This is a genomic window from Vibrio sp. Vb1018 (genome assembly GCF_033338775.1).
GTDB classification, from domain to species: Bacteria; Pseudomonadota; Gammaproteobacteria; order Enterobacterales; family Vibrionaceae; genus Vibrio; species Vibrio alginolyticus.
This window is the reverse complement of record NZ_JAWOTI010000007.1, coordinates 1-57671: the sequence shown is the minus strand read 5'-3', so window position 1 is coordinate 57671 and position 57671 is coordinate 1. Positions and strand designations below refer to the sequence as shown.

The following is a 57671-nucleotide window of genomic DNA, read 5'->3' as shown; positions in this document are numbered from 1 at the left end:
CCAGCCACAGTTCAGCATCCCAGCGAACTTCGGTGATTTGCATGGCAAACTGTTCAAAGCTTTCGTTAATTCTGAGTCTTATAAACAGCATTTCAAAAAGTTGCCAGTGATTTGCCTGAGCGTATCGGACAACAAAGTATACCGACGTACTGAAAACCAACATCCTGTTTTGGGCTTTGAATATCAGCCGAACGAATCTTCGTTGACGGAGCAGTACTTCAAGAAGATGGGCTTACAGGTGCGCTACTTTATGCCGCCAAACAGCGTTGCACCGTTGGCATTCTACTTCTTCGGTGACTTGTTGAACGACTATTCAAACCTAGAGCTTATCAGCACGATAAGCACGATGGAGACATTCCAGAAGATTTACCGACCTGAGATTTACAATGCCAACGCGGTTGCCGGTAATTGCTACCAGCCAAACCTAAAAAACCTAGACCACTCGCTAACTCAAATCGTTTACGACCGAGAAGAGCGCAGCCAACTGGCGATTGAACAAGGGAAATTTGCCGAGGAGCATTTCATCAAACCTTATCAATCTGTGCTTGAACAATGGTCTGCAAGCTACGCGTAATCGATAACGAGAATCTAGAAAGGAATGACGATGAAAACACTATTACCGACTTCAACGGCTGGCAGCTTACCGAAACCTTCTTGGCTGGCAGAACCAGAAAAACTTTGGTCACCGTGGAAACTGCAAGGTGAAGAACTGATTGATGGCAAACGCGATGCGCTACGTGTCGCTTTGCAAGAACAAGAGCTGGCAGGCGTTGATATCGTCAGTGATGGCGAGCAAACTCGGCAACATTTTGTGACGACCTTTATTGAGCATTTAAGTGGCGTAGATTTTGAAAACCGTAAAACGGTGACTATTCGCAACCGTTATGAAGCAAGTGTTCCTACGGTGGTTGGCCCAGTAAGCCGCACAAAGCCCGTGTTTGTTGAAGATGCCAAGTTCTTGCGTCAGCAAACTAAGCAACCTATCAAGTGGGCGCTGCCAGGCCCTATGACGATGATCGATACGCTTTATGATGATCATTACGGTAGCCGTGAAAAGCTGGCTTGGGAATTTGCAAAAATCCTCAACCAAGAAGCGAAAGAGCTTGAAGCGGCAGGTGTCGACATTATTCAATTCGATGAACCTGCGTTCAATGTGTTCTTCGATGATGTGAACGAGTGGGGCATTGCATGTTTAGAGCGTGCGATTGAAGGGCTGAAATGTGAAACTGCAGTGCACATCTGCTATGGCTACGGCATCAAAGCGAACACGGATTGGAAGCAAACGCTAGGCACTGAATGGCGACAATACGAAGAAGTATTCCCGAAGCTGCAGAAGTCTAATATTGATATTATCTCGCTTGAGTGTCATAACTCACGAGTGCCTATTGAGTTACTTGAGTTGATTCGCGGTAAGAAGGTGATGGTTGGTGCGATTGACGTCGCTACTAACGAAATTGAAACGCCACAAGAAGTAGCGAACACATTGCGAGAGGCGTTGAAGTTCGTTGATGCCGACAAGCTTTACCCATGTACCAACTGCGGTATGGCCCCTTTGTCTCGTGAAGTATCGACCGCTAAGCTCAATGCGTTAAGTGCGGGTGCGGAGATCATTCGTAAAGAGTTGGTGGGTTGATATTAATACTTAGGCTCCGCACCATGAACTAAAATTAGGGTCATTCTAGCGAGTTTAAATGAGAATAGGAATCGGATTACAGCTCGCTAGGAAATAGCGATAACTTTCGCACTTCAAAGTACGTGGTTAGTAGAACCTGAATCACGCTCGTCCCTCGCTGTTCAGGATGACGGATGTTGGAAGATATATTGCTCGCCACAACCCTAGTTATTAGAGCAGTTTCAAGATAGCGTCATTCCAGCGAGTCTAGACGAGACTAGGAATCGGATTACAGCTCGCTAGGAAATAGCGATAACTTTCGCACTTCAAAGCTCTCGGTGGGTAGAACCTGAATCACGCTCGTCCCTCGCTGTTCAGGATGACGGATGTTGGAAGATACATTGCTCGCCACAACCCTAGGTATTGGGGCAGCTCCAAGATAGGATCATTCCAGCGAGTTTAAACGAGGCTAGGAGTCTGATTACAGCTCGCTAGGAAATGGCGATAACTTTCGCACTTCAAAGCACTCGGTGGGTAGATCCTGAATCACCTCGTCCCTCGCTGTTCAGGATGACGGATGTTGGAAGAAACATTGCTCGCCACAACCCCAGGTATTGGAGCAGTTCCAAGATAGGGTCATTCCAGCGAGTCTAGACGAGACTAGGAATCTACTAACAACTCACTGGAAAATGGCGATAACGTTAGAACTTCACAGCACTCGGTGAGTCGATCCTGAACCACGCTCGTTCCTCGCTGTTCAGGATGACGGATGTTGGAAGATATATTGCTCGCCACAACCCTAGGTATTAGAGCAGTTTCAAGATAGCGTCATTCCAGCGAGTCTAGACGAGACTAGGAATCGGGTTACAGCACGCTAGGAAATAGCGATAACTTTCGCACTTCAAAGTACGTGGTTAGTAGAACCTGAATCACGCTCGTTCCTCGATGTTCAGGATGACGGATGTTGGAAGATACATTGCTCGCCACAACCCTAGGTATTGGAGCAGCTCCAAGAGAGGGTCATTCTAGCGAGTTTAAACGAGACTAGGAATCGGGTTACAGCTCGTTAGGAAATGGCGATAACCTTAGAACTTCACAGCACTCGGTGAGTCGATCCTGAAGCACGCTCGTTCCTCGATGTTCAGGGTGACCGTTTTAAATAAAAATGCCGCTCACAGTAAAGTGAGCGGCATACATTTCCCGTTTCCAGCCTCGGCCAGATTTAATTCAACTCCACGTTCTTAATCTCAGGATGCTTTAGCAACATCACACGAATCCAGTGATGCACCACCCACATCACCATCGCGGTGAGCAGAACCGCAACGAAAATCGAGCTGAAACGGTACAAGATCGAAAAGAACGCGTCTTTTTGTTCTGGCACCAACGAGGTCGTCAGCGGAACCGATAGAGCAGACATGGCAGAAAACGCGATAGCCGCTTTAATTTGCCCCTTGGTGAGCCACAAGCAGAATGGCCCCATTGCAATGGTAAAGGCGAGCCAAAAGAGTAGCCCATGCCCATACCAACTGCCCAATATCAGCTGAACAGCCATCCCTGCGATGCAGCCTAGTGCGGTGCCGATGATGCGAATTTTTGCCATGGCGAGCGAGCCCGCTAAAGTCATTGGGGTTAGGATGATCAAAATGGAAGCTTGTGCGGATAGCGAGTCATATAAGTCTGCTACTTGGAATACGATAAATGCCGCCATCGCCACTACCCAACCCATGGCAACTTGGCTGATGTAGTCAATATCGCTTTTCACGGGGGTCGATATCTCAATGTGTTCGGCGGAGGATTTTGGCTCCGGGAACAACCAATACGCGAATGCGCAAACAAAAATATTGCTGAACGCCATCACCCACATGTTGACGTTGAACTCTTCAATATCCATGAAGTTATAGCTGGCAAAATTCAACACAATTGAACCCACCAACAGCCCCATGTAACCAAACAAATAGGTTTTCTGGTTCATCATTGCAATGCACTTGAACAGCATCATGATTCCGACGGCAACGGTCATTAATGTTGGATGAAACTGCAAGTATTCCAGCAAAAATGTGGCTTGTATGGTTGTCCACACCGCAGAGAAAAACACGATCAATAAAGCCGAAATATTAAAGTTGTCCATTCTGCCCAATATAAACAGCGGCATCATGATGGCAAAAAATCCGTAAGACCAACCGAAGATCATGCTTAGCGCGAGCCCTAAAGAGCAGCCGAACCAAATTCGTAAGGTTTTCATTGTCGCCGCCTAGTAAATGAAGTGGAACCAGCTTGCGAGGTGAATCTGTGCTTGCGCCATCAACTGCCAGAAAATGCTGTTGTCTGGGTACAAAACAATGGTAGCGCGAGAGCCGACAAACAGTGCTGGTGGTAACTCTTCGCTGCTGGTTAGGTTCACTCGTGTACGCTGCGCATCACGTACCCAGCGGTTGTTCACTTCCACTTTGGTCAGTGCGCCATTAGGCGTTTGTTGTGCGGCTGCTACACCGTAATCGCGGCTAGCTAAATCAAAGTCGTACACCGAACCTGGGTTGGCATCAAATGTGACCAAGGCGTGGAAAGTCTTGTCTACGTTCGCGACGGACTTTTCACGAAAATCAGCGGCTACCCAGAGTGATCCTGTTGGTACAAACGTCAGCAATGGCATGTTGGTGTTTGCCATCGTGCCAACTTCTAGTTGCAGGTTGGTCACGACACCATCACTGGGAGCGAGTACCGCGGTATTTGCCAAATCAAGTTGCGCCTTTTCGATGCCGTTTTTGGCAATTCGAACGGCGGTGCTTTGACCTTTTTGATCGCCTAATTGCGCCTCAATGACTTTTAAGTTTTGTCGTTCCGCTTTAAGCGCTGCACGTGATACCTGATTTTGGGCAAAGGCATTATCGAGTGTCGATTGAGAGATGACTTTCTGCTTCGATAGTGTCAGTAAGCGGTTGTACTCGCGGTGTGCATTATCAAATGTCGCTTGTGCGCGGGCAATATTGGCAAGAGCGGCTTCGCGTTGAGAATACAGCGTTGCTTCTTTTTCATAAGCGGATTGCAGAGACAGCTCCGCCTGTTCAAGTGCTATCTTGTATTTACGATCATCAATCGTAAACAACACATCGCCTTTTTGAACGGACTGGTTATTCTCGATGAGAACGTCGGTCACTTTACCAGATACCTCGGGCGCGACTTGGACAACGTATCCTTGTACTCGTCCTTCGGTCGTTAAGGGGGCGTGGCGGTCAGCAATGATAATGTACAAAAATAGTACGATGAACAGGACAATCAAAGTTCGCATCCAGTGTTTAAATTTTTGGTCAGCCGTCATTACAAGTTCCGTTAAACATATTGGATAGCGGATTATAGAGAAGTCACTCACAATTCAGTAGAATGATAATACGAACATGAATGACCTAAAAATAGGACAATGAACGTTAGTTTTGATGATATTTACCTATTCACTCAGACGGTGGTTCACGGCGGTATAAGTGCAGCGGCAGAGGCGAATCAACTACAACGCTCAAAAGTGAGTCGTCGCCTGCAAGAATTAGAGAAATCGCTCGGGGTACAGCTTTTGATCCGCACAACACGCAGCATTGAGTTGACGGAGCACGGGAAACGCTTGTTTGAGTTGGTGGGGCAGCCTATTGACCATATTCAGCAAGGTTTAAATGCCATGCACGAATATCAACAAGATCTGACGGGCAAGGTGCGTTTAGCCATTCCTTCCGCATTGATGAGCTCTGCCGCGTTTAACGCGATCATCACCGAGTACACAACGCGGTATCCGGAGATTTCGGTCGAGATTGAAAACCATCAAGAGAGTGTCGATCTTAAGCGTCAATCGTTTGATTTACAGCTTCTTCCGAGCGTGGTCAAAGTCACCGATGACAGCTATGTGCAGTTCAGTCTTTTGCCTTATCGTAGTCACTTTGTTGCGTCAAAAGCCTATCTAGAATCGCATCCGCCAGTAAAAACGGTGGAAGATCTTAAGCAGCATCGCCTTTTAACTAATCGTTACAATGCCGATTTGCTCGATTCAGATCTGCATGTGGCGTTGCGCTCGGACGACCTCAACTTGCTGCGCTCGATGGCGATAGCAGGAAACGGCATCGCGTTTATTCCTCAAATTCATTCCAAGCCTGCACTGAGAGACGGTTTGTTGGTCGAGGTGCTGCCTCAATTCGCGCATCCGAAGCAGCATCTTACTCTGATTTATCCCTCGGCCTTATTTCTGCCCAATAAAGTCAAAGCCTTGATTGAACTAATTCGAGAGAAATTTAAATAGTCAGTTCAAACCACCCTTACCTAAGGGCAAATGTGTGAGCGAAGGTCATCTTTCTAGGTTTTATTGCTCTAACATGAAAGGGTTCTGATACATTAACTGTTGCTCAACTTGTTGAGTATGGTTTGTGGTCGCACAAGATAGGAGATGGAAATGTTATCGAAAGGAAACACGGGCCTGATTGTGGTGGATGTTCAGGGCAAACTCGCTACATTAATGCATGAAAGCGACGCACTGATTGAAAATATCACGAAACTGGTAAAGGGTGCCAAAGCACTAGATTTGCCTATTCTGTGGATAGAACAGAATCCAGAAAGGTTGGGCCCAACCGCGGAGCCGATTCGTGAAGTGCTTGAAAGCACGCATTTACCTATTACCAAGTACACGTTTGATGGTTGCAAAGAGGCGACATTTAAGGTCGCGGTGGAGAACGCGAAAGTTGATACCTGGTTGGTTTGCGGTATTGAATCCCACATTTGCGTCTATCAAACCGCGGTTTCTCTGCGCCAGTCCGGTTATCGCGTTGAATTAGTCACGGATTGTGTATCTTCCCGAACCGCTGCCAATAAAGCGCTCGCTCTTGCGAAGTTAACCGCTAACGGTGTGGTGCTCACTGGGCTAGAAATGTGTTTGTATGAAATGGTCGAAGATTGCCGAGCACCTGAATTCAAAGAAATTCTGGCGCTCATCAAATAGTGTAATCACTGGAATCAACAACAACTTTATCTGAACACGCTATTCAAATTCTCGTTGATATCTTGGCAACATCGACTCGTTGCCAAGTAACCCGCCTTGGTGAATGTAAATCACCGTTTTATCTGTGTTCTCTTCCAACCAAGGGGTGAGGCATTGCCACATATACGGGTCGTATAACAGGTCAAATTCGAGGTCGGTTTGCTCAAAGAGTGCTTTCCATGTGATGTAATCTTCTTCGTACAAGCGACCAAAATGGTGTTTGTTGCGGATGGTTAAAATGGTTGGGTGGCTGTTTTCACAGAGCTGGTTGAACTGCTCAGTTAAGTAATCTGCATCGCCTACGCAAGGGCAAGTTAGCACTTCTATGCCGTGTGGGCTTAAATGTTTATGAAGATATAAAGCGGTCGTGCCAGTGCCTGATGGCAGGGCGACGGTAAACTGTTCTTTACCTCTCAATCGCGTCCAATCAAGAATTTCTCGTGCTAACTGTTTGATGCCAGCTTCAGCGAGGTGGGAACGTCCACCCTCTGGAATAAGCAATGTCGACTCATCTAATCTTCGTACCTGGTGGATGTATTCACTAGGGTGGAGTTCGCTACCGATGTCTTGCATGGCGGTGATTTTCATACCCAAATCGAGAGCGCCGCGATAGTTTCCGATGGGGGAGCTTTTTAGCCAAGATGGAATGTGATGAACATAAAACTCAAATGCCCAACCTTTAATCTGGGCGAGAGCCGCTAGCGAATACATCGCGTTGGATTGAGCAGAGCCGTAACTGATGAGGGTTTTGATGTCGCTGTTTTGCGTTTCCATCAACGCCATAAACTTACGTGCTTTGTTCCCAGAAAAGTGAGAATGCAGCATGTCATCACGCTTAAGAAAAAACGTATGACCGTTGAAGTTGTGTTGAGTTATCGGGCTTTCAGAGAGTTTCATGTGACTGCTGACGTGTCCAACCACGCGACCTTGCCGTTAAAAAGGGCGCGTAGTGTAACGCCATTAAACCCAGATAAAAAGTCTGTGTTTCAGTACAACCATTTCGGTTATTCCTGATGCTCTGACGCAAGATCAATCACCGCCTCACAGCCACCTTCTGGATGTGTACCAATCTTAAACTGCCAGCCATAGCGTTGGCACAAATCGTCCACAATCATCAAACCTAATCCGTGCCCATCAGAATGCGGAATGGTTGAAAAGCCTTCACCTTCATCGCGCACCGAGATGGTGTTCTCATCCATATTGATATGAATTGATCCCGATGGTGTCGCGGCGATGCCGTTGCGAATCAGGTTGCCAAGAATAATGGTTAGCACTGCATTGGTCGCGCGCGTTCTTGGGTTGCCGTCTATCTGTACATCAAAGCTAAGTGCTTTCTCATCGGCCTGAGCTTGGCTTTGGAAGATGATTTGGTTGAGTTCTTCTTCGGTGATGTTGCGTACTGGTGAGTCATCTGCATTACGCTCGTAACGCACTAAGCCGAGTAGGGCATCCACCATGGTCGACATCTGCTGCGTTGCATCCTGAATTCGGTTCACTTGGCGGGTCTGGAAATCCGTATTCGCACTTCTCGCCAGTAAGCTGCTTGAGCCTTTCATTACGGTTAACGGTGTACGCAGTTCATGGCTTGCGTATCGTGCAAAGGCTTGCTCACGCTTGATGACTTGGTTGATTTTGTGGCGGTACTCATTCAATTCATCCGCAAGGGTTTGGAACTCTTTGGCCGAGCCCTCGGGCACACTAAAAGTCTGTGTGGCATCGCCTTGGTGGTGATCGAGTTGAGTTTTAAGCGCATTGACGGGTTCAATTAAGCGCTGTGACAAACGCAGCAACAGGCTACCAAACAGGAACACCAGCACGGCGACAATCGATAACACCATAGCGACGACGAGAATGAATTCCTCTGAGGTGATCTCGATTTCATCAATCAAGGAAACCAGAATCACGGGATGTTCAACGCCTTTGTAGGTGTAAGTACTCATGTAAACCATGCGCGAGTATTCACCGTCTTCTACTTCATCAAGAAAGTGCTTTTGACCTATTAGGTATTTTTGGTAGCGCTCGGCAACCAATGAGATGTCGTTGTATGCGGTAGTGAGCAGGTCAAGCTGAATACTGCCTTGCTCTGGATGAGACTGGAAATGTTCAATCGCTTCTTTTTTGTCGACCATAATACGACGCTCGCCCACGCGGTCTTCAGACCAAAGCAGGGAGCCAGTAATCAACAAAAAGCAGAAGATGCCAATCACGACCGACACAAAAGAGAAAAACAGAGCGAGTCGCCCTGTCATACTTTGTGTGCTTTGCGTGCTAGCAAGTAAGCGATTGATCATGCACTTGTCTCCAAGCGGAAGCCAACTTTCGGTACGGTGATCAGCACATGTTGTTCAAATGGCTTATCAAGTTGGTTACGCAGTTGGTAAATGTGGCTTCGCAGAACGTCGTTGTTCGGCTCGTTCTCTTGCCACAGTTGGAAGGCGATTTCTTCACGTGTCACCACGTCTGGCGCGCTTTTCACAAGCATTTCCAGAATGGTGTAAGTGGTAGGGTTTAGCGCCAACAGTTTATTTTGGCGGTAAGCTTTACGCGTTTTTTGGTCGATAGAGACTTCGCCATATTCCAACTTACTCGATGCGACAGTGCCACGGTAACGTCGGATCAGCGCCATCATACGCGCTTCTAGAATATCCAAGTCGAAAGGTTTGGTCAGATAGTCATCGGCGCCGTGTTGGAAGCCTTTGAGCATATCGTCACGGCTATCGAGCGCCGTCAGCATAAGTACCGGTGTGTTGTTGCCCTCGTCGCGAAGTTTATTACACATGGTCAGGCCATCCATGCGTGGCAGCATGAGGTCGAGCAAGATGATGTCGAAGGTGTTTTCCATCGCCAGTTTCAGGCCGAGCTCGCCGTTGTCTGCATAATCGAGTTCCATACCTGCACACTCAAAATAATCGAACAGCATGCCTGCGATTTCTCGATTATCTTCGACTAAAAGTACGCGTTTCATGTATTTCTCTCCAAGTGGGCAGGTGTTCGAAAATAACATTTCGTATTAACCGAACATTATTCACTAAGGACGTGAAAAAGATGTCAATAACATCTCTTTCACATTGATGTTTGTAGACTGGATTCATTCATCGGATTTAGTGGAAGAGTAGCATGTCAACCTTCAACATTCACGCTGTAACCTTTTCAAAGGTGAGCCAACACACTGAGCCTAAAACAGTTTTGTCTGTTGTGGTGCCATTCTTTAACGAGCAAGAAGTCTTGCCTGAATTTCATCGTCGTTTAGCCGCCGTTTTGGATGAAATGCCAGAACGCTGTGAAATCGTCTATGTCGACGACGGTAGCAAAGACGACAGCCTAATGATCGCGCAAAACTTTTCTCAATCTTCTAGCGACGTTCGTTGTATTGCATTAAGCCGTAACTTCGGCAAAGAGTCCGCCATGAGTGCGGGTCTGGAACACTGCCAAGGTGAAGCGGTGATCGTGATTGATGCCGACTTGCAAGACCCGCCGGAGTTGATCCCACAAATGGTATCAAAATGGCGTGAAGGGTATGACGTGGTGAATATGCAGCGCAGCGAACGCCACGGTGAAACTTGGTTCAAACGCTTCTCGGCCGCTTGCTTTTACAAAGTGCTTAATAGCATGGCGAAATTGGATGTGCCGGAGAATGTGGGCGATTTCCGTCTACTGAGCGCAAAAGTGGTTAAACACATCAATGCGCTACCAGAGCGTAACCGATACATGAAAGGCATCTTTTCTTGGCCGGGTTTCAAGCAAGTGACGGTTCAGTTTGAGCGTGACGCTCGTTTCTGTGGTGAGACCAAATGGAACTACCTCAAGTTGATTGGCCTTGCAATGGACGGCATTACCTCGTTTTCCATTCGTCCTTTGCGCTTAGCGACACTTGCCGGTGCATTGGTGGCGTTCAGTGCCTTTATCTATGGCGCATTCATAGTGATGAAAACTGTTGTGTTTGGTGAGCCTGTCACTGGCTACCCATCCATGATGGTCGTCCAACTTGCATTGGGCGGTGTGCAACTGCTGTCGATTGGCCTTTTGGGCGAATACATTGGCCGCATTTTTATCGAGACCAAGCAACGTCCTCTTTATCTTGTTCAGTCTGTTTACGAGCAGCCTGCAAAACATCAATCCATCCAAACCATGAAGTTTAAACTGGGAGAAACCGCGTAATCATGAGTATTAATAAAACCCATCTGTGGTTGTTGTTGGCGTTTGCTCTTTTACTCCGTCTTATTTCACTTGCCGCTTACCCTTTGATGGACACCACCGAAGCCCGCTACGGCGAAATGGCGCGCTTAATGGTGGAAACAGGCAATTGGCTTACCCCACAGTTTGATTATGGCGTGCCTTTTTGGGGGAAGCCACCCCTGTTCACGTGGATGAGTGCTTACGGCATTGAGCTGTTTGGATTGAATGAATTCGCAGTGCGCGCGCCTCATTGGTTGGCGGGTGTCGCGACTATTATTTTTGTTGCAGCCATGGCGCATCGCGCTGGCTTTAACGCAGTCATCGCAGCGTTGGTATTGGCGACGTGTGGCATCTTTTCAATTGCGGCGGGTGCAGTGATGACAGACATGGCACTGACATTGGCAATGACCATGGCGATGGTCGGCTTTTACTACTGCTGGCTTGGCAAAGACAAACACAGCCGATTGTGGGGTTATCTCGGTTTCTTTGGCTTGGCTTGCGGGCTGTTAGCAAAAGGTCCGGTGGCGATCGTGATCATGGGCATCGCAGTATTTCCTTGGCTCGTGATTCAGCATGGTTTCTTTGGTGCCTTCAAAGCCTTGTGGCAGCGTTTTCCAATTGTGTCGGGGTTGGCGCTCATGCTGGCGATTGCTCTACCTTGGTACATCATGGCTGAAATGGCGACGCCTGGATTTATTGATTACTTCATTGTTGGCGAGCACTTTAAGCGTTTTGTTGTCAGCGGTTGGGAAGGGGATCTGTATGGTTCTGCTCATGATCAACCACGTGGGATGATCTGGGTATTCTGGCTACAGTCGGCTGCGCCTTGGTCAATTGTATTGCCTATCTTGGCGTGGAAACGTCGTAAGGTACTCAAAGCCATTGAAACCGATCATCAAGGTTTGTTTAGCTTCCTGATGTGTTGGCTGATTTCTCCAATGATCTTGTTCACCATGGCTGGGAATATTTTGCCTGCTTACGTGCTACCGGGTGTGCCTGCGTTGGGTATCTTGATTGCAATGCTGGTGGATAAACACGATTTCAAATGGTTGACCGGAACGGCAGCGGTGTTGCCAGCCCTGCTTATGATTGCGATGTTGGTTTTGAATATGGGCAAAGCAGATAGCCGCAGCGACCGCATAATCTTCGCGCAAATTAATGACAACGCTCCGGTCTTTTATATTGGTAAGCGCCCGTTCTCAGGCCAGTTCTATAGTCATGGTCAGGCGAAAAAGCTTGAAGATAAGAATGACTTAAACAATCTGAAGAAATTCCACCTGATTGGTAAATCGCAGCAAGTGGATAGCATGATTCATGAAAATGCGTTGAGTTGTACCAACGAGTTCACAGCAAAATCGAAACGCTCACTCTACACCTGTGTGGTTGGATAGCGGAATGCGCAAATTACCAAAGTTTGCTTCGTCAGAAAGGTTTGCTTCGTTAACAAGGTTTGCTCTGGTAGGTGGTGTCGGCTTTATGGTCGACACCCTTATCTTTTCTGTGTTGTTCCATTGGTTTGGTCTGGATCTGATGTTGGCTCGTGGGATAGCATTTTTATTTGCGGCAACCACGACTTGGCTTGGTAATCGTTGGCTGACTTTCTCTCAAGCAGAAAAAACCAACCCTTTCGCTCAATGGAAAAAGTCTATGATGAGTGCCTGTATCAGTGCTTTGCCGAATTTTATTGTGTTTAAAGGCGTAACGCTCGCGCTAGGAACGCAAGGAATGATGGTCTATTTGGCTTTGAGCTTAGGCATATTGGCAGGCATGATGAGTAATTATTTGCTCAGTGCAAAATGGGTGTTTAGTAGAGGATAGAAAGGTTCGGGCTTACTCTCCTATCCTCGAGTTAAAAATTCGTTATTTGAACCAATTTTTCTTTTTGTACATCAGAGTAAACCTAAAGCTTTTCATGGGGGATGTAAAAAGGTAAATAAGCCAAGGTTTATACCTTGGCTGCCGTTAGTTCAGATTTTGATTGTTCGATTTCAGATTCCGTTTGCCACTTGCCGTTGTAAAGGTATTCACGCTCAGGAAGTGGGGCATTTGACGCCCTTAAATCAAATACCTCTTCGGTTTGATATTCTCTACTACAAACTGGAATACTAAAGAGCCTTGATTCTGGCTTTGCTTCAAACAGCTTTTTATGATCATCGACCTCTTTACAATCCAGTTTGTAGACCTCTGACAGTTGCGTGACCATGGATTCTAAATCCGCTTCAGTTTTAAAGAAAACATAACAATCTGATCTATCTTGTGAGCGAAAGATAGTCTTATGAGCAGTATCTCGATATCTGCATATGTCATGCTTAAAATAGAACTGGATCACTTTCCTTTTTTTATTGTAGTCCGCAAACAGCCAATCCTCACGCTCTCCGATTCTCACTTCTGTTGGTTCATCTGGTTGGCGTTTAAGCATTTTAAAGGAGACTAATATAAAAGCACCTGCACCTGCTAACGCCATCGGGCCAACCATCGCTACCATCACCACACATACCACTGCACCTATCCAGCCAACGGCTTGCATGGCGGTATTCACCCACTTAGGCATGTTGCGACGTTTCTTCATCACAAAGCCTTTGTCAGAAAAAATATAGTCATAGCGATAGTCGAGGCCAATCGTAAGGTAAAAGGCTCCAGACACCATCACCGATAAAATAAAAGAAAAAATAGTTACGTCAACCGTGTCACTCGTATGTATAAACAAAGTTAATAGGAATGGGGCGATCACAAATGGAAACGCAAAAAGTTTAAAGTAATAGCGAAATGGTTCCTCTACATCATACTTATGCCATGTTCTGACGTTATCGCCTGCGAGTATTTCTTGCTCTTGTGCCTCTTGATAAACTGCCAACTCTTCTGGGGTGACGTAAAATGGTGAATATGCCAAGGGTTACTCCTTAAAACCTAATGTGCCAACAACGGTGGTGAGTGATTTTTTAATGATATTTTGTTTGGTATTGTCTGAAATCACGCGATAAGTTGCACTCTGTTTTACGCTATTTTGGAACCAATACTCACGCTTTGATGGAGCATCATCTTCCGTATCGTACACCACTTGCATTGCAAGGTAATGGTCTACTTCTGTGATTGGCAATGCTACCTTGTACACCACCAATTCGGCACTAGCTAGGTCTTGAGTTTTAAGAGTGACTAAATCTGCGTTTTGATGCCACGAGCCGGACGTCAAATCATCTTCTGTTGCCTTGCTGTTAGTACTCACCATAATACCATTCGTTGCAGCGCGCCGTGGCAGCTGAATATGCACTTCCAAGCCAACTAACTCACGATGTGTATAGCCTGGATAAGCCTGTATATTTTCAATAGGTTGATGGTATACCGTAGGCTGTTGAATAATAGATTGTAAGTCAAACAGCGCTTGCTGCACTAATGCTGAATTATGCTTCTCTCTTTCGGGCAAGCTCGAAGATTGGCTCCACTGAGTGCGAGCAGGGTGATAACCCCAAGGCAGTTTATCTAACCATTTTTGGAAATCATCTTGTTTCAGTTTATTCAACTTATAATTGATGGCTAAGTATGTAACTGTAAGAATAACTAAAGCTGCCGTTACCGGGCCACCAAAAAGCAAGTTAGTCGAAAAAGTACCAGTAGAGGCTCCTAAGAACTGAAACGCACCAATCGCACCAGTTAAACCAAGTGTTACGGTATTCGCTAAATATAATTTGCTTTCGAGGCCATAAACGTTATCGATACTCTGCCAAGAACGGTAAGCCTCAATACCTGAAGCCAGCGCTCCTAAAGCCCCTGTAATCGCAAGCCATTTATTAAATACTTTTAAGTCATCAAGAATCAGGTTTTCAAAGCCTTTTGTATTTCGATCTACTAACTTTTTTAGAGTTTTTAGCGAGTGCTCTCTGAGTTCGTCACTTCCCTTAACCTTATCCCAATACTTACCCGTACGAATACCCGTCCAAGCGTTTGCTGTATAAAAAAGCTTTTGCTGAATATCTAAAAATTCATCTGAGGACATTAACCCAGTGTCTTGGATACTGCTCATGGCATCACCAAGCGCGATGCAGTTAAATACTAATGCCATAAAGCCTAGACCACCGGCATTCTCGAACAGTTTATTCAAATCATTGAGCTTATTCATCACGATCCGCGTTCTAAGCTCGATGGTTCTTTGAGGTAGATCATCAGGTAACTCAATGTACTGCGGGTACTCCAATGTAGCTACAGCGAGAGCCTTCTTAATAGTCTTTCTATTTTCTAAAGCTGTTGTGTATTTAGAGTCAGCTTTGCGGTTATTTTTCTGGAAGTCAGCAATGATTGCATCGTTTTTTTCGAGCTTAATCAGATAATCATTTACGCGTGTTTTCCATTTTTTAAAATCGTGAGCGTAACCTTCTTTTATTGTTACGGGCATATTGTGTGCCATATGTTCTGCAATAACGGCAAATAAATAATAGCTATGACGGTTCAGAGGTTTAGCGAAAACAGGCATCAGCGAAATTGATACTTGTGAGGTCATGCTAACACCAAACTCTACAACGCCTTTTGCAAGCGCACCTATTGCAGATTTAAAAATAATATCCAGCTCTTGGAAACCTTTGGCGATATCTTTGAGAAAGGCTGTTTCCGCAGTGTTTGGGTTGGAAACAAAGTCCATGATCTTAGAGTACATATTCACGCGGTTGCTGGTATCAGATATCTGGTCCATCAACTGATTATCAGGATCAGGATTTTCTGAGACGATCGACTGTTCATCAAGCGCCTCTGTAATATTCTTCTCCATCACTTTAAATAAACTACGACTAAACCCAGAGGCATAGAGAGCAAGTAAACTGGTTGGTTTCTCCCATTGGCTTTCAGCCCATTGGCGGTCTTCTTCTTGTATCACCAAAGTAAATGACTCAACCGCTTGCTTGTGTAGTTGATACAAGCTGTACTGCGTGTCTTCGCTGTATAGGTCGAAGGTTCTTTCGAGATGATGCGGCGTTAAGGACTCCATTACTGCGATAAAGTCGCGTTTGACCGAAACCACTTGGGCTAGCATGGTTTCTTTTTGTTCTGACAGCTCTTGCATCTCGCTCAGCATTTGCTTCCAGTTGAGCTGCTGACGCCAGCGTTCAGTCGCTATCCATTGTTCGTATTTACCAAAACGGCTCGCAGAAATTCGATATTTGTCCTGTATCGCTTTAGCAATGTCACTTTGGGTATGTTGGTGTGATTCAATCGCTCCAGCGGAAAATTTAGCAGGATAGCCGGACTGAACTGAGCTTTTGTTCTGCTCTGCCAAATCAAGTTGGTGAGAGGAGTCATAATAGTCAGCCATGTCGGTATAAAACGACAGCTCTTCGCCGTTACGCTTAACGCTAGCTGGCATGTCTATCTCGTCACTTGCACCAAACATACACAGTTGCATGGCGGTCTGCATCAAGTTCCACTGGTTTGAAAACTGGTCAGTGAAAAGGCGGTAAGGGCTTGCGGCACCAACAAAATGCAGTGACATATCTTGAATGTCTGCGGCGTAATCTTTTATCGCGACGAAGTAGCCTGATTCTTCTTCTGGAATCGCAGAGGTTAAATCGCTTTCGACTGCGACAGGTTTAAAGACAGAACCATCTTCATCTGCTTTGGTGGCGATGCCAGAATCCGCAAAGCGACCATCATCGACGGCAGAAGATTCAATATCAGCGACTTGGGTTAACTTATCTATTGGTGCAATGTTGTGCTGATTCTCGTTTGAGGACAGAACAATGGTTTGCATGCGATCGATATGATTACTCGGATTGTTAAGTACGCGCATGAACGTGTGCCATGTCCACCGGTGCTCAGAGAAGCAAATCGATAGTACGCTTCCGTTGACGTAAGTAAGGAAGGGCTTTGCATCTTGTGGTGTCCCACGCTGCTCTGATTTTGGGCTTTCTGATTCTCCCAACTTATAGAGCGTGAATTGCGTTCCTTTGATTTCGTATTCGTCTAAGCTTTTGTTGATTGCATCATAGACATACAGCCAACCGTCGCGCAGTTGACGCAGGGTGTAACCAACGGTATTGAGTTTGGCTGGGCCTTGGCCTTTCCATTCTTCAGGCAAACCAAAAGGTTGTGTCTCTTCTGTTTCTAGCTGATCGATGGCATAGCGGACTGGGATAAAGTGCGCAGGTGATGCTTCCGTTGCTTCTTTCTCAGTTTTTAAATTGAGAGGCTCTGGTTCAGACGGCGGTGGCGGATCGATTTTTTTTGTTTCTCCCTCCCAAAACATACTGCGCTCTGGGGGTGAGCCAGCAAGATCATCAGATTCCGTGGTTGGAACGATATTCAGCGATTTCAGTGTACCATCGCTTTCAAATGCCTGAACGGCCTCCTCATAGGTATAGCTGTTGTCATACCAGAACATAGAAGTTTTTGGGGGAAGTGGATTATTCATCGTTAGCCCATGTTTAAGAGTTTTACTCTGTTAGGCAAATATCGCACCAAAATAAAGCAATTAAAAATCAATGAGTTAGATTTTTATGGTTTTGCGTCAATCAAATAATTGTTTGTTTTTCCAATAAGTTGGTTGGTGTTTACCATTTTTTGTATTGATTGAATCAAAGTTTGAGTTGTGAGTGATGCCTCAATGAGCCGACAAAACAAAAGGGCTCCAGAGTTACCTCTGGAGCCCTTTCTAGTATCTAAGTGCTAAAGAGTTAGCGACGCTTTGGTTTACGTTGACCAGTTGGTTTGCCTTGTGCTTGTGGGCGACCTTGGCCTTGCGGCTTGCTACCTGCCGGGCGGTTTGCACCGTTGCCGCTAGGACGTTGGCCGTTGCTTGCAGAGCGTTGACCACCTGTAGCTTTGCCAGAACCGTTACGGTTACCAGATGGTTTACCATCTTTTGAACCGCCTTCAGAGCGTTTGTTCAAATGACCACCGAAGCCTGGTTGGTTTTTGGTATGTTTGGTTGCAAAGCGGTTTGCCCCGTGACGACCAGATTTACGACGTTGCGCAGGTGTTTGTGCTTCAATGTCTTCTGCAGGAACGAGACAGCCTTGTTTGTCACCAATCAAATGTTTTTTACCCATACTGACTAGGGCTTCACGGATCATTGGCCAGTTTGCTGGATCGTGGTAACGCAACAGCGCTTTATGTAGGCGACGTTGACGTTCACCTTTTGCTACAGGTACATCTTCACGTTTTTTGTACTTCACGCGTTTCAGAGGGTTTGTCTCTGAGTAGTACATCGACGTTGCGTTACACATTGGCGAAGGGTAGAAGTTTTGTACTTGGTCACATTCGAAGTTGTTCTTTTTGAGCCACAGAGCAAGGTTCAGCATGTCTTCGTCTTCTGTGCCTGGGTGCGCAGAGATAAAATAAGGGATTAAGTACTGCTTCTTGCCTGCTTCTGCACTGTATTTCTCGAACATCTCTTTAAAGCGATCGTACGTACCCATGCCTGGCTTCATCATCAGATCAAGAGGACCTTTCTCTGTATGTTCCGGTGCAATCTTCAAGTAACCGCCTACGTGGTGAGTCACGAGCTCTTTCACGTATTCTGGTGATTCAATCGCAAGGTCGTAACGTACGCCAGATGCAACCATCACTTTCTTCACGCCTTCAACTTTACGCGCTTCGCGGTATAAATCGATCGTGTGTTTGTGGTCTGTGTTTAGCTTGTTACAGATGCCCGGGAATACACAAGAAGGACGACGACAGTTCGCTTCCGCTTTTGGATCTTTACAGCCCAGGCGGTACATGTTTGCAGTCGGGCCACCAAGATCGGAAATTGTGCCGGTAAAGCCTGGAACTTTGTCGCGAATTTCTTCAATCTCGTTGATGATAGATTCTTTCGAGCGGTTTTGAATGATTCGACCTTCATGCTCGGTAATCGAACAGAAAGAACAGCCACCAAAGCAACCACGCATGATGTTCACAGACGTCTTGATCATGTCGTACGCAGGAATTTTTGCTTTGCCGTACATAGGATGAGGAACACGCGCGTAAGGCAGGCCAAACACAAAGTCCATCTCTTCGGTCGTCAATGGAATTGGAGCTTGGTTTACCCAAAGTTCACGATCACCATGGCTTTGAAGTAACGCTCGACCAGAGTACGGGTTCGTTTCTAGATGCAATACACGACTTGCATGCGCATAAAGAATACGATCGTTTCTTAGCTTTTCAAACGAAGGTAAACGGACCGCAGTCGTCGCAGCATCGTGGCGTGATGGGCGAATCGTGATTGGTTGTGCAACTGGCTCGTCTTTTTTAGTTTCACACTGAGTTTCTACTTCGTATGGGTTCTTTGGTACGAACGCTTCTTTACGAGGTTTTTCAATGCGAGAAGAATCAATAACCGTGTAGCCTTCTGGCGCCGCTGGCAAGTTCACAGCAGTACCACGAATATTGGTCATGGTGCTGATGTCTTCGCCGTTTGCGATGCGATGTGCTACTTCGACAAGTGCGCGCTCTGCGTTACCAAAAAGTAGGATGTCTGCTTTTGCATCAAACAGTACAGAACGGCGAACTTTATCTGACCAGTAATCGTAGTGTGCCACACGGCGTAGGCTAGCTTCGATACCACCTAAAACAATAGGTACTTCTTTGTATGCCTCACGACAACGTTGAGAGTAAACCAACGTTGCTCGGTCTGGGCGTTTACCACCTTCGTTATTCGGTGTGTACGCGTCATCGTGACGAAGCTTTTTATCCGCGGTGTAACGGTTGATCATGGAGTCCATGTTACCCGCAGTGATCCCGAAGAACAGATTTGGCTTACCAAGTTGCATGAACGCATCTTTATTTTGCCATTCTGGTTGAGCAATGATACCGACACGGAAACCTTGTGCTTCTAGCAGGCGGCCAATGATAGCCATACCAAAGCTTGGGTGATCCACATAAGCGTCACCGGTTACAATGATAATGTCACAGCTATCCCATCCTAGGGCATCCATTTCTTTGCGACTGGTCGGCAAGAAAGGTGCCGTACCAAAACACTCTGCCCAGTATTTTTTGTACTCATGAATAGGAGTGATGTTATTGGTCATATTTTGCTCTCTGTTCCAGGGAGCGCGAATTATAGCGATTTGATTATCAGGTATCTATAACAAACTCATCTATTCAAGCTTAGTTCATCGAGTTTTATTTGGTTTGTAAAAATATCAATGCTCTATCGGCGATTTTCTGTCTAATTTCACCTTGAAAGCCTCATGGTTATAGATCGGTTCATGAAAAATGTCGCAATCTTAATACAAAGCATAAGCAATGGTGTGCTTATATGGGGTAAAGCCTATAATCAAATTGGTGCATATTAAATACAAAAGGCTGAGCTGCTCTGGAAATAGTTCTAAGTCGATAGGCTTATCGTTGACACAATCCATCTATAAAGAGGATCGGCAGGTCCCAACTGGAATGTCGCGAATTGACTGTGAATTTTGAGCCTTGGGCTAATTACAAAAAAAGGGGCTAGGGTATGAGTGAATCTACGACAACAGTGCATCCAAAAATGCAAACGACTTCCAGTCTAACTCCTGTTATAGAGTGGTCTTACGATATTGATACTCGCGAGTTCGAATGTGATCAGCAAGGAATGGCAAAGGCATTTGGGATAAGTATGCCAGTAACCAGCCTAAATAACTTGTTTGATCATATGCTGATGGGGCAACAAGAAACGCTAAAACAACGAATTCTAGAAGTGGAACTCTTTGGCGGACGGGGGCGGTTTTCTTGTTGCATGATGCTAAAAAACGTTAACTTAGTGCACGTGATTATTAGTTTTGAAAGGCTCAATAAGCGCATTATCCAAGGCACTATCATTCCACAATTAACAATCACTGGTTGCGAGGAGTTAGCGAAAATTCTCGAAACGATTTTTGATTTGCCAAATGTAGGCGTTTTAGTTGCCGATGAAGATACGCGCATCTTAGGTTGTAACCGCGCCTTTGAGTTACAAATGGGCTATCAAAACCGAGATCTGGTTGGGCTTAAAACTCATATATTCAGTACCTCTCACCATAGCCAAGCGTTTTATGATCAGCTGTGGCAGCGAATTAATGATGAAGGATGTTGGTGTGGTAACTTGCTGAGCAAAACAGCAAACGGTAGCAACCAAGCTCATCATCTTTGTATTTACCGACTTACGTTTCACTCTGGACGAATTCTTTATCTCGGATTTTCTACGGATATTTCTGCTTCGTTGTTGTGGATGAAAAATCGTTGTGAACAACAGCATGATTGGGCTGCCTTTTTACCGACGAGGAAAGAATTTGAACTCCAATTAGCTACCTTAGCGAATGAAAGCAGAAATAAAGAACTCAACATTGTTATGACACTAAGACCCAAGTTTTCGGAGAGATACTTGCTTGAACAGCAATTAGGTTTTGCAGATTTTATTATGCGAAGTCGCTACACCAGTATTGCGGGGCAGTTATCTCGGGATGTGTTTGTCGTATGCTTGCAGACCCCTCATTGTCAATGGTTGAGCCCGGTTCGTTTGATCCAAATTGCCATGAAAGGGTTCTTTAATGAGCTTAGAAATGAAATGGGCACAAAAATGCATGCCACTATCGTTAAAGGCCAAACTGGTGTGTCAATCCTTGGCTATGATACGAACCGACCAAGACAAGCGCTAGCACATGCAGCGCAAGCGATGTTGTCCTCTATTTCCGGTGAAGGCAGCTATTCCAACTTTTACGACAGTGAACTTCACTCTGAATTAGTGAAGCGCCAACATCTCGAGGCGTTTTTGGAGGCGCAAATAGAGAGTGGGCTAGTGGACGTTTACTTTCAACCGATTATCGACGTTCAAACCGGAAGAGTGGTTAAGTTCGAGGCTCTCGCACGCTTCTATGATGAAAATGATGCGTATTGTACGCAAAAGATGATCGCTATTATTGAAGATCTAGAACTCATAGCGGCACTTGATGATGTGGTCTGCCAAGCTGCGTTGAAGCACTTTCCGCGCTTACAAGAAATTTATGGCGAGGAAGTGGGCGTGACCATCAATCGCTCCCTCAATACGAAATTGGATTCTCTTCAGATCCTTCAGCGGTCGCATGATTTGATTAAAGCCAGTGGTGTAGACCCTAAGCGAGTAACTATCGAGCTAACAGAAACCGCGTATTTTGAACAAGATGAGGAGCATACTCGAGCTCTAGAGGAAGTGCGGAAAGAGGGCGTTGAGATCGCGATTGATGACTTCGGTACTGGGTATTCTTCTTTTTCTTATCTAGAAAAAGGGCAGTTTGATTTACTGAAAATAGACCGAAAATTCGTCAAGAACATTCATAAAGGGAGCACCAGCTATAACATTGTTAAAATGGTCACCGAGCTTGCACAGCAAATGAATGTAAAAGTGGTTGCTGAAGGCGTGGAATCTAAGCAAGAACTTCAAGTATTGGCAGAAATCGGTGTCGATTACATGCAGGGCTTTCTATTTTCTGCTGCCGTGCCTGTCGATTTGATGGATAAAGCGGACAGTTATGAGCATCTGTTCTCTGACATCGCGATTGAGTCTAAGCAAAGTGATGTGTTGCAATCTGTGAGCCATGAACAAGTCAGGTCTATGGACCCTGGAGAACCGCTCTCCTTGGCAGTGGAGTACATGAATTTGAATCCAAGCTCGCCTTTAGTTGTTCTCAATGAAAATCGTTGTGTTGGGTTAATTACTAAAGAGACGGTGAATTTACACCTAACGCCTTCGATGGGAACAGAGCGAGAAACTGAACGAGAAAGCCGAATTTGGAAACGTCCTGTTAATCAGATAATGAGCACCGAATTTGTGTTGGTTGATGAGGATTTACCTGTCTCTGTTATTCGAGAGTTGGTTAAAACCGGGATTCGTTTCCCTTGGGTACTGTGTAATACCAAAGAAGAGTACCGTGGAGTTTTAACGCAGGAAGACGCGTTGAAGTATCTTGCTTCTCTGTGAATAAAATTGTCTTACCGTTTTAGCTCATTTGGGGGCCGACTTTCGGTGGTTTGGCGATAGTTGATTTGATATTATCGCCCCCCAAAATGACTTTTGAGCGTGCATTCAACATGATTCAACAATTGCTGGTTACTTTCCCTCCGATGCTATTTGGCGCACAAGCGCTACTGACTTTGCTTCTAATCAAGGGCGATATTTGTCCTGGTCAGCGAGGACGTCTTCATAAAATGTTGCCTGCAGTAGCTGTATTGTGGCTCGCTGTTGCGTCACTTCGCATTGAAGCATTTATGATCGTGTTTGCTATTTTCTACTTCTATTCTCAGGTTCAAACCAAGAAAACGCGTGAAAAAGGGCCACTATGGGCGATGCATTTAGCGAATGGTTTGGCCTTTGCGTATGTGAGTATTCAAGTATTTGAGCAATCAAGCTGGCCAGCATCGATAGCGATGGCGCTAATGATATTTTTCCTTGGGGCGTCATTTTCTCAATTGCTGCTTACGATAGCTCGCAGCAGATTACAGGCATTTCACCGTATTTTACCAGTTACGGGCATTGTGTCTGGAATGCTATTAGTCATCGCAACGTTGTTTGCTTCTTACCAGTTAAATGAAGCCACACTAAACGCTGCGACACAGCCGATCTTGCTGTCTTTAGCTATGCTAATTTCTTCAATTATTGTGTGGTGTTGGCATATTTTTACGCATAAGAAACCAGAAAAGGTGCAACTGAGCGTTGCCTTGTTTCTAGCACTCGCGTCGATGACGAGCCTGCAAGGTTTATTCTCTCTAGCGGCTTAACCTCTATTCTAAAGACAAAGCTAGACAGCTTATATCCAAGTGCTTTCTTGGTGCTTGGGTATAAGGTGATCACGTTTTAGATCGCACTCACTTTAAATTCGCGTGATTACTACTACGCTTGTTTATATACCTTGTCGAAGAGGAGAGTCGCGATGGATTTAAGCAATGTAGGTAATCTGGACAGCACTATTTTGCTAGGTATCGTCAACGAAAAGCTACGTTTAGAGTGCGACAGTTTTGACGAGTTAGTATCAGTGTATGAGATGGATGTAGAGTCTGTAGTCGGCAAGCTTGATATGCTCGGTTATCAGTACGATCCATTGACTAACCAATTTAAAGCATATCAACGCTAAGCCTTTCATAACCCAAATCTTTTAAGCCACCTTGATTCCGTCAAGGTGGCTTTTACATTGTAGCCTCGCGGTTGCGAAAAAAGCTTGTAAGTAACGCTTCTCTTTCTCTGAGTGACGCGTTGCTGCAAACAAGCGACGCCATAAGCCTTGGCCGAAAGGTTTACTGGTAATAAGACCTTGGCGAGAAAATTCAGAAATCGCCCAATTGGGTAGTGCGGCCACCCCCAATCCAGCAGAGACCATCTGAACTAACATGAGAGTGTTGTCGGCTTGCTTCCATTTCGCAGGTTCTATTCCTGCTGGCTGAAGAAAGTGTTTTACGACGTCTAGCCTTTGTTTTTGAACAGGATAAGAGAGCATGGTTTGATCTGCGAGATCTTGCGGATCAATAATTTCTTTTTCCGCCAATGGGTGGTTGGTTGCGGTAATTAAACGCATTTCAAAGTCGAATAGAGGCTCGTAGTGGACTTCAGATCGAGGTTGGATATCGGAAGTAATAACGAGATCGAGTTCGCCTGCCAATAGAGCTGGGAGTGGTTCAAAGCCAAAACCAGAGGAAAAGTCCAATGTTACGCTAGGCCAAGCAAGTTGGTACTCCCTAAGTGCAGGCATTAGCCATTGGAAGCAAGAGTGACATTCAATGGCCATATGTAATCGGCCATTGACGTCCTCTTTCAAGCTCGCTAAATCATTTTCTGCTCTTGCGAGTTTCGGAAGGATATCTTCTGCAAGACGCAATAGGATTTCTCCCTCTGAAGTGAACTTCACCGGACGAGTCTTTCTCAGGAACAGTTGCCCTCCAATTCGCGCCTCCAAATCTTTGATCTGATGAGACAGTGCCGACTGAGTGAGATGCAAAGCGGTCGCTGTCGCCGTTAGAGAGCCAGTGTCTCGAAGCGAAGTGAGTGTCCGCAAATGTTTTAGCTCTATCATGAATTCCTTTCATCCTTTGTTGCTCGCTATGAACAGAATAGCAATCGTGTAAATAACTTAACGACAAAAAATGGATATGTAAACGTCTAGACGTCTATTTGTTGTTTTTATTTGCGAATCATGTCGCTTCATGATGAATTTTTTTAATAAACAAGTTGAATAAATGGACGTTGTTCTAATATCAGATGAGAGCGATAGTTTAGCCATCCAGACATCTTATCCTTTACAGAAAGATGCTCTGATACAAACAAATTGAACAAAATTGAGAAAGGAATAGGGACATGGCGACAACGACTCACATACTAGGTTATCCACGCATTGGTGAAAAAAGAGAATTAAAATTCGCTCAGGAGAAATACTGGCGAGGAGAAATTGATCAAGCTGAGCTTAAAAAGGTTGGGGCAGATCTACGCGCCAAAAACTGGCAAACACAAACGGATGCTGGTCTGAGTTTTGCCACCGCTGGCGACTTCGCTTGGTACGATCATGTACTGACGACCACGTTGCTATTGGGTCATGTGCCAAAGCGTCACGCTGATGGTTTCCCTAACCTGGATACGTTGTTCAAAGTGGGTCGCGGTCAATCTCAGGCGGGTTGCAGCTGTGCGGGCGCTGCGGCATCGGATATGACCAAATGGTTCAACACAAACTACCATTACATTGTCCCTGAATTCAGCAAGGACGATACGTTTGAAGTGAGCTGGCCGCAACTGTTTGAAGAAGTCAACGAAGCGCTTCAAGCTGGCCACCAAGTGAAGCCTGTTTTGCTTGGTCCAGTCAGTTACCTTTACTTGGGCAAAGAGGTCGAAGAAGGGTTTGACCGCTTAACCCTGCTACCACGCTTACTTACTGCTTACCAAGCTATTTTGGCAAAGCTAGCAAGTCAAGGTGTTGAGTGGGTTCAGATTGATGAGCCAATTTTGTCACTGGAGCTAGAAAGCAAATGGGCTGATTCGTTTAAGCTAGCCTACCAAGTGATTCGAAGCGATGTAAAAGTGCTGCTAACGACGTACTTTGACTCCGTAAGCGATACGCTAGACAAAATTGTAAAGCTACCAGTGGATGGTTTACATATCGATTTATCTGCCGCGCCTCAGCAGCTTGACGACGTGGTTGCCAAACTACCGGAGGGGTGGGTGCTGTCTGCTGGCGTGGTCAACGGTCGTAACGTGTGGCGCTCGGATTTGAGTGCGCAACTTGAACGTCTACAGCCAGTAAAAGAAAAACTGGGCGACAACCTTTGGGTTGCGAGCTCATGCTCTTTGCTACATAGCCCGGTTGATCTGGAACAGGAAACAGAACTCAGTGAGGAAGTGAAAAGCTGGTTTGCGTTCGCAAAACAAAAAGTAACAGAAGTCGCCTTGCTTGGCCGCGCACTCGATGGTGATCAAGATGCGATTCTCGCTTGTGATACCTACAGCCAGCCAATCAAAGCACGTAAAACGGCAACGCATGTGAATAAGCCACAAGTTCAAGCACGTTTAAACAGTATTACTGCGTCACTTGCCGAGCGCAGCGCACCTTACGCGGAGCGTGCTGCGCATCAAGCTGAAGTATTGGGCTTGCCTCTGTTGCCAACCACGACAATCGGTTCTTTCCCTCAAACGGGTGAAATTCGTGTTCAGCGCAGTGCTTATCGTACAGGTCAATTATCTGAGTCTGAATATATCCAAGCACTTAAAGGACATATTGCTGACGCAGTAAAACGTCAAGAGGCGCTCGACCTAGATGTGCTTGTTCATGGTGAAGCAGAGCGTAACGACATGGTGGAATACTTCGCTGAGAACTTGGCGGGTTTTCAAACGACCAAATTTGGTTGGGTACAGAGTTATGGCTCTCGCTGTGTGAAACCTGCCATTGTAGTTGCTGACATTGAACGTGAAAAACCGATCACGGTTGAATGGTCGACGTACGCCCAGTCGCTAACCAGCAAACAGATGAAAGGCATGTTGACTGGACCAGTTACGATTTTGTGTTGGACGTTCCCACGTGAAGACATCACACGTCAAGAAATTGCGCAGCAACTTGCTTTGGCACTGCGTGATGAGGTGTCTGACCTGCAAGATGCAGGCATCAATATCATTCAAATTGATGAGCCAGCCATTCGAGAAGGTTTACCACTCAAAAAACGCGATCAAAAAGCGTACTTAGAATGGGCCGTAAATGCGTTTAAGGTCTCTGCGGCAAGTGCAAAACCAGAAACTCAGATTCACACTCATATGTGTTACAGCGAGTTCAATGAAATCATTGATTCGGTTGCGGCACTCGATGCGGACGTCATTACCATTGAAACATCTCGCTCGAATATGGAGTTGCTGAAAGCATTTGAAGAGTTCAATTACCCGAACGAAATTGGCCCTGGTGTTTATGACATTCACTCACCAAACATTCCTACGGAAGAATGGATTGAAGGTTTAATCAAGAAAGCGGCAGAAAAAATTCCGGCTCAACGTTTGTGGGTAAACCCAGATTGTGGTCTGAAAACACGAAACTGGAAGGAGACAGAAGCCGCATTGGCAAATCTGGTTTCAGCGGCGAAGAAGCTCCGTGCTGAGCTGGCGTAACACGTCGTTACAGCAAATAAAAACGGAGACTGTGGTCTCCGTTTTTCTATTCTTAATTGTTAACTTTCGTTTTCAGATTATCCAATAATAGCGAATCATCGTCTCATGCCGAAAGCAACAAAAATTACTGTAGCTACTTCACCTGAGTACAAGTCTGTGCTGAAACCAACTCATCTGCCATCAACTGACCGCGAGAATTACGTACCTTAATACGATACATCAAGCCCATATCAATTTGCTTGCGAACTTCTGGGTTGCTGCAGTAGGTATAGATACTGGTATTCAGTACTTGATTTAACGGCTTTGCACCGAGGGCGCCATCGTTATAAATCATCATCATCTCTACAACATTTTTGTTGGATGAGACACGCATTATTTGCAGTGGACCGTACTCTAAAGGGAGACCAGCTGACAAGACTCCTGCTCGGTTTGATGCCATAAGCTCAAGTTGGCGCTGCTTATCATCGGTTGATGAGCAGCCAGCCAGAGCACCAAATACCAAGAAAAGACACAGTAATTTTTTCATAAATTAAAACACTTTTTTGAACGGTTTCACGATTACATTATCGTAAACACCAGCCGCTACGTAAGGATCGGCTTCTGCCCACGCTTTAGCATCCTCTAGCGAGGCGAATTCAGCGATGACAGTTGAGCCCGTAAATCCAGCTTCACCAGGATTGTCAGAATCTATCGCAGGCATCGGACCAGCTGTAAGAAGGCGACCTTCGTCTTGTAGCTTTTGTAAGCGATCCAAGTGTTGTGGGCGAACGCTCATGCGTTTTTCCAACGAGTTCTCAACGTCCTGTGAAAAGATGACATACCACATAGCATAGTTCCTTAATTGGTAGGGTAAAGTGTTAATTTAACGCCTTTTTTGTGTCTCTCACAAGTGAACAACAGAAAATGTGAGATCCTTTCTAACTGTTAGCGTTGTAGGTTGACTAATTCTGAACCGGACGTGGTTTACCTTCACTGTCAATGGCTACGTAGTTGAAGGTCGCATCACAAACCATGAAGCGTTCGCCAACACCGTGAGCTTTGACGGGTTTGACCCATACTTCCAAATCGACACTCATGGATGTGCGGCCGATCTTAGTGCATTCGCCGTAGCAGCATACGACATCGCCCACACCAACAGGTTTTTTGAACGTAATGCTTGATACCGAAACGGTGACAACGCGACCACAAGAGATCTCTTTTGCCAGAATCGCGCCCGCTAAGTCGAGCTGAGACATTATCCAACCGCCAAAAATATCGCCATTGGCGTTTGTATCTGCAGGCATTGCAAGGGTACGAAGCAGCATTTGACCTTTCGGAGAGCTAATTTCTTGACTCATTGTGACATCCTAAATCTTAAAGGCGCTCAAACTAAGCGCCAACATAGTAAATACCTAGAACCAAAGGTCCTTAAAAAACCGCAGATACCGGACCAGAGAAAGTTGGTTTACAGCAGCAAGAATGGTCTGAAAACGGTACGTTGTTTGAGCGGTTTACTGATACATGGAGCAAAACAGCGACCCTAAGGTCGCTGTGAAGTCGCGGATTATAGCAAAACTGAGTTTTTAATCATCAGTGGACACATCGGATGAGTTATTTTTTTGTTCTTTTGGCATGTGTTTATAAATGTAAAAGCCAGTCGCAATCATGTAGGCAAATGTCGCGATCAACATTCCAAATACTTTGAAGTTAACCCAAACATCCAACGGCAATTCGTAAGCAATATAAATGTTTAGGCCAGCGAAGAATGAGAAGAAGCCAACCCAAGCCCAGTTAATCTTTGCCCAAACAGCGTCAGGTAACGTAATTTCCTTGCCTAGCATACCTTTGATGGCTGATTTTCCCAATGCGTGGCTCACTGCTAAGCCAATCGCCAGAATCGCGTAAATGATGGTGACTTTCCACTTTATAAAATTGTCGTCGTGGAAGAAAAGGGTCATGCCGCCGAAGATAGTGACGATAACAAATGTTATTAGCTGCATCTTTTCGACTTTCTTATACAGCGCATAGGTGACGACAAGCTGAATGGCTGTTGCTACGATCAGTGCACCTGTCGCCACGTAGATGTCGTACAGCTTGTATAAAGCGAAGAAAACGATGAGTGGTATAAAGTCTAGGATCTGCTTCATGATGGCAAAATCTACCTAATTGTTGAATTGAAGACAGTCTAACGGAATCTGACAAGATGTGAATACTGAGGAAGTTAAGGTAAGAATAGTAACGCTTAGTATATCGTACAGCCCGCAAGCTTCTTCCATGTCGAAACAGCATATGGAAGGAATAAAAATTGCCGCGATGAGGCGGCAATAAAGTTGAGAGTTTTAAACCTTAAGCCACACGTTGATATTGGGAAATAAGCGTTTTTACATCTTCTAAATAGCCTTCCCGTAGTAAGTTATCGACCGTTGCTTCTAGCTCTTCGAGAGACATCGTGAAGCAAGTGGATTTACCAGTCATCAGGCTCAGATATTGATGATACTCTTCTTCTGTATAGTGGCCTAAGCGATCAAGTAACAGTGTTTTGATTCCATGATGAATCAGGCCGTAGTATGTATGTCGATGAAGTAACATGGCGATCTCCTTATCAAGCTCATACGCTACTCTTTTGTAGCCTGCTTGACCTTCTGGATAATTCGATTTACTCCAATAATGCACATCTAGTGCCAATTCTATATTTGCAGATTAAAAAGTGTTGGAAGGTGCAAAATTCTCGTTCTGTAGCCATCTTTGGATGACGACTTGAAGTGCATTTAACGTGGTGGGCTTTTCGAGTCTGTCATCCATGAGTTTCGAAATTAGCTCCAACTCTCTAGCTCCAGACTCACCAGATAAGGCAATGATTGGAACGGAGGATGTGATTTGCTTAATCCGTTGGCTTGCGTCAAATCCATTCATTACCGGCATTTGGACATCCATAAGAACGAGATCAATCTTGTGAGAGTGGAATAGTTCTACCGCAGAGGCTCCATTATTTGCTTGTAAGCTGTTGACTCCCAATCTTTTTAAATACATCTGTACCAAGGTGCGTTGCACCTCTTTGTCATCAACAATGAGCACTGTTGGTGCATCTTTACATACTTGTACGTGTTGAGCTGAATGATTTTCAGAATGTGATGGAGTTGCTTTCCAGCTATCAAAGTCCGGTGCTCTTAATGTCTCTGGTTTTGGTGCGTTTGGTACGACTGGGAAATACAAGTAGAATTCTGTGAACTCGTTCAATTCAGACTGGCACTCTATTCGTCCTCCGAAGGAGCGCATAACACGTTGGCAATAGCCCAAACCTAAGCCACTGCCTCCGCTTTTTTGATACGAGAAAAAGTCATCAAATATCTTGTGTAAGATACTGCTATCTATACCTGGCCCACTATCTCGGAAGATCAGAATGTTTTCGTAAGCCCCCGTCTGGGTACGAATCTCAATTTGACTGTCGGGATAAGAATCAAAATAGTAGATAGCGTTACGAATCAAATTGAAAATGACAAAGTTAAACAGGGTCTCATTTAACTTCGCGACAAAATCGTGTGCCTGTGGCAGGTTAATTCTCTCTATTATTTGATCGTTTTCAAAACCATAACGGCTTACTGCTTGGTCGATGGCTTTATGTATGGAAGTGAGAGCTAAAGGCTCATGCTCTGGTGAACTGTCGCTAACTTCTCGTAAAATAATATCGATAAGTTGTCGACCGCGTTGTATAGCGGCTTCACCTTTATCAATTTCTCTTTTTAGCGTATCCAGTGAGGCGTTTGACTCTATATGTTGTTTTAAAGCTTCAAATTGTAATTGTACTTGAGCGAGAGGGTTACGCATTTCATGTGCAATGGAGTTAGCCAGCGCACGGCTTTGGCGTACCTTTCTATCGGCTTCAATGGTGCTCTGGATGCGAACTAATAACGTTTGCAGAGCTGAGATTTCTTCATTAGAAAACAGCTTATTATCTATTTTATGTGAAGAAATTAGTAAGTGAGTAACAGACTTTCCACGACCGAAGAGAGGCATAACGAGCGCAGTATTGCTTGAGCGCATGCGCTCGTAGAGCTTTCTCATCGACCCTTTAGAAGAGGAGGCATAATCAATTTCTTCAGACAACTCATCAAGCACGAGAACTGACTTGCTTGACGGCAGGTACTCTTCGTAAAACGTTTCTGTGTAATTGCTAGTGACTAGCTGCAGCTTGTTGTTTGGTATGTTAAGTAACGATGCCAACTGATGCATAGCATCATCTATTGAGCGTTTAAACTCTTCCTCTAACCCAAGGATTTGCTGAACGGGAGTGTGTCGTTTCCCATAAATAAAATACGAAGCGTAACGACTGACTCGCTTAAAAAGCAAGTGCCAAGTGATACCGATAAGCGCACATAAAGGTACCGCAACAAGCCATTGGTTATCTTCAGAGATAGGAATAAATATCGCCCCTAGCGGCAGAACAAAAATGGCGCAGACTAAGAGCGCGCTTACCGTTAAGTACGTGAGATATTTAGCGCTGTAGAAGCGAGAGGTAAGTAGGGCATAGCCCACAAACAACATTTCGCTGATTGAAAGTGCTGGTGGTAACCAAGTTAGGGAGAAGTCGCCAAGGAAATACGTCATTCCAAGGTGTATCACTGCCGTAGATAACATGAATACCAAAATGCCAGCGATCATATAGTTGCTTTTTGCTAGCGTGAGTTTGCTGCTGTTCGCGCGCATGGCAATCAAGTTAAGCAGCGTTAGTACCACGAAAGCTAGCAAACTAATGAAAAAATATGAGGTATGTGGGCCAAATTCAATGACGAACTGGCTTGGACCACTAATGGTGACATTTTCGACAGTAAGATTCGGCACTAAGTTGATGTACAGTGAATACGTTGCTAGTGTGACAAAGACGACTTTTTGCCAGACTTTGACCGCTGTTTTTTTAACATCTGCGGTTAACTGGCAAGAAAAATAGAATGCAAACGCAAAGGCGAAAAAAGACGCTAAGTTCGCTAACTTAGCCATAAAAATGCCACCAACAGAGCCTAATTCTGGCAATAAATCGGTATGGAAATAGGCGTTGCTGCTTATCCAAACAATGATACAGCTGGAATAAGCGATGTAAGGCGCGTGATGCGAGCCTAAGATTGATTCACTCTTCTGTTTTAGGCGATAGCAGTAATACAGTAGCCAAGCGAATACTATTAGTACAGTCGCGTACAATGCCATTGCTTTTGGGTAAAAGAGACCGTGCAAATGAACATCAAGCATGCTCATTCACCTTTTTATCCATTCTTTTTGTTCGTACGCAATGTTTGTAGTCGCGAAATTGTATGTCTTGAAATGCTTCAACCATCATACCTAAATTCCAGAAACCGCGGTATGTCTTGGTACCGTCACCGTTAATGTCGCGGTATCCTGAGTGAAAGTAGGCACTTAAATCAATAGATTGATAGAAATTTAACATAAACACTTGCTCAATAATGGTAAAGCCGAGCTTATAGCCTGCTTTATAGAGCTCGCTCATCATAGTTTTTTGCGCCAGATACAAAAAATACAGCTTTTGTTGAATGTTGCCTCCCACCGTAAGACGCAGTACTTCGCAAACCGCTTCAGTGTTCTTTACATGAGATTGAAACTGAGCATCAAACCCAACAAGAGTGTGCTCAGGAGTTAGAGCACGACACTCCAAAATACCCAGTTGATTGAGAACACTGTACCCATGATTAGGAAAGCAAAACTGCCATTGTTCGTTACTAAACTGTGGTGAGTAACTGAGCCAGTTATTTCGTTGATGCCAGCTTTGCACTAAAGCGGAGGAGACCAAGATTGGTGAAGATGACGATTTGAGCAAGAGCGCAAAGTGCTGCCCTTTTTGCGAGAGTGATAAAAGAGGCAAGATTTCAAACCATTGTTCAGTTTGGACGAAAAGCTCAAGATTACTCAGTGTGATCGCTTCGGAAATCGGCATTAACGCTGCATGATTTGGCAGCATTACCTCAAGATCGCAATCTGCGATATCTTCAATTAACACGCTAGTATAGCTGTGGTCGTCAAACGGAAGCGGAGTAGGAATCGCAGCTTCGTTTGAAGGATATTTTTGCTTGATTGCTTCGATCTCGCATTGACACCAGAAAACCATCCAATGCGGGTAACAATCTGCGGCAAGTTGTTCAAGTAAACGAATCTCTTTGGAGAAACCTGTCGGATACTGTTGCACTAAATCTCGATAATCCATTAACTCAAATAGTGCAGAAAGACTTTTTGATGCGTGTTTAGGAAAGAGAGATTTAAGCAGTTTTATTCGATACAGAGCAACCTGTTGAAAAAGAGCATCTCGTTTTTGTTTCGTTAGGGTAAGAATAACTGAGTCAACCAGTGCCTGCTGCTTTGATTCGATCGGCAAATTTGTTTTGGTGAGATATTCCAAAGATTGCTCAAGACTCATGATATAACCTAGCTCTAACGTTTTGTTATATTTTGTAATGGTTTATATCATTTTGAAAAATTTATGCCATCGGTTTCTATTTGTATAGTTACGTAATGCAAGAAAAGACAAAAAAACCGCTCATTATGAGCGGTTTTTGGTCTATTCAAGAAAGGGTTAGGCTTCTTGCTTTTTTAGCTCAGCTTCTGCTGTTTCTTCTTCAATTAGCGCATCAACGATAACTGCACATGCAGCATCACCTGTGATGTTCAGTGCTGTACGAATCATATCGAAAATACGGTCAAGAGCGAATAGCAGCGGTAGACCTTCAATTGGAATGCCAGCGGCAAGAAGCACGGCAACCACTAGGAAAGAAGGGCCAGGAACACCCGCTTGACCAACCGCACCCAATGTAGACGTTACGATAATTGCAATGTAAGCGCCCATGCCTAGATCGATATTGAACAGTTGAGCAAAGAAGATAGCAACCAAGCCATAGTAAATCGCATTACCTGACATGTTGATCGTTGCGCCTAGAGGCAGAACAAATGATGCAGTTGAATTTTTTACGCCCAGCTCTTTTTCACAGGTGTCCATTGTGACAGGCAGTGTTGCCATAGAAGACGCTGTTGAAAGCGCAACTGCTTGCGGTTTCTTCATTGAAGACAGGAATTTCTTCGCAGATGTCTTCGTGAAAACATGCACCATTGCTGGGTAAACAACGAAACCGAAGATTAGGATGGCGGCAACGTAAACAACGAACAGTTTAAACACCACCATTAGCGCACCAAAACCGAACGTACCGACGGCTTCTGCCATCAGACCAAATACACCGATAGGTGCAATGATCATTACTTTATTGATCATCCAAACCATTGCGTCAACGATGCAGTTAACACCATTGATGATTGGTTCACGACGTTCTTTTGCTTGCTTAGAAATCGCAATACCAAAGAACATACAGAAAACGAGTATCTGTAGGATGTTTGCTTCATTTAGTGATTGGAAAACGTTGGTTGGGATCATACCAGTGATGGTTGCCCAGAAAGTAGGTAGTTCACCTTTTGAAGCGTATTCTGCTGAGAACATGCCTTCAACGCCAGAGACGTCGATACCCATGCCTGGTTGGAATACTTCACCCATAAATAGTGCAAGCGCAACGGCTAGAGCGGATGTTAAACCAAAATAACCTAGAGTGACGATGCCAACTTTACCTGCTGACTGGCTGTTCCCAAGACCAGCGGCGCCAGAAATCAAGGCTACAGCGACCAAAGGAATAACCAACATTTTGATTAAGTTGATAAAGATAGCACCTAAAGGAGCGAACACTGTCGCATCATGACCCATCATGGCACCAACGGCTGTGCCCACGATCATGGCGATTACGACTTGTACGCCAATGTTGTTTAGCAAACTCTTTTCTTTTAACACTTCCATAACCTCTGTGCTAATAAAATGTAAAATCCTAAAATTACCCACTAACCATAAATGGATTTACGGATAATTATCTCGCCTTGCTTTTTACACTTATCGTTTACAATTGGCAATATGCAGCAAGGTATTATTGATGGATTAATCGATATTTTATTGACGAACGATAAAGTTTTGTTCAATGGCAAACGTTTGCTATTTATTTTTCTTATAAGTGTCGCGCTTAGGATTGTTCAAGTTTATTTTTCTTTATTTGTTTTCTTTTTGTTAATTTTAACCGCTTTTGTATTTGCTATTGCAGTCAGAGTTTTTAGTGACTTGGGTTGATATTTATAACAATTCATCTCTTTCAAGCTCACACTTTTATTAATTTGCCTTCTGAAATGTTAATTGCTTTACATTCTTAGTCCTGATTGCGTTGTAAACATAATGTTAAATGACAATGACTGGTGAGACTCAAATGCTGACGATCCAGTGTTAAGGATAACTTGCTTAGTTAATGCTCCTGAGCTGATTAGACGAGAAAGACAAGTAAGAGGTAAAGATACTATGATGAATCTTGCTGCTGCGTTACAAAGAAATGCTGCGAGTAAACCAGATAAAACGGCGTTGATATGTGGCGCTGAAAAGATAAATTATGAGCAGTTTGATGCGGTCGCCGGCAAGATCGCAGCGTCTTTAATCAATAAAGGCGTAAAGCCAGGTGACCGCGTTGCGATTTCATGCCCAAACAATCCTTTTTTCGCGTTTGTTTATTATGCAATACAAAAAGCCGGCGCGGTTGCAGTCCCATTAAATGTGCTTTTGAAAGCGCGAGAAATTAAGTATCACTTAGAAGATTCAAAAGCGAAGTTTTATTTCTGCTTTGAAGGGACGAAAGAACTGCCAATGGCAAAAGAGGGCGTCAAAGCCTTTGAACAAGTCGATACATGCGAAGGCATAGTCGTACTGACTCAATCTCAAGATGAAAGCTATTGGAATGGTGTAATAACTCTCAATGCGTTTATAGCCGATGTCCAACCGTTGCCGGATTATATACCGCGTAATGCGGATGATACTTGTGTGATTTTGTATACATCAGGGACGACAGGCTTACCAAAAGGCGCTGAGCTGACTCAGCAGAACATCATAATGAACGCTCTGGTGGCACAAAACATTATGGGCAGCCAGGCCGATGATATTCACTTAGTAACTTTGCCTTTATTTCATACATTTGGTCAAACCGTCCACTTAAATGCTAGTGTTTTGGGCGGGGCAACATTGGTGTTAGTGCCTAGGTTTGAGCCTAAACATGTTCTTGAGCTGGTGGAAAAACGTAGGGTGACGATATTTGCTGGTGTACCAACGATGTACATCGGTCTGCTTCATGTGCAGCATCAATTTGATACCTCGTCATTGCGTGTTGCAGTAAGCGGTGGTGCGCCATTACCAACCGAAATCTTTCGAACCTTTGAAGAAACATTTAATGTGCCGATCTTAGAAGGGTACGGCTTGTCGGAGACAAGTCCTATTGCATGTTTTAATCATTTGGATCAGGAGCGTATACCAGGCTCGGTAGGTCAACCGGTTCAAGGCGTCGAAGTAAGAGTTATCGACATTGAAGGCAATGCACTACCGATAGGCGAAGAAGGTGAGATTGTTGTGCGTGGTCATAATGTTATGAAGGGATATCTTGATCGCCCAGAAGTTACTGAATCTGCGCTACAAAATGGTTGGTTCCATACTGGTGATGTGGGCCGCTTTGACAGTTCAGGTAATTTATTTATTGTCGATAGAATGAAAGATCTGATCATTCGAGGTGGATTTAATGTTTATCCCAGAGAAATTGAAGAAGTTTTCATGACTCATCCTGCAGTTTCAATGGTCGCGGTGATAGGGATTCCAAATGAAGAGTATGGCGAAGAGATAAAAGCCTACGTTGTACTTAAACCAAAAGAATACATTGACGCCGATTCATTACAAAAGTGGGGTAAAGAGCAATTAGCCTCGTTTAAATATCCTCGTTATGTCGAAATTCGTGAACACCTCCCGATGAGTGCGACAGGAAAGATTTTGAAACGTGAGTTGAAATCTGAATTGAATATAGCTTAGTCAATTCAATGGTTTTTGTGTCACAGTGCCACTTGCCTAAGCGCAAATGGTGTTGTGCTCTTGACCAATTAGATGCATAAGTTTTTTAGCTATCGTTAGACAATACTTAGCGTTTGTTGAATGGATCTATTGCTCGAGTTCTTTAAAGTATTCTTCTAAGCGTTTCGGATTGGTAATGGTTACTGAGCCATAGTTTAGCTCTAGCATCCCGATACTTTCTAGTCGTTTTAGTATCTTGTGTACGCTCTGACGAGTTAGCCCCATCATGTTAGCGATATGTTCTCTTGTTACCCTGACAACGCATGGTCGAGTATCGATCGCTTGATTAAGTTGGTATTCAGCAAGCAGCAGCAACCTTTTGGCGACTCGTTCTTCAATTCCTCTAATCGCGTCATCTTCGATAACAGAAATAGCAGACCACAAGCGGCGGCTAAGTAAGTCGAGTATAGTGGGGTAACTTTGAGGGTATTTGGCGAGTAATTGGCGAAATTTATCTCCAGGAAGCTCCATTACAGTCACGTCAGAATGAGCGGTCGCACCAAAAATACGAGGCATGCCGGGAGAAAAAACATTGTCTCCAAACCAACCACCAGCTTCGAAAATCATCAGTGTGACTTCTTTGCCTTTTGAACTAATTGAGTTCACTCTCACTGCACCTTGAGCTATGACCATAAGAGAAGATTGAAGCGCACCTTTATTGCAAATCAGTGCTTTTTCGTCGAAGCAGCGAACCTTAGTCATTTGCGCTGCTTCACTAAGCCCTTTATCTGGCAGCCCTGATAGTACAGGACATTTGGCTAGCAGTGTTTTGACTTCTTCCATGTAGCAACCTTACTGCACATTGCTTTATTGAGTTAGTTAAGTTACCCAAGCTTAACACTCTTTGAGTGCTCTGCTTGAGATAGATTTGGAAAGTGCGGGCGTTGAACAAAAAATGACGTGGTATAAACGCGATAGTAAGAAAACGCCCACTAAACATAATGTTAAGCGGGCGTTGTTGTGTCATATCAAACTGAAATTATTTTTGAGTGGCAGCTTTCATTGCAGAAACGAATTCACCTAGCTTGTCGAGCATAATTTGTGGCTGCTCAACGTTCGCTTCAATGATTTTTACCACGGCTGAACCAGAAATTGCACCAGCCGCACCAGATTCTAGTGCTTGTTTCACCTGTGCAGGCTCAGAGATGCCAAAACCAAGTAGCGCTGGTGGTGCATCAAATTGGTTCAGTCTATCGAGCATATGACCTACAGGCATGTTTGCTTTGGTTTCTGCGCCAGTAACACCTGCACGAGAGAGTAGGTAAGTGTATCCGCCACCCAACTCTGATACTTGCTTCAGTGTTTCATCACTTGCCGTTGGTGGTGCGATGAAGATTGGGTGAATACCAAACTTTTCTGCAGCAGCAACAAATTCAGCACTTTCATTAGTTGGTACGTCTGCAATCAAAACAGAATCGATGCCTGCTTTTGCACAACGCTCATAGAAGTTCTCGATACCACGAGAGTAAACAAGGTTCGCGTACATCAGAAGGCCAATAGGCAACTCTGGGTACTTAGCTCGGATCTTACCGATTTGCTCGAAGCAGATATCTGGTGTTGCACCTGAATCTAACGCGCGAATGTTAGCGCCTTGGATAGTTGGGCCATCCGCAAGAGGATCTGAGAATGGAATACCGAGTTCTAGGGCATCTGCGCCCGACTCAACCAATGTTTCCATGATTTTGTAAGACTGCTCTGCGTTTGGATCGCAAACCGTTACGAACGGTACAAATGCGCCTTGGTTCTTTTCGTTTAGGCGCGCAAACATCTTCTCATAACGGCTCATTAGATCGCTCCTTTTTCTTCTAGGATGGCATGTACAGTGAAGATATCTTTATCACCACGACCTGACAGGTTAACAACCAGCAATTGCTCTTTTTCTGGATTCTCACGTGCCATACGCAGTGCGTGTGCCACGGCGTGAGAAGATTCAAGTGCAGGGATGATGCCTTCATGGCGGGCAATCTCTTGGAATGCTTCTAGCGCTTCATCGTCTGTCACGTTGTCGTATTCAGCACGGCCAATTGCGTTTAGGTGTGCGTGTTGTGGACCAACTGAAGGGAAATCAAGGCCAGCAGAGACCGAGTAAGACTCTTCAACTTGGCCGTTAGGATCTTGCATCAATGGCGCTTTCATGCCGAAGAAGATGCCCGTTTTACCGTGTTTAAGTGGTGCACCGTGTTGGTCAGTATCGATGCCTTTACCTGCTGGCTCAACACCAATTAGGCGAACGCTTTCTTCTTCGATGAAGTCAGCAAACATACCAATCGCGTTTGAACCACCGCCCACACATGCGATAACCGCATCAGGAAGACGACCTTCACGTGCCAAAATCTGATTCTTCGTTTCTTCACCAATCATGCGTTGGAAGTCACGCACGATCGTTGGGAATGGGTGAGGACCTGCCGCTGTACCTAGTAGGTAGTGCGCGTCTTCATAAGTTGCAGACCAGTCGCGTAGCGCTTCGTTACATGCATCTTTAAGTGTCGCAGAGCCCGAGTGGACAGGGATAACTTCTGCGCCCATTAGTTTCATACGGAATACGTTCGGGCTTTGACGCTCAACGTCTTTTGCACCCATGTAAACGCGACACTTAAGGCCAAGCAGCGCACACGCTAGTGCAGTTGCTACACCGTGTTGGCCTGCGCCTGTTTCTGCGATGATTTCGTTTTTACCCATGCGTTTTGCAAGCAGCGCTTGACCCAACACTTGGTTGGTCTTGTGCGCGCCACCGTGAAGTAGGTCTTCACGTTTTAGGTACAGTTTGGTTTTCGTACCTTTGGTTAGGTTACGAGTTAGAGTCAAAGCCGTTGGACGGCCCGCATACTCTTGAAGAAGCGTCATGAATTCGCTGCGGAATTCTGGGTCTTCTTGCGCGTCGATAAACGCTTGCTCTAGTTGCTCCAGTGCTGGAACTAGAATTTGCGGAACGTACTGACCGCCGTATTCGCCAAAGTAGGCATTCAGTTTTGCCATCGTTATATTCCTTCTCGTATTTTTCGCTACGAATAGCTTTAAATTTTTTAGCTGATATCCAGCTTTAGTAGTTGCGAATAGCAGTGAATGCCGCGAGCAACTTCTGTGAATCTTTTTTGCCTGGTGCGCTTTCTACACCAGAGTTTAAATCTAATCCCAAGCAACCTAGTGTCGCTGCTTGTTGAGCATTTTCTGGCGACAGTCCGCCCGCTAGCATAATTTGACTTGGGTCGCCGATCAGTGACCAGTCGAAAACTTGACCAGTTCCGCCGGTTTGAGTGCCAACTTGTGCATCTAATAGGTGACGGTCAATGTTTTCTGCAAGTAGTTCTGGCTTGGCATCAGTCACGCCGTAAGCTTTCCAAATTTCTACCGCTGCTGGCAGTTCGGCTTTAAGTTGGTTTACGTAAGCTTGGTCTTCTTGACCGTGCAGTTGCACCGCTTTTAAACCCAAAGAGGTCACGACAGAAGCAACAAAATCGATATCGTGATTTTGGAAAACGCCCACGTAGTTCAGTGGAGCGCCGCTCATGGTTAAGCGCGCACCTTCAAGGTCAACCGCACGCTTCGACTTCTCGACAAAAATCAGGCCACCAAATACCGCGCCAGCTTGATATGCTTTTGCTGCGTCATCTGGATGCGTTAAGCCACACACTTTGTTTTCGCCTAAGGTCACTTTACGTACAGCAAGTTCTAAGTTGTCTTCTGCCATCAGTGAACTACCAATCAAGAAGCCGTCTGCGTATTCCGCTAAATCACGAACTTGTTGATGCGTATAAATGCCAGATTCTGAGATTACTGTTGCGTTAGGAGCCAGTTCGCGAATGGTCGGTGCCAGTTCTTTAGTACGATTCAAATCAGTACTTAGGTCGCGAAGGTTACGGTTATTAATGCCGATAACGCGTGCGCCTAGCTTAACGGCACGATGAAGCTCTTCTTCGTTGCTGACTTCGGTCAAGATACCCATGTTCAGGCTGTGCGCCGCTTCCTCTAGCGCTTTGTACTCTTCGTCATTAAGGACAGAAAGCATCAGTAGCACGGCATCAGCACTGTAATGACGTGCTAGGTAAACTTGGTAGGTATCTACCATGAAGTCTTTGCACAGAACCGGTTGTTTGACTTGACCGCGCACTTGAGGAAGAAAGTCAAAGTTACCTTGGAAGTACTTCTCGTCTGTTAGGACTGAAATCGCATCTGCGTGGTTGTTGTAAACCGACGCAATGTAATCCAAGTCGAAGTGATCACGAATCAAACCTTTAGAAGGAGATGCCTTCTTACATTCTGTGATGAATGCCGTCTTTTCGCCACTCAGAGCATCGTAGAAGCTGCGGTCCGATGGCAGTAAATCAGACTGAAATGTGCTTAGCGGCTGAGACACCTTACGGTCTGCTACCCACTGATATTTGTCGCGGACAATTTTCGCCAGTACTTCTGCCATTTCTGCTTCTTTCTTAGAAACGTGTTCAGACAGGTTGTCAGCTTGCTGAGTGTTGAAGTCAGTCATCTTCTGCAATTCCTTAAGCGTGTGCGGCAAGTTGTTGTACCAATTGGTACGCCTTGCCTGAATTCATTGCCTCAATCGCTTGTTGCGTGTTGGCTTTTAAATCTTCGTGGCCGAATAGACGCATGAGCAGAGCAACGTTCACCGCCACTGCGCCCAATTGTGCGTCTGTACCTTTACCCGTCAGAATATTGGTAATGATCGCTTTGTTTTCTTCAGGATCGCCACCTTTGATTGCTTCTAGTGGGTGCGCTTCTAGACCGAAGTCTGCAGGCGTTAATTTGTATTCTGTGATCTTACCGTCTTTGATTTCAGCAACGGTTGTTTCGCCGTGAATCGCCACTTCATCCAAACCACTGCCGTGTACTACAGCGGCGCGCTTCATACCCATTTGTAGCATGGTTTCTGCGATAGGACGAACCAGTTCTTCACTGTAAACGCCCATCAATTCGATGTTAGGACGAGCAGGGTTAATCAGTGGGCCAAGAATGTTAAAGATAGTGCGTGTTTTCATGGTTTGACGCACTGGCATCGCATGTCGCACACCACCGTGGTACTGAGGTGCAAATAGGAAAGCAACACCGATATTGTCTACCGCTTTGCGCGTATCGTCTGCGCTCATAGCTAGGTTGATACCAAATGAATCAAGAAGGTCAGAAGAACCCGATTTGCTCGAAACGCTGCGGTTACCGTGTTTCGCTACTTTTAGACCACATGCTGCAGCAACAAACGCCGCAGTGGTTGAAATGTTGATGGTGTTGTGACCGTCGCCGCCAGTACCTACGATATCTGCGAAATCATAATCTGGACGAGGGAATGGGTTTGCATTTGCCAGCAGCGCTTTTGCCGCGCCTGCTATTTCATCCGGTGTCTCGCCTTTGATTTTTAGTGCAGTCAGTGCTGATGCCATCAAAATTGGGTCTAGTTCCCCACGGATAATGATGTCGAATAGCTGTTGGCTCTCTTCCTGAGTAAGCGATTCTTGCTCGTACAGTTTGGTAATAATAGGGTTGATGATTGCTTCCATATTTCCTCTCCTAAATTTCTTATGTGCCAAGTGCTTTTTACGCAGTGAGTGGGTTCGCTGAAGTTTGTTCTTCTAGTGCCCATTCAATGGCATTGGCCAACAGTGTTGCTCCGTAGGTCGTCATAATAGATTCCGGGTGGAACTGGAACCCGCAAACTTTATCTTCTTCATGTACAACAGACATGACCAAGTCATCCACTTCTGCTGTGATGGTTAGGCTCTCAGGAACCTTGGTCGCAACCAGCGAGTGGTAACGTGCAATTGCAAGTGGTGATGGTAGGTTTTGGTAAATCGCATGGTTTTGGTGCTCCATCATAGAGACCTTACCGTGAATGATTTCGCCCGCGCCAGCAACAGTACCGCCGTACGCTTCAACAATTGCTTGATGACCAAGACAAATGCCGATCATCGGTACTTTGCCTTTCATACGTTGGATAAGCTCTGGCATTGAGCCTGCCTCTGACGGTGCACCAGGACCTGGTGACAGCAGAACCACCGGGTTTTCAAGCTCGTTTATCGCTTGTTCAATGGTTTCTGCTGGAATGTTGTTTCGGTAAATCTTGACTGAGTGACCTAGCGAGCGGAATTGATCCACAAGGTTGTAGGTGAACGAGTCAAAGTTGTCGATAAAAATGATATTAGCCATCTCTGAACCCTATTCCTTATTGTGACTTATGCGCTGCTTGGATAGCAGAGATTACCGCTTGTGCTTTGCCGCGCGTTTCGTCTGCTTCCGCTTGCGGATCAGAGTCGAACACTACGCCTGCACCAGCTTGAACTTGAGCAATGCCGTTCTCAACGTACGCTGAGCGGATCACGATACAAGTATCTAATGTTCCTTCGCCGGTAAGGTAACCCACAGCACCGCCGTAGCTACCGCGTCGTGCGCCTTCTACATCGCGAATCAACTGCATTGCACGAATCTTAGGTGCACCAGTTAGCGTGCCCATGTTCATACAAGCTTGGTATGCGTGTAGCGCGTCTAGGTCTTCACGCAGTTGACCAACTACACGAGATACCAAGTGCATTACGTGGCTGTAACGGTCGACTTTTAGAAGGTCTGCTACGTGGCGAGTGCCAGCTTGAGCAATACGAGCGACGTCGTTACGTGCTAAGTCAACCAACATCATGTGTTCTGCGTTTTCTTTCATGTCGGTACGCAGTTCAAGTTCGATGCGGCTATCTAGGTCGAAATCAATCTCGCCGTTAGGGCGCTTACCGCGGCGACGAGTGCCTGCGATTGGGTAGATTTCAATTTGGTTGGTATCGGTTTCATACTTAAGCGCGCTTTCTGGTGATGCGCCAAACAGAGTGAACAGCTCATCTTGCATGTAAAACATGTAAGGGCTTGGGTTACTTTGTTTCAGTTCTTTGTAAGCCGCGAGTGGAGAAGGGCAAGGTAGAGTGAATCTACGAGACGGTACAACTTGGAATACATCGCCTTTCACTACGAACTCTTTTAAGTCGCGAACGGTTTGGCAGAAGTCTGCATCAGACACGCTAGGTTCTACCGTTACATCTGTTATTTGCTCTGCACTCGGCAACAGTTTTGGCGCTGCACACTGGACGCTAATTTCTGCAATACGAGTCTCTAACGTTGTTTTCTCTGAACCATCAACAAACAACGTCGCTTGAAGCTGGCAAGATTCCGTTTGATGGTCGACAACAAGTAGTGTTTCCGCGACGTAGAAAACGTAATCTGGACACTGATTTGTTACTTCGGCATTACCAAGCGGCTCAAAGTTTGCGACTAAGTCGTAGGCAAACAGACCACCAAGGAAAATTGCGTGTTTGTCTTGCTGTGAAATATCAAAACTATGCTGAACCAAACGCAGCGCATCGAAAGAAGAGGCTTCACGTAGGCGAGAGTCTTCATCTAACGTGTCGCATGGCTGGTTAAACTGCAAAGTTAGCGTTTCGCCATCGAACTTGCTCTCAACGTCACCACGGATGTTCTGGTTTAGGTGAGACAGTAGGTTTTTACCGTTATTGGTCAAGGCGTGCATGCTAACGGTATGGCCGAAGCAAACAATGCGAACCGCTGAATCTACGATCAGCAGGGATTTTAAATTTTGCTTTGAATCGATCTCAGCAGATTCCAGCAATAGGCTGTCAGTTTTGTTCTCACATAGTGTGTGGAACAAGCGAGTCGGGTCTTGAGTATAAGGGACGGAAGCCGTTAGCACTTCAAGCTGTCCAAGTTTCTTAATTTCAATGGCCTTGTTCACAAGACCTCCTTGTAGCTGTTTAAATCTTCCTGCCGTACATAGTCGCATAAAGCAAACGTTCTCCCAATCTAGAGTTGGCTATATTCGATTAATGTTTAGGCAGTTGAATGTGAAATGAGCAACAAAACAAAAAAGCCCGCTTAAGTAGCGGGCTTTACAACGTTTGGTTCTATAAACTAGAAGTATACGTTTGCCCACCAAGAACTAGTCCAAGTGCGCCACCAAGCAAGATCTGATGAGTTTGCCTTATTAAGACAAACCGCAACTTTCGCTTTTTGGTTTTGGTTAAATTCTTGTAACATGGTGAACCTTAAATTACGTACTTTGTATTTGTGTACTAGTTAACTAGTGCGAGAGTAAAAAGTCAACCCCAAAACGGCATTAAAACGATAAAAATATGAGAATTGATTTACATAGTCACACCACTGCATCGGACGGTCGGTTAGAGCCTAAAGATTTAGTGGAAAGGGCGCTGAGTTTTGATATCGAGGTTTTGGCGATCACTGATCACGATACGGTTGACGGTTTGGCGTTAGCTAAGCAATACGTTCAAGATAATAATTTGCCGATAAAAATCATCAATGGCATTGAGATATCGACCGTCTGGAAAAACAAAGACATTCATATTGTCGGCCTGAATATCGATCCGGAAAATGAACAATTATCTGCCCTCATAGAACAGCAGAAGCAGCATCGCATAACACGATCTGAGTTAATTGCAGAGCGACTACAAAAAGCAACTCGAGTAGGTGTGCTTGAAGAGGTAAGGCAAATCGCCGGTGATGCTCCAGTGACAAGAGCGCATTTCGCGAAATGGTTGGTAGATAATGGTTACGCAAAAACCATGCAAATGGTGTTTAAAAAATACCTAACGCGTAATAACCCAGGTTATGTACCACCGAATTGGTGTTCGATGAAGGATGCGGTTGATGCTATCCATGCGGCTGGTGGAATGGCGGTATTAGCGCATCCTGGTAGATATAAGTTGACAGCGAAGTGGATTAAGCGTCTTCTAGCAGCGTTTGTCGAAGCGGGTGGTGATGCGATGGAAGTTGCACAGCCACAGCAAGCGCAACAAGAAAGGCGCAACTTGGCTGATTATGCTATACAATACAAACTATTAGCCTCTCAAGGCAGTGATTTTCACTACCCATCACCGTGGATGGAGCTAGGAAGGAACCTATGGTTGCCTGCTGGCGTCGAACCAGTTTGGAAAGATTGGGGAATAGATCCTTCGTTGAATAATACTCAGTAATACGAAGTCGAGAACCCATAAAAATATAGAGCCGAGAGGCTCGATAATGAGGAATTACAATGAGCCAGTTTTTTTACGTTCACCCAGAAAACCCACAGGCTCGCTTGATTAATCAAGCAGTAGCAATCATTCGTAACGGCGGCGTTGTGGTTTACCCTACTGATTCAGGGTACGCACTTGGCTGTCAGTTGGAGAACAAACAGGCACTGGAACGAATCTGTCAGATTCGTCGTCTGGATGATAAGCATAACTTTACTTTACTGTGTCGTGATTTGTCGGAGCTTTCTCTCTATGCGCGAGTGGATAACTCTGCATTCCGACTGCTGAAAAATAACACACCAGGTCCTTACACCTTCATCTTCAAAGGCACAAAAGAGGTGCCGCGTCGTTTGATGAATGCAAAACGTAAGACCATCGGTATCCGTGTTCCAGACAATCAAATTGCCTTGGACTTGTTGGAAGCATTAGGTGAGCCGATGATGTCTACGTCGTTGATTCTACCTGGCAGTGACGTAACAGAATCTGATCCAGAGGATATTCGCGATAAACTAGAACATGCGGTTGATGTGATTCTTAATGGCGGTTACCTAGGTGAACAACCTACGACTGTAATTGACTTTAGCGAAGGTGAACCTGTTGTGGTTCGTTTGGGATCTGGTGACCCTGCACCATTCGAATAGTAGACGCACACCACCGTCAAACAAAATAGGAGGCATCGCGCCTCCTATTTTAGTTGTCATATCGAATATCTCATTGAACTTAACTGATTGAGGTTAAGCGAAATCGAAAATGTCGATACCATTTTGTTCTGCATAGTTGATGTATGCAGAGCTCACACCGTTTAGTGTCACTTCAACATTGTATTCATCACTTGAGAATACTGCCCAGCCACATTCATTGTAAGATAAAGTCAGATCATCCGCTGAATCCAAGAACGTATCTCGAATGCCATCGTTATCAGTGTCTCGGCCCATATCAAAGACAAGTTTGTCATGGAAAATATTAAAATCGACAATGTCGGCTTTGACATCAATATCGTTGGAAGATACTGGCTGATCAGGTACACCAATAGCCAGGCGGTTTGTAAGCACGAAGGTGTCGTCTCCACAGCCACCGCTCAGTACTGATTCACCATCACCAACAACGAGTGTGTCGTTACCCCAGCCACCACTCAAGTAGTTGTTGCCTGAATAATCAAAAATTGTGTCGTCGCCACAGCCACCAAAGAGTTTGTCGTTTCCTAATCCGCCGGATAGGAAATCGTTTCCAAAGCCGCCAGAAACAAAGTCGTTACCTCGGCCACCAAGCAAGGTATCGTCTCCCCAGCCACCGAAGACAATATCATTACCTCCGTATCCTACAAACTTATCATCACCACAGAAGCCGAAGAAAATATCGGTTGTTTCAGAGCCTTTTGTGCCTGTCATATCGTCATCTTGAGATGTCCCAAAAATCCAATTTAGGTCGAGATTTAGCATAGACATTGTTCTATTCCTTTTTGTCTGATTTATGCCAATCGCCGAGAGTGCAGAGCGAACCTAGTGAGTCAGAGTACACGATAGCATTAGTGTTATTTTTGATGTGAACTAATGACTTAAAGACAATTTTTGTCTTGTTACCCACGACCTTGCTTTGCTATGAGCGCTCATTGTCTGCGGTGATTGGTATTACTTAGCAGCAAACAGGGACGGCTTATTTTTCGTTGCTTTCTAGCAATACGAACAGTAAACACACCCCAAGTGGTTATTGTTGTAACCCTGACAATTTTATCAGGTACCGCGTGGTTAAAGTGGTTCAGGAAGACCGATATTAGTGGGATTCTCGTTGAGCAATGCCTGCTTTAAGTAGTAAAAAAGTTGCAGAATAGGACAAATATTTCGGTCATTTTTGAAGTGAATTTTGGTGTGGAGAATGGCGCCGATTTAGCTTACATTAACTAAGAAAGTTACGTATAATGTCCGACCGAAAAATCCCACTGAAATGGGTAAATAGCAAAATACAGACCAATCCTGGTCTAGACGTCTGTGAAGACGACACATAGGTAGATAAATGAGCGAAAAGTTACAAAAAGTATTAGCACGTGCTGGTCACGGTTCTCGTCGTGAGATTGAATCGTTAATTAAATCTGGTCGCGTTAGCGTGAACGGTGTAGTCGCTAAGCTTGGTGAAAGACTTGAAGACGAGAGCAGCGTAGTTCGTATCGATGGTCACATTGTCTCTGCAAAGATTCAAGAAGAAGTGATTTGTCGTGTACTTGCGTACTACAAACCTGAGGGTGAACTGTGTACTCGTCACGATCCAGAAGGTCGTCGTACTGTTTTTGATCGTCTGCCAAAAATTCGTGGCTCTCGTTGGATTTCAGTTGGTCGTCTGGATGCGAACACTTCTGGTCTTCTACTTTTCACAACGGATGGTGAACTGGCGAACCGCTTAATGCACCCAAGCCGCCAAGTTGAACGTGAATACCTAGTACGTGTGTTCGGTGAAGTAACTGAACAGAAAGTTCGTAATCTAGTAAAAGGTGTTGAACTGGAAGACGGTTTAGCTCGCTTTGAAGATGTTGTTTACGCGGGTGGTGAAGGCATGAACCACACGTTTTACGTTGTTATCAACGAAGGTCGTAACCGCGAAGTTCGTCGACTATGGGAATCGCAAGAGTGTACCGTTAGCCGTCTGAAACGTGTTCGTTACGGCGACATCTTCTTAGACAAGAAACTGCCTCGTGGCGGTTGGATGGAGCTTGACCTGAAAGAAGTAAACTACTTGCGTGAGCTTGTAGAGCTTCGTCCAGAGAAAGAAACCATGCTTGATCTGAACAAAGACAACACGTCACGCAAACGTGAGCGTGCACGCAGCCAAAAAATTCGTCGCGCAGTTAAGCGCCATGAAGAGCGTGTTAACACACCAAAAGGTCGCAGCAACAACCCTTCTCGTCGTAAGCCGAAGAAGACTGCTGGTGACCAAGGCGCACGCAACAAGCATCGTTAATCGATAGCAAAACATCAGAAAGGCTTGCCAATTCGGCAAGCCTTTTTCTTATCTGTTACATAACAAAAGGATCTAAAGCCGATATAGAGCAGGGTGTTTTGGATAAACAAATATCTCAGCTAAACAAAAACAGCAGATAAAAAAATACCAGCACTAGGCTGGTATCTTTGTTCATGATGAAGAAACGTTAATCGCGTTTCCAAAGCATATGGCAGAACTTATGTTCAGGGTCTCGGCTGATTAGCATACGAGCAAATACGTCATCAAGAACGTCATTTTCCTCATTTACTAGGCCGATACGAACCTCTGCATATACTTCTTTGTCGATCTCGAAGCCAACATGTTCAACCCAGTCATCACCGGTTTCAACAAGTTCTGCGGCACCACGATCTTCAAATTGCGCAGTAAACAGAATCACGTCAGCAGGCTCTAGGTTATCTGGAGCCATCTCAAGGAAAATGTCGTACGCTGCGTCGATGACGTCGTCGTAAGAAAACAAATCAGACATGCTTATGCTCGGCTCATGTATTTACGTTCAGCTGTGTTAATGATAACACGGTCACCAGTTGCAATGTACTCAGGAACCTGGATGACAAGACCTGAAGCGAAGCGTGCTGGTTTAGTACGAGCAGATGCAGAAGCACCTTTGATTGAAGGGTCAGTTTCTTCAATCACTAGCTCAACAGAAGATGGTAGTTCAATACCCACTGCAGCACCGTTAACAAGGATAATGTGGATACCTTGTGTATCTTCGTTGATGAACAGCATGTCGTCTTCAACTTCATTGTGCTTGAATGTGTATTGTGAGTAGTCTTCGTTATCCATGAAGATGTGCTCATCTCCGTCAGCGTATGAGTACACAACTGCACGTTTGTTCATTTCTACCGTTTCAACAACGTCATCAGACTTGTAACGCTCATCTACACGTGCGCCCGTGTTTAGATCTGTACAACGCATTTTGTAGATTTTAGCGCCGCCACGACCGCCAGGAGTCGTTACTTCGATGTCTTTAACTAGAAGAGTTTTACCATTAGACTCGATTGCGAAGCCTTTTTTGATTTCACTTGCCTTTGGCATTGTATATTCCTATTCATACTTATTAAGCAAAACTCGGTGATTATAGCGCTAAGTTAGCCGCCTAGCATTAAAATTCATTGCAGAAATTTGTTGTTACTCCCATGACTAAACACCTGAATGGACTTGATTCAGTGAGTCGGCTAAGAGAACATATAGTCCAACTTCTTGAACCATCTGAGAACACGTTTTAAGTCATGTCTCTGCCTGTTATCGATCCTAAACAACCATTTCAACCAGAGTTTGCGCCTTTAATTAGGGAAGTCACCGCTTGTCTCAAAGGTGGACTGGGGCAAAACTTACACAGCGTTTATGTATACGGTAGTGTTGCTCGCAAAACAGCGATCGTTGGGAAGTCGAACTTAGACTTGGTTGTCGTTACTCAATCATCCTTTGAGCACAATCGCGCGACTTTGCTCAACACAATTAAGTGGCGTGCGCAGCAGAGTTACCCTCACGTTAATGGTGTATCGGTCCGTACAGCCTTAGTGAGCGAAGTGGCTAATTTAGATAGTATTTTTACTTGGGGCTTTATGCTTAAGCATTGCTGTGTCTGTGTTTATGGTGATGATCTAGCAGACTGCTTCGGTGATTACGTCCCAAGTTGGGAAATTGCTAAGCACTGGAATATGGATGTGGAAGATTGGATTACGGTGTATCGCAAAAAAATCGTACAAGCGAAGACGATAGAAGAGCAGGTGGCCGCCCAGCGCGTGATTGCAAAAAAGTTACTAAGAGCGTCATACTCTTTGGTGATGTATCGAGATAAACGTTGGTTTGATGACCCTATACAATGTGGCAAGGTATTCTTAACTTATCATCCTGAAAAGCAGCTTGAGATCGAGCGGCTAGAAATTTTACTTTCTGGCCGGGGTATTCCCAAGCGTTCTGTTATCGGGCTAATTGATGCGTTTGGTGATTGGTTAGTCAAACAGTACCAGAAAACAGAGTTTCGTATCGGCTAAAACAACCCCATTTGTGGCGCTGAAAGCCTGTCAAAGTCCGTCCCAATGAAAGGGAGAATCGCATCCGCAACGGGTTTGAGTTGTTTATCAATGTAATGTTGATAATCAATCGGGCTATTGAGGTACTCATAAGGTTCAGGGCCGTTCACGGTAATAATGTATTCAATTCGCCCTTTGTTTTGATACTGTAATGGGCGGCCAAGCTTGGCATTTATCTCATCGGCTAAACGAGCTGCACGCACTTGTGGCGGGACGTTCTTCTGATACTCATGCAGTTTTCTTCGCAGTCGCTTTTGATACACCAACTGTTCATCAAATTCACCGTTGTTAGTTTTCTCAACCATCTCTCGGACATAGTCGCTTGGATCTTCACCATGGAAAATCATGCTATAGAGTGTATTTTGAAATTTCTGTGCTAACGAGGTCCAGTCAGTACGGGCACTTTCTAACCCTTTAAATACAATCCGTTCTTGCTTTCCTTCACCGATTAAACCCGCATAGCGCTTTTTCGAGCCAGTTTCTGCGCCACGAATCGTTGGCATAAGGAATCTGCGATAATGGGTTTCATACTCGATTTCCAACATAGATGTTAGGTTGTACTCAGAACGCAGGTGTTCTTGCCACCAAGAGTTGATGTAATCAACTAGTTGATTTCCAACAGCGTCAGCTTCTACTTGACTGTATGGTCGATTCAACGACACGAATGTGGAATCCGTATCGCCGTAAATCACTTGATATCCTTGCTCCTCAATCAGCACCTTAGTTTGCTTCATGATTTCATGTCCGCGCATGGTAATACTAGAAGCTAACCGAGTATCAAAGAAACGACATCCCGATGAGCCCAGTACGCCATAAAAGGAGTTCATGATGATTTTGATTGCCTGAGAAAAAGCTTTTTCATTGTTCTTCTTTGCCACATCACGTGCTGCCCAAAGCTTTTCAATCATTTCTGGTAAAAAGTGTTTCGTACGATGGAACTGCCCACCGCGAAAGCCAGGTACAGCCTGATTTTCTTCTTTTCCAATATCGAGCAATAACCCCTCAACTAAACCCATAGGATCAATCAAGAAAGAGCGAATAATCGATGGATATAGACTCTTAAAATCCAATACTAAAACAGAATCATATAGGTTAGGGATGGAGTCCATCACGTAACCGCCGGGGCTGGCAATCCAATTTTCAGGGTGTAGGTTCGGAGCAACGTAGCCTGCTCGGTGTACCTGAGGCATGTATAGGTTTGTGAATGCTGCAACCGAACCGCCGACACGATCCAGTTCGACACCAGTGAGACGAGAGCGCTCTATTGCAAAGTCGAGCAGGTGAGTGTGATTGAAAATCTTATTCACTAACATGCAGTCTTGTAAATTATATTTAGCCAGCGATGGTTTGTCGGAGCGGTACATACGATTGATCTCATCCATGCGGTCATGAACGTTGTGGATTTCTTTCCCTTCCCCTAAGAGTTCTTGAGATACAGACTCTAATGACCAAGACCGAAAGTGATAAGTCGCCGTTTTTAACGTATCGATACCGTCCATTACAACTCGCCCTGGAATGGAAATAAACCCTTGTTGGCTTTGAGATGAACTTCTGAAAAAGCTGGCTTGGTCTGCTCTACCAAGCATTAGCTTCATGTTGTGCCATTCTGCTCGTTTGTGTAGCAGACGAAAGTCAAAATCAATGACGTTCCAACCGACAATGACATCGGGGTCGAATTGTTTAAACCAAACGATGAGTGCTTCTAGAAGCGCTTTTTCATCCTTAACCCACTGTATCGGTGTCTCCGAAGGTTCTGGTTCTCCGATCATGATAACGCGGGAATCCATGACGCTGTCTAATCCGATTGAGTAAAGAATGCCTTTCTCAGAGCATTCTAGATCTAACGAGACAACGTTTAACTTCGGCTCATATTGCCCCGCACGGCATTTTGCGCTCTGGACGCGTTGGTAGCCATTGGTGCGAGTCACATTGCCTGTAAACTCGATACTGCCTTTGATAAAACGCTCCATTAGGTAGCGATCGGCGAGGCGAATATCACTTTCATACGTAGTGATATCTTTTTGAGCGAATGTGTCTTTGAGTGCGAGAGCGTCTCTGGTTACATTGGTATAGCAGGCAGCAAGAGGCGTATGTTCAAACGTTTTGAGATCCAAAAGGCGGATGTCGACGAATATGTTTTTTTCTCGTGCGAGTGTTTTTGCTTGCTCTGAGTGTTTCTGAGCGATGAAAAATACTGGCTTCTCACCATTAATAATTAACTGAGTAGGACCTGCTTCTGTCGAAAGCCACAGCTCGATTTGAGTTTGACCTTTGATGTCTCGTGCCTGTCGAGTTAGCAGGAAGCCTTGTTGAATATTCAAATGTGAGAAACCTTAGAAAACTTGAAGAACGTTAGTTTAACACTAAGAACTGTAAAAATAACCAGTAAAGAAAGCGTCTCAAATTTTTGCTGGAATTAGTGATTACAAGTTAGTCTTTGGTGCAAGAGGGACAGTGTCATTTTAAGTTATAGCGTGTTTCTCTGGGCAATATGAAACCTAGTTACTTGATTTATTGTACTTAATGTTGTTAATTGTCTTTTCTTAGATTTCGGTTCTGCTCATCACGCTCTAAAATAATAGAGTGGTTTATGAATAAGTTCTTGCTAAAGTTTGCGTTTCAGCACATATTCATAGAAAGCAATTTTTTGTCGATTACGTTAGTATATAGGCAGTCATACTGATATCCACATTTAACAAATAATGGTTATGTGGGTGCAGAACCAATACAAAGTGTGGAGATACAAGTTTGATAAATGTTTTCCTTGTAGATGATCACGAGCTGGTTCGCACAGGGATACGACGTATTATTGAAGACGTCCGTGGAATGAACGTAGCAGGAGAAGCTGACAGCGGTGAAGATGCAGTAAAATGGTGTCGCAGTAATCATGCTGACGTCGTTTTAATGGACATGAACATGCCAGGAATTGGCGGCTTGGAAGCCACTAAAAAAATTCTTCGCGTGAATCCTGATGTGAAAATCATCGTACTTACCGTTCATACAGAAAACCCGTTTCCAACCAAGGTGATGCAGGCAGGTGCGTCTGGTTATTTAACCAAAGGTGCTGGCCCTGACGAAATGGTGAATGCGATTCGTGTAGTTAATAGTGGGCAGCGTTACATCTCGCCAGAGATTGCGCAGCAGATGGCATTGAGTCAATTTTCTCCAGCCTCTGAGAACCCTTTTAAAGACTTATCCGAACGTGAATTGCAGATCATGCTTATGATCACCAAAGGCCAAAAGGTAACGGATATTTCTGAGCAACTTAATTTAAGTCCAAAGACAGTCAACAGCTATCGCTACCGACTCTTTAGTAAATTGGACATTAATGGTGACGTTGAGTTAACTCACTTAGCGATTCGCCACGGAATGCTGGACACCGAGACCCTTTAGCGTGAATCCTCCCTTCGATTCGGCTTCCTTTCTCAAGACAGTAACTCATCAGCCCGGCGTTTACAGAATGTACAACGCCGAAGCTGTTGTAATCTACGTAGGTAAAGCCAAAGACCTTAAAAAGCGCCTTTCAAGCTACTTTCGAAAAAAAGTAGACAGTGAGAAAACTCGCGCGCTTGTCAGTAATATCGCCAAAATAGACGTCACGGTGACTCACACTGAGACAGAAGCGCTGATCTTAGAGCATAACTACATCAAGCAGTATTTACCGAAATACAATGTGTTGCTGCGAGATGATAAGTCTTACCCTTATATCTTTATTAGCGGTCATAAGCACCCACGGCTTTCTATCCACCGTGGCGCCAAGAAGCGCAAAGGTGAATATTTTGGCCCCTACCCAGATTCTGGTGCAGTAAGAGAAACATTGCATTTGCTGCAAAAGATATTTCCTGTGCGCCAGTGTGAAGACACTGTCTATTCCAACCGAACGCGCCCATGTTTGATGTACCAAATTGGTCGCTGTGCAGGACCATGCGTTAATACCATCATTTCTGATGAAGAATATGCAGAGTTGGTTGGCTTTGTGCGCATGTTTTTGCAAGGCAAAGATCAGCAAGTACTCAAACAACTGATCGAGAAAATGGAAGTTGCCAGTCAGCAATTGCGCTTTGAAGATGCCGCTAAATTTCGCGATCAAATCCAAGCGATTAGGCGTGTTCAAGAGCAGCAGTACGTCTCAGAAGACAGCATGGATGATATGGATGTACTCGGGTTTGCTCAGGAGAATGGTATCGCGTGTATCCATATCCTGATGATACGCCAAGGCAAAGTGCTTGGTAGCCGTAGCCATTTTCCGAAAATCCCACAAAATACAAGCCAGCAGGAAGTGTTCGATAGTTTTCTGACTCAATATTATTTGAGCCATAACGAAGCACGTACAATTCCTTCTCGTATTATTTTGAATCAAGAGTTGGCAGAAGATATTGCGCCAATACAGAAAGCGTTAAGTGAAGTGGCAGGGCGTAAGGTTCATTTTCATACGTCGCCAACTGGCTCTCGAGCAAGGTATCTCAAGCTTTCGAACACGAATGCACTAACGGCGATTACCACCAAAATCAATCACAAGATGACGATTAATCAGCGTTTTCATGCGCTTCGCGAAACATTGAAGTTGGAGTCTATAGCTCGAATGGAATGTTTTGATATCTCCCATACGATGGGGGAAAGCACGATTGCCTCATGTGTTGTGTTCAACAACGAAGGCCCCGTAAAGCAAGAGTATCGTCGCTACAACATTACTGGGATTACCGGTGGTGATGATTACGCAGCAATGGGACAAGCGTTGGAGCGCCGTTATTCGAAGCAATTGGACGTAGAGAAAATTCCCGACATCATCTTTATCGATGGCGGTAAAGGTCAGTTAAATCGTGCGCATGACATCATTTCGCAGTACTGGGGGGATTGGCCAAAGCGTCCTATCATGATTGGTATTGCAAAAGGCGTTACTCGCAAACCAGGTTTAGAAACGCTGATTACAGTCGATGGGGACGAGTTTCATTTACCAAGCGATGCTCCTGCGCTGCATCTTATTCAACATATTCGTGATGAAAGCCATAACCATGCTATAGCGGGGCACCGTGCTAAGCGAGGTAAAACTAGACGTACGAGTGCACTCGAAGGGATTGAGGGAATCGGCCCTAAACGACGTCAGGCGTTACTCAAGTACATGGGTGGGTTACAAGAACTTAAACGTGCAAGTGTCGAAGAAATCGCCAAAGTACCGGGAATAAGTCACTCTTTAGCAGAAATTATTTTCCAAGCATTGAAACAATAAGGAAAATCGCGCAACATTAAGCCGCAATGTGTAAGAGAATAATAAAATGCGTTTGAATATCCCGAACATTCTGTCTCTTCTTAGACTGTTCCTAATCCCTGTTTTTGTGGTTGTCTTTTATCTACCTTATTCATGGGCACCGTTTGCAGCAGCAATGGTGTTTTGGGTAGCGGGTTTTACTGACTGGCTTGACGGCATGTTGGCCCGTAAACTTGGCCAAACTTCTCGTTTTGGCGCGTTTATTGATCCTGTCGCTGATAAAGTGCTAGTGGCAACGGCATTGATTTTAATCACGGAACATTATCATTCAATTTGGGTGACCATTCCTGCGGTAACGATGATTGCGCGAGAAATCATTATCTCAGCATTGCGAGAATGGATGGCTGAAATCGGTAAGCGAGCGAGTGTTGCGGTATCTTGGGTTGGCAAAGTAAAAACTGTTTCGCAAATGTTCGCCTTATGGGTGTTGATATGGCGTTACGATGAATGGATGGTTTGGCTAGGCTTTGCGGCCTTGTATGTGGCAACTTTCTTGACATATTGGTCAATGATTCAATATTTAGCTGCTGCGAAAGACGATCTGTTGAATGAAGAGCACCATTAAATTCTGATGTTAGAAAGCAGGCTTAGTAGCCTGCTTTTTTGTATCTAAGGCAATCTACAGCATTTTTTGCTTCTCTCGCTTTTCAATGCTTGTTAACGGCCATGCTTGCAACTTGTATCTGGGGCTTTTGCTTCGATAGAGTTCCATTTGTGATCTAAGTCTTGTTTTTGTCCTTGGAGAGTCTTAGAGAGGCGAGTCTTCTGATTATTAATACTTCAATGCACGCAACGCACGGCCAGCAGTGTAAGGCGTAGCCAAAGTTTTATGATAAACAAGTGTATTTAAGCGATTTTTAGTATTAAAACTAAGCAATCCATCGTCTTTCGCACAAATTCTAGTCAAACGATTTAAAAAAATAAAAATAGTGTTGACTCGATCGCTCGAATCCGTAGAATGCATCCCGTACCCAAGAGAGCACGGCTCGAAAGGGTGGTGAAAAAGCTTAGCTTTATTCACAAATGAGGCGCCTTGGCAGAGTGGCTATGCAGCGGATTGCAAATCCGTGGACCTCGGTTCGACTCCGGGAGGCGCCTCCATT

Annotated in this window: 48 protein-coding genes, 1 tRNA gene and 1 other annotated feature (1 of these 50 running past the window's edge); of the genes, 20 read left to right on the top strand and 29 right to left on the bottom strand. The window is 44.9% G+C overall.

Translation table 11 applies throughout. The features are described 5' to 3' along the window. Together R7Z10_RS09595 and R7Z10_RS09590 are read left to right on the top strand one after the other, a co-directional pair. Window positions 1-574 carry the 3' portion of a DUF1852 domain-containing protein gene (locus R7Z10_RS09595; RefSeq protein WP_139059381.1) on the top strand. The gene continues 401 nt to the left of window position 1, outside the view, so only the last 574 of its 975 coding nucleotides appear in the window; the start codon falls outside the window, past its left edge; its stop codon occupies window positions 572-574. Window positions 575-604: 30 nt separating this feature from the next. Beyond that, on the top strand, window positions 605-1633 hold the full coding sequence (locus tag R7Z10_RS09590) for a methionine synthase (RefSeq protein WP_318104735.1): 1029 nt from the start codon (window positions 605-607) through the stop codon (window positions 1631-1633). Window positions 1634-2834: 1201 nt separating this feature from the next. Here the strand turns inward: R7Z10_RS09590 and R7Z10_RS09585 are convergent. Continuing rightward, window positions 2835-3854, bottom strand: a complete 1020-nt coding sequence (locus tag R7Z10_RS09585) for a DUF2955 domain-containing protein (RefSeq protein WP_318104733.1) — start codon at window positions 3852-3854, stop codon at window positions 2835-2837. 9 nt (window positions 3855-3863) lie between these two features. After that, on the bottom strand, window positions 3864-4928 hold the full coding sequence (locus R7Z10_RS09580) for an HlyD family secretion protein (protein WP_005376744.1): 1065 nt from the start codon (window positions 4926-4928) through the stop codon (window positions 3864-3866). 99 nt (window positions 4929-5027) lie between these two features. On the opposite strand from R7Z10_RS09580, the gene R7Z10_RS09575 reads away from it, so the two are divergent. Both R7Z10_RS09575 and R7Z10_RS09570 read left to right on the top strand, forming a co-directional pair. Then, window positions 5028-5888 carry a LysR family transcriptional regulator gene (locus tag R7Z10_RS09575; RefSeq protein ID WP_137282241.1) on the top strand — a complete coding sequence of 287 codons (861 nt, stop codon included), beginning with the start codon at window positions 5028-5030 and terminating at the stop codon, window positions 5886-5888. Between the two features lie 150 nt (window positions 5889-6038). Beyond that, window positions 6039-6581, top strand: a complete 543-nt coding sequence (locus R7Z10_RS09570; protein ID WP_005376747.1) for a hydrolase — start codon at window positions 6039-6041, stop codon at window positions 6579-6581. A 39-nt stretch (window positions 6582-6620) separates the two neighbouring features. On the opposite strand, the gene R7Z10_RS09565 is transcribed toward R7Z10_RS09570, so the two are convergent. The 3 genes from R7Z10_RS09565 to R7Z10_RS09555 all read right to left on the bottom strand — a co-directional run bounded on the left by R7Z10_RS09565 (window position 6621) and on the right by R7Z10_RS09555 (window position 9585). Beyond that, a complete protein-coding gene (locus R7Z10_RS09565) occupies window positions 6621-7517 on the bottom strand; it encodes a 1-aminocyclopropane-1-carboxylate deaminase/D-cysteine desulfhydrase (RefSeq protein WP_005376749.1) in 897 nt (298 codons plus the stop codon). Between the two features lie 107 nt (window positions 7518-7624). After that, on the bottom strand, window positions 7625-8911 hold the full coding sequence (locus R7Z10_RS09560; RefSeq protein WP_005376750.1) for a HAMP domain-containing sensor histidine kinase: 1287 nt from the start codon (window positions 8909-8911) through the stop codon (window positions 7625-7627). Next, entirely contained in the window at window positions 8908-9585 is a 678-nt protein-coding gene (locus R7Z10_RS09555) for a response regulator transcription factor (protein WP_005376751.1), read from the bottom strand. Before R7Z10_RS09555 ends, R7Z10_RS09560 begins: the two co-directional genes overlap by 4 nt. Before the next feature lie 152 nt (window positions 9586-9737). Between R7Z10_RS09555 and R7Z10_RS09550 the strand changes: the two genes are divergently transcribed. The 3 genes from R7Z10_RS09550 to R7Z10_RS09540 are packed head-to-tail and all read left to right on the top strand — an operon-like array spanning window position 9738 to window position 12614. Next, complete coding sequence (locus R7Z10_RS09550) at window positions 9738-10778, top strand: glycosyltransferase family 2 protein (protein ID WP_238952028.1); 1041 nt, start codon at window positions 9738-9740, stop codon at window positions 10776-10778. Window positions 10779-10780: 2 nt separating this feature from the next. Beyond that, window positions 10781-12187: a glycosyltransferase family 39 protein gene (locus R7Z10_RS09545; RefSeq protein WP_318104724.1), complete on the top strand. Its 1407-nt coding sequence runs from the start codon at window positions 10781-10783 to the stop codon at window positions 12185-12187. Between the two features lie 4 nt (window positions 12188-12191). After that, window positions 12192-12614 (top strand): GtrA family protein, encoded by a 423-nt coding sequence (locus tag R7Z10_RS09540; protein WP_318104721.1) that lies wholly within the window; start codon window positions 12192-12194, stop codon window positions 12612-12614. A gap of 127 nt (window positions 12615-12741) precedes the next feature. On the opposite strand, the gene R7Z10_RS09535 is transcribed toward R7Z10_RS09540, so the two are convergent. The 3 genes from R7Z10_RS09535 to R7Z10_RS09525 all read right to left on the bottom strand — a co-directional run bounded on the left by R7Z10_RS09535 (window position 12742) and on the right by R7Z10_RS09525 (window position 19783). Further along, the gene (locus R7Z10_RS09535) at window positions 12742-13686 is read right to left on the bottom strand and encodes a hypothetical protein (RefSeq protein WP_171344315.1); all 945 of its coding nucleotides are present in this window, start codon (window positions 13684-13686) and stop codon (window positions 12742-12744) included. Between the two features lie 3 nt (window positions 13687-13689). Beyond that, window positions 13690-17187, bottom strand: a complete 3498-nt coding sequence (locus R7Z10_RS09530) for a T6SS effector BTH_I2691 family protein (RefSeq protein ID WP_318104717.1) — start codon at window positions 17185-17187, stop codon at window positions 13690-13692. A 262-nt stretch (window positions 17188-17449) separates the two neighbouring features. Then, the gene (locus tag R7Z10_RS09525; protein ID WP_318104715.1) at window positions 17450-19783 is read right to left on the bottom strand and encodes a YgiQ family radical SAM protein; all 2334 of its coding nucleotides are present in this window, start codon (window positions 19781-19783) and stop codon (window positions 17450-17452) included. Between the two features lie 425 nt (window positions 19784-20208). On the opposite strand from R7Z10_RS09525, the gene R7Z10_RS09520 reads away from it, so the two are divergent. From R7Z10_RS09520 to R7Z10_RS09510, 3 genes are all read left to right on the top strand, one after another. Next, entirely contained in the window at window positions 20209-22665 is a 2457-nt protein-coding gene (locus R7Z10_RS09520; RefSeq protein WP_318104712.1) for an EAL domain-containing protein, read from the top strand. A gap of 86 nt (window positions 22666-22751) precedes the next feature. Beyond that, entirely contained in the window at window positions 22752-23462 is a 711-nt protein-coding gene (locus R7Z10_RS09515) for a hypothetical protein (protein WP_005376761.1), read from the top strand. Window positions 23463-23614: 152 nt separating this feature from the next. Continuing rightward, window positions 23615-23815, top strand: coding sequence for a DUF4250 domain-containing protein (locus R7Z10_RS09510; RefSeq protein WP_005376762.1), 201 nt, complete (start codon window positions 23615-23617; stop codon window positions 23813-23815). A gap of 21 nt (window positions 23816-23836) precedes the next feature. On the opposite strand, the gene metR is transcribed toward R7Z10_RS09510, so the two are convergent. Next, on the bottom strand, window positions 23837-24748 hold the full coding sequence (gene metR / locus R7Z10_RS09505; RefSeq protein ID WP_005376763.1) for an HTH-type transcriptional regulator MetR: 912 nt from the start codon (window positions 24746-24748) through the stop codon (window positions 23837-23839). A gap of 281 nt (window positions 24749-25029) precedes the next feature. On the opposite strand from metR, the gene metE reads away from it, so the two are divergent. Continuing rightward, on the top strand, window positions 25030-27312 hold the full coding sequence (gene metE, locus R7Z10_RS09500) for a 5-methyltetrahydropteroyltriglutamate--homocysteine S-methyltransferase (protein ID WP_005376764.1): 2283 nt from the start codon (window positions 25030-25032) through the stop codon (window positions 27310-27312). 133 nt (window positions 27313-27445) lie between these two features. On the opposite strand, the gene R7Z10_RS09495 is transcribed toward metE, so the two are convergent. The 8 genes from R7Z10_RS09495 to R7Z10_RS09460 form a co-directional block, all read right to left on the bottom strand. Further along, window positions 27446-27838, bottom strand: coding sequence for a GspS/AspS pilotin family protein (locus R7Z10_RS09495; protein ID WP_005376765.1), 393 nt, complete (start codon window positions 27836-27838; stop codon window positions 27446-27448). Window positions 27839-27841: 3 nt separating this feature from the next. After that, complete coding sequence (locus tag R7Z10_RS09490) at window positions 27842-28138, bottom strand: YciI family protein (protein WP_005376766.1); 297 nt, start codon at window positions 28136-28138, stop codon at window positions 27842-27844. 115 nt (window positions 28139-28253) lie between these two features. Then, on the bottom strand, window positions 28254-28649 hold the full coding sequence (gene yciA, locus R7Z10_RS09485; protein WP_005376768.1) for an acyl-CoA thioester hydrolase YciA: 396 nt from the start codon (window positions 28647-28649) through the stop codon (window positions 28254-28256). A 225-nt stretch (window positions 28650-28874) separates the two neighbouring features. Then, the gene (locus R7Z10_RS09480; protein WP_005376769.1) at window positions 28875-29438 is read right to left on the bottom strand and encodes a septation protein A; all 564 of its coding nucleotides are present in this window, start codon (window positions 29436-29438) and stop codon (window positions 28875-28877) included. A gap of 199 nt (window positions 29439-29637) precedes the next feature. After that, complete coding sequence (locus R7Z10_RS09475) at window positions 29638-29880, bottom strand: hypothetical protein (RefSeq protein WP_005376770.1); 243 nt, start codon at window positions 29878-29880, stop codon at window positions 29638-29640. A gap of 111 nt (window positions 29881-29991) precedes the next feature. Next, window positions 29992-32532: a hybrid sensor histidine kinase/response regulator gene (locus tag R7Z10_RS09470; RefSeq protein ID WP_005376772.1), complete on the bottom strand. Its 2541-nt coding sequence runs from the start codon at window positions 32530-32532 to the stop codon at window positions 29992-29994. After that, entirely contained in the window at window positions 32525-33709 is a 1185-nt protein-coding gene (locus R7Z10_RS09465) for an acyl-homoserine-lactone synthase (RefSeq protein ID WP_005376773.1), read from the bottom strand. Before R7Z10_RS09465 ends, R7Z10_RS09470 begins: the two co-directional genes overlap by 8 nt. A 156-nt stretch (window positions 33710-33865) precedes the next feature. Further along, window positions 33866-35125: a dicarboxylate/amino acid:cation symporter gene (locus R7Z10_RS09460; RefSeq protein WP_005376774.1), complete on the bottom strand. Its 1260-nt coding sequence runs from the start codon at window positions 35123-35125 to the stop codon at window positions 33866-33868. 543 nt (window positions 35126-35668) lie between these two features. On the opposite strand from R7Z10_RS09460, the gene R7Z10_RS09455 reads away from it, so the two are divergent. Continuing rightward, window positions 35669-37210 (top strand): long-chain fatty acid--CoA ligase, encoded by a 1542-nt coding sequence (locus R7Z10_RS09455; RefSeq protein WP_005376776.1) that lies wholly within the window; start codon window positions 35669-35671, stop codon window positions 37208-37210. Between the two features lie 126 nt (window positions 37211-37336). Here R7Z10_RS09455 and R7Z10_RS09450 read toward each other — a convergent pair whose 3' ends face one another. The 8 genes from R7Z10_RS09450 to R7Z10_RS09415 form a co-directional block, all read right to left on the bottom strand. After that, complete coding sequence (locus R7Z10_RS09450; RefSeq protein ID WP_005376777.1) at window positions 37337-38032, bottom strand: Crp/Fnr family transcriptional regulator; 696 nt, start codon at window positions 38030-38032, stop codon at window positions 37337-37339. 196 nt (window positions 38033-38228) lie between these two features. Next, window positions 38229-39035 carry a tryptophan synthase subunit alpha gene (gene trpA / locus R7Z10_RS09445; RefSeq protein ID WP_005376778.1) on the bottom strand — a complete coding sequence of 269 codons (807 nt, stop codon included), beginning with the start codon at window positions 39033-39035 and terminating at the stop codon, window positions 38229-38231. Then, window positions 39035-40225 (bottom strand): tryptophan synthase subunit beta, encoded by a 1191-nt coding sequence (gene trpB / locus R7Z10_RS09440; RefSeq protein ID WP_005376781.1) that lies wholly within the window; start codon window positions 40223-40225, stop codon window positions 39035-39037. The genes trpA and trpB overlap by 1 nt, the downstream gene beginning before the upstream one ends. A gap of 64 nt (window positions 40226-40289) precedes the next feature. Continuing rightward, window positions 40290-41729: a bifunctional indole-3-glycerol-phosphate synthase TrpC/phosphoribosylanthranilate isomerase TrpF gene (gene trpCF / locus R7Z10_RS09435; protein ID WP_318104708.1), complete on the bottom strand. Its 1440-nt coding sequence runs from the start codon at window positions 41727-41729 to the stop codon at window positions 40290-40292. A 13-nt stretch (window positions 41730-41742) separates the two neighbouring features. Beyond that, a complete protein-coding gene (gene trpD, locus R7Z10_RS09430) occupies window positions 41743-42753 on the bottom strand; it encodes an anthranilate phosphoribosyltransferase (RefSeq protein WP_041058298.1) in 1011 nt (336 codons plus the stop codon). A 37-nt stretch (window positions 42754-42790) separates the two neighbouring features. Then, window positions 42791-43399 carry an aminodeoxychorismate/anthranilate synthase component II gene (locus tag R7Z10_RS09425; protein ID WP_054577683.1) on the bottom strand — a complete coding sequence of 203 codons (609 nt, stop codon included), beginning with the start codon at window positions 43397-43399 and terminating at the stop codon, window positions 42791-42793. A 16-nt stretch (window positions 43400-43415) separates the two neighbouring features. Beyond that, window positions 43416-44981: an anthranilate synthase component 1 gene (locus R7Z10_RS09420; protein WP_318104706.1), complete on the bottom strand. Its 1566-nt coding sequence runs from the start codon at window positions 44979-44981 to the stop codon at window positions 43416-43418. A 126-nt stretch (window positions 44982-45107) separates the two neighbouring features. Next, window positions 45108-45211 (bottom strand) — a sequence feature (Trp leader region). After that, window positions 45158-45283, bottom strand: coding sequence for a trp operon leader peptide (locus R7Z10_RS09415; protein ID WP_005376787.1), 126 nt, complete (start codon window positions 45281-45283; stop codon window positions 45158-45160). Its footprint overlaps the feature before it by 54 nt. A 95-nt stretch (window positions 45284-45378) precedes the next feature. On the opposite strand from R7Z10_RS09415, the gene R7Z10_RS09410 reads away from it, so the two are divergent. Then, window positions 45379-46236, top strand: a complete 858-nt coding sequence (locus R7Z10_RS09410) for a PHP domain-containing protein (RefSeq protein ID WP_318104704.1) — start codon at window positions 45379-45381, stop codon at window positions 46234-46236. A 59-nt stretch (window positions 46237-46295) separates the two neighbouring features. Beyond that, window positions 46296-46916 (top strand): L-threonylcarbamoyladenylate synthase, encoded by a 621-nt coding sequence (locus R7Z10_RS09405; protein WP_005376791.1) that lies wholly within the window; start codon window positions 46296-46298, stop codon window positions 46914-46916. A gap of 93 nt (window positions 46917-47009) precedes the next feature. On the opposite strand, the gene R7Z10_RS09400 is transcribed toward R7Z10_RS09405, so the two are convergent. Beyond that, window positions 47010-47720, bottom strand: a complete 711-nt coding sequence (locus tag R7Z10_RS09400; protein ID WP_005376796.1) for a calcium-binding protein — start codon at window positions 47718-47720, stop codon at window positions 47010-47012. Window positions 47721-48285: 565 nt separating this feature from the next. On the opposite strand from R7Z10_RS09400, the gene rluB reads away from it, so the two are divergent. Then, window positions 48286-49224 carry a 23S rRNA pseudouridine(2605) synthase RluB gene (gene rluB / locus R7Z10_RS09395; RefSeq protein ID WP_005376798.1) on the top strand — a complete coding sequence of 313 codons (939 nt, stop codon included), beginning with the start codon at window positions 48286-48288 and terminating at the stop codon, window positions 49222-49224. Window positions 49225-49411: 187 nt separating this feature from the next. Here rluB and R7Z10_RS09390 read toward each other — a convergent pair whose 3' ends face one another. Together R7Z10_RS09390 and yeiP are read right to left on the bottom strand one after the other, a co-directional pair. Next, complete coding sequence (locus tag R7Z10_RS09390; protein ID WP_318104702.1) at window positions 49412-49732, bottom strand: HI1450 family dsDNA-mimic protein; 321 nt, start codon at window positions 49730-49732, stop codon at window positions 49412-49414. A gap of 2 nt (window positions 49733-49734) precedes the next feature. After that, window positions 49735-50301, bottom strand: coding sequence for an elongation factor P-like protein YeiP (gene yeiP, locus R7Z10_RS09385; RefSeq protein WP_005376801.1), 567 nt, complete (start codon window positions 50299-50301; stop codon window positions 49735-49737). A 194-nt stretch (window positions 50302-50495) separates the two neighbouring features. Between yeiP and R7Z10_RS09380 the strand changes: the two genes are divergently transcribed. Next, window positions 50496-51263 (top strand): elongation factor P, encoded by a 768-nt coding sequence (locus R7Z10_RS09380; protein ID WP_017635724.1) that lies wholly within the window; start codon window positions 50496-50498, stop codon window positions 51261-51263. On the opposite strand, the gene R7Z10_RS09375 is transcribed toward R7Z10_RS09380, so the two are convergent. Further along, window positions 51260-53623 (bottom strand): DNA polymerase II, encoded by a 2364-nt coding sequence (locus tag R7Z10_RS09375; RefSeq protein ID WP_318104700.1) that lies wholly within the window; start codon window positions 53621-53623, stop codon window positions 51260-51262. The genes R7Z10_RS09380 and R7Z10_RS09375 overlap by 4 nt on opposite strands. A gap of 427 nt (window positions 53624-54050) precedes the next feature. On the opposite strand from R7Z10_RS09375, the gene uvrY reads away from it, so the two are divergent. From uvrY to R7Z10_RS09355, 4 genes are all read left to right on the top strand, one after another. Beyond that, the gene (gene uvrY, locus R7Z10_RS09370; protein ID WP_005386783.1) at window positions 54051-54695 is read left to right on the top strand and encodes a UvrY/SirA/GacA family response regulator transcription factor; all 645 of its coding nucleotides are present in this window, start codon (window positions 54051-54053) and stop codon (window positions 54693-54695) included. Between the two features lies 1 nt (window position 54696). After that, window positions 54697-56529 carry an excinuclease ABC subunit UvrC gene (uvrC, locus tag R7Z10_RS09365; protein WP_080773718.1) on the top strand — a complete coding sequence of 611 codons (1833 nt, stop codon included), beginning with the start codon at window positions 54697-54699 and terminating at the stop codon, window positions 56527-56529. 46 nt (window positions 56530-56575) lie between these two features. Next, window positions 56576-57133, top strand: a complete 558-nt coding sequence (pgsA, locus tag R7Z10_RS09360; protein ID WP_005394805.1) for a CDP-diacylglycerol--glycerol-3-phosphate 3-phosphatidyltransferase — start codon at window positions 56576-56578, stop codon at window positions 57131-57133. A 462-nt stretch (window positions 57134-57595) separates the two neighbouring features. After that, window positions 57596-57669, top strand: a tRNA-Cys gene (locus R7Z10_RS09355). The last annotated feature ends 2 nt before the right edge of the window (window positions 57670-57671 follow it).

What these genes read in the sequence shown, in the direction of transcription:
- R7Z10_RS09590 (WP_318104735.1), top strand. Translation starts at nt 605, where the DNA reads ATGAAAACACTATTACCGACTTCAACGGCTGGCAGCTTACCGAAACCT.
- R7Z10_RS09585 (WP_318104733.1), bottom strand. Translation starts at nt 3,854, where the DNA reads ATGAAAACCTTACGAATTTGGTTCGGCTGCTCTTTAGGGCTCGCGCTA.
- R7Z10_RS09580 (WP_005376744.1), bottom strand. Translation starts at nt 4,928, where the DNA reads ATGACGGCTGACCAAAAATTTAAACACTGGATGCGAACTTTGATTGTC.
- R7Z10_RS09575 (WP_137282241.1), top strand. Translation starts at nt 5,028, where the DNA reads ATGAACGTTAGTTTTGATGATATTTACCTATTCACTCAGACGGTGGTT.
- R7Z10_RS09570 (WP_005376747.1), top strand. Translation starts at nt 6,039, where the DNA reads ATGTTATCGAAAGGAAACACGGGCCTGATTGTGGTGGATGTTCAGGGC.
- R7Z10_RS09565 (WP_005376749.1), bottom strand. Translation starts at nt 7,517, where the DNA reads ATGAAACTCTCTGAAAGCCCGATAACTCAACACAACTTCAACGGTCAT.
- R7Z10_RS09560 (WP_005376750.1), bottom strand. Translation starts at nt 8,911, where the DNA reads ATGATCAATCGCTTACTTGCTAGCACGCAAAGCACACAAAGTATGACA.
- R7Z10_RS09555 (WP_005376751.1), bottom strand. Translation starts at nt 9,585, where the DNA reads ATGAAACGCGTACTTTTAGTCGAAGATAATCGAGAAATCGCAGGCATG.
- R7Z10_RS09550 (WP_238952028.1), top strand. Translation starts at nt 9,738, where the DNA reads ATGTCAACCTTCAACATTCACGCTGTAACCTTTTCAAAGGTGAGCCAA.
- R7Z10_RS09545 (WP_318104724.1), top strand. Translation starts at nt 10,781, where the DNA reads ATGAGTATTAATAAAACCCATCTGTGGTTGTTGTTGGCGTTTGCTCTT.
- R7Z10_RS09540 (WP_318104721.1), top strand. Translation starts at nt 12,192, where the DNA reads ATGCGCAAATTACCAAAGTTTGCTTCGTCAGAAAGGTTTGCTTCGTTA.
- R7Z10_RS09530 (WP_318104717.1), bottom strand. Translation starts at nt 17,187, where the DNA reads ATGAATAATCCACTTCCCCCAAAAACTTCTATGTTCTGGTATGACAAC.
- R7Z10_RS09525 (WP_318104715.1), bottom strand. Translation starts at nt 19,783, where the DNA reads ATGACCAATAACATCACTCCTATTCATGAGTACAAAAAATACTGGGCA.
- R7Z10_RS09520 (WP_318104712.1), top strand. Translation starts at nt 20,209, where the DNA reads ATGAGTGAATCTACGACAACAGTGCATCCAAAAATGCAAACGACTTCC.
- R7Z10_RS09515 (WP_005376761.1), top strand. Translation starts at nt 22,752, where the DNA reads ATGACTTTTGAGCGTGCATTCAACATGATTCAACAATTGCTGGTTACT.
- R7Z10_RS09510 (WP_005376762.1), top strand. Translation starts at nt 23,615, where the DNA reads ATGGATTTAAGCAATGTAGGTAATCTGGACAGCACTATTTTGCTAGGT.
- metR (WP_005376763.1), bottom strand. Translation starts at nt 24,748, where the DNA reads ATGATAGAGCTAAAACATTTGCGGACACTCACTTCGCTTCGAGACACT.
- metE (WP_005376764.1), top strand. Translation starts at nt 25,030, where the DNA reads ATGGCGACAACGACTCACATACTAGGTTATCCACGCATTGGTGAAAAA.
- R7Z10_RS09495 (WP_005376765.1), bottom strand. Translation starts at nt 27,838, where the DNA reads ATGAAAAAATTACTGTGTCTTTTCTTGGTATTTGGTGCTCTGGCTGGC.
- R7Z10_RS09490 (WP_005376766.1), bottom strand. Translation starts at nt 28,138, where the DNA reads ATGTGGTATGTCATCTTTTCACAGGACGTTGAGAACTCGTTGGAAAAA.
- yciA (WP_005376768.1), bottom strand. Translation starts at nt 28,649, where the DNA reads ATGAGTCAAGAAATTAGCTCTCCGAAAGGTCAAATGCTGCTTCGTACC.
- R7Z10_RS09480 (WP_005376769.1), bottom strand. Translation starts at nt 29,438, where the DNA reads ATGAAGCAGATCCTAGACTTTATACCACTCATCGTTTTCTTCGCTTTA.
- R7Z10_RS09475 (WP_005376770.1), bottom strand. Translation starts at nt 29,880, where the DNA reads ATGTTACTTCATCGACATACATACTACGGCCTGATTCATCATGGAATC.
- R7Z10_RS09470 (WP_005376772.1), bottom strand. Translation starts at nt 32,532, where the DNA reads ATGCTTGATGTTCATTTGCACGGTCTCTTTTACCCAAAAGCAATGGCA.
- R7Z10_RS09465 (WP_005376773.1), bottom strand. Translation starts at nt 33,709, where the DNA reads ATGAGTCTTGAGCAATCTTTGGAATATCTCACCAAAACAAATTTGCCG.
- R7Z10_RS09460 (WP_005376774.1), bottom strand. Translation starts at nt 35,125, where the DNA reads ATGGAAGTGTTAAAAGAAAAGAGTTTGCTAAACAACATTGGCGTACAA.
- R7Z10_RS09455 (WP_005376776.1), top strand. Translation starts at nt 35,669, where the DNA reads ATGATGAATCTTGCTGCTGCGTTACAAAGAAATGCTGCGAGTAAACCA.
- R7Z10_RS09450 (WP_005376777.1), bottom strand. Translation starts at nt 38,032, where the DNA reads ATGGAAGAAGTCAAAACACTGCTAGCCAAATGTCCTGTACTATCAGGG.
- trpA (WP_005376778.1), bottom strand. Translation starts at nt 39,035, where the DNA reads ATGAGCCGTTATGAGAAGATGTTTGCGCGCCTAAACGAAAAGAACCAA.
- trpB (WP_005376781.1), bottom strand. Translation starts at nt 40,225, where the DNA reads ATGGCAAAACTGAATGCCTACTTTGGCGAATACGGCGGTCAGTACGTT.
- trpCF (WP_318104708.1), bottom strand. Translation starts at nt 41,729, where the DNA reads ATGACTGACTTCAACACTCAGCAAGCTGACAACCTGTCTGAACACGTT.
- trpD (WP_041058298.1), bottom strand. Translation starts at nt 42,753, where the DNA reads ATGGAAGCAATCATCAACCCTATTATTACCAAACTGTACGAGCAAGAA.
- R7Z10_RS09425 (WP_054577683.1), bottom strand. Translation starts at nt 43,399, where the DNA reads ATGGCTAATATCATTTTTATCGACAACTTTGACTCGTTCACCTACAAC.
- R7Z10_RS09415 (WP_005376787.1), bottom strand. Translation starts at nt 45,283, where the DNA reads ATGTTACAAGAATTTAACCAAAACCAAAAAGCGAAAGTTGCGGTTTGT.
- R7Z10_RS09410 (WP_318104704.1), top strand. Translation starts at nt 45,379, where the DNA reads ATGAGAATTGATTTACATAGTCACACCACTGCATCGGACGGTCGGTTA.
- R7Z10_RS09405 (WP_005376791.1), top strand. Translation starts at nt 46,296, where the DNA reads ATGAGCCAGTTTTTTTACGTTCACCCAGAAAACCCACAGGCTCGCTTG.
- R7Z10_RS09400 (WP_005376796.1), bottom strand. Translation starts at nt 47,720, where the DNA reads ATGTCTATGCTAAATCTCGACCTAAATTGGATTTTTGGGACATCTCAA.
- rluB (WP_005376798.1), top strand. Translation starts at nt 48,286, where the DNA reads ATGAGCGAAAAGTTACAAAAAGTATTAGCACGTGCTGGTCACGGTTCT.
- R7Z10_RS09390 (WP_318104702.1), bottom strand. Translation starts at nt 49,732, where the DNA reads ATGTCTGATTTGTTTTCTTACGACGACGTCATCGACGCAGCGTACGAC.
- yeiP (WP_005376801.1), bottom strand. Translation starts at nt 50,301, where the DNA reads ATGCCAAAGGCAAGTGAAATCAAAAAAGGCTTCGCAATCGAGTCTAAT.
- R7Z10_RS09380 (WP_017635724.1), top strand. Translation starts at nt 50,496, where the DNA reads ATGTCTCTGCCTGTTATCGATCCTAAACAACCATTTCAACCAGAGTTT.
- pgsA (WP_005394805.1), top strand. Translation starts at nt 56,576, where the DNA reads ATGCGTTTGAATATCCCGAACATTCTGTCTCTTCTTAGACTGTTCCTA.